This is a genomic window from Paenibacillus wynnii (assembly GCF_030812855.1).
Lineage (GTDB): Bacteria > Bacillota > Bacilli > Paenibacillales > Paenibacillaceae > Paenibacillus_AQ > Paenibacillus_AQ wynnii_A.
The window spans coordinates 57672-115342 of record NZ_JAUSTK010000011.1 but is presented as its reverse complement, the minus strand read 5'-3'; the positions used below and the strand labels follow the sequence as shown (position 1 = coordinate 115342).

The window sequence follows — 57671 nt, the reverse complement described above, 5'->3', positions numbered from 1 at the left end:
GCAAGAGGACTCCAAGGAATCACACCGATACCTTCTTCTTTGCAAAGAGGCAGCATTTCACGCTCCTCCTCCCGATAGAGAAGATTTAGATAATTCTGCATGGAAATAAACCGAGTCCAGCCATGGCGCTCGGAAGTATTCAGAGCTTTAAGAAATTGCCAAGCATACATGGAGGAAGCTCCGATATAGCGAGCCTTTCCGGCTTTAACTACATCTTGAAGGGCCTCCATCGTCTCTTCGATCGGCGTTTCACTGTCCCAGCGGTGGATTTGGTACAAATCTACATAATCGGTACCGAGTCGCTTCAGGCTATGGTCAATTTCAGTCATGATTACTTTACGAGAAAGCCCGCCTCCGTTAGGCCCGGGCCGCATTCTACCATGGACTTTTGTAGCGATTACGACCTCATCCCGGAGTGCGAAATCTTTTAAAGCCCTGCCTACGATCTCCTCACTGGTCCCGTCGGAATAAATATTGGCCGTATCAAAAAAGTTAATTCCAAGCTCTAATGCCTTTTTGATAAATGGACGGCTTTCTTCCTCATTTAAGGACCAGGAGTGAGAGCCTCGATCAGGAATTCCATAGCTCATACAACCCAGGCAAAGACGTGAAACATCGAGTCCGCTAGCGCCTAACTTTGCATATTCCATCTACATATTCCTTCTTTCCAAGGTTATAAAAGAGAAGATCATGTATAGTATAGCGCCTTTGCTCACGAATTAAAAACATGAAGACAAAACAAAGAGACACTTCGGTAATTGAGGCGGCAATTCAATACCCTTTTAGCAATGGATGAAAGGCTTCAATTTTTGCAGCAAGTCTTGCAACTGCTCTGAGGATTGTTCATACATTTTCTTAGCACTGTTATTCTTAGTGGAAAGACTGAATAATTCCAGATCAGCTTCACATTTTTTCAGTAAAGCATATAATTGCGGCTTATCCTGGGGCTTGGGAACATGCACGTTATCATCATATAAGTCTACCGTCAGTTCACCATATGAATCGACTTGTCCAAGAAAAACGTTCTTTTCGGTTAGACCTTGCTTCTCCAATTTCCCATGCAACCATGAGCGTGTCAATCCTAAGGTCTCTAAAGGCTCATCCATAACCTTCCCATCCATGATTACAGCTTGCGTAGCCTTTTCCGGGGCTACTTTAACGCCAAGGTGCTTCGGAGTTAACGGCTGATTTTCCCTTGTTAGCAGTACATTGATTGCACCATCCGCCTCCATAAGAGCAAACTCAACATCAGCAACCTTGAACACATCTTTTTTTCGCAGCTCCGACAGTAAATCATCTGTCGTTAAGCGTTCTTTTTTCAGATTATCTTCTAATATTTTTCCGTCCTTGATCAGCACGGTTGATTTAAAGTCAATAAAGTCCCTTGCCCTTTTGCTTTTTAATTGTATAAATTCAATTAAGTAAGAAACTGTGATCCATACAGCAAGCGCTATAAGCCCTAAATGCCACTTCTTATCTGTGTCTAGAGAAATATAGGCAGCAATACTACCGATGGTTATCCCAGTAATGTACTCGAAGAACGAAAGTTGAGAAACCTGCCTTTTCCCCAGCAATTTCGTTAAGAAGAAAAGGACAATTACAGCAAATAACGTGCGTAAGCCAACTTCCAACCAATCTGGCACCAGATAATTCCTCCTTTACTTATCCTTAAGCTAGGATCATTTATTCCTAATTATTTGCTAAAATAGGCTAAATAACTCTGATAATAGTTGGTATATATTCCCTACATCATCACAAGTATTATTGTTAACACTATTTTTGCATAATCTTTGAAACTAATTTTCGGGAGGAGGAAATGTAATGACCGTAGCATCTCAAGTAAAAACATGTGTTTCTTCACTAAAAAGCGCACAAGCGAGTCTTGAACAATTTGCATTAGAAACTCAGAATCAAGATGCGAAAAACTTGTTTACGAACGCAGCACAGCAAACTCAGCAAATCGTTCAACAGGTGGAGAGCCGTGTACAGGAACTTGAAAAAGAAGAGCCTCAATATAAAGGGTTCTGAACTAGAATTAAGACAGCAAATAACCCCACTTTATTCCGGCAGGGTTATTTGTTTTACTTTAATCTGTAATTCAGAAACTGCTTTGATGCATATGGAATGGAATTTCACTGATTCATGAACTCTTCGATATTAATCTTTCTTCCAGTCTTGGTACTTTCAAGTGCACCTAGAACCATGGCCATGCTGAATCGATTGTCCCGGCAATCCGTTTCTGCGGGACGGTTCTCTTCAAGTGACAGGAACATCTCATCCAAACAACCTTGATGGAACGTATGTTGGAGATCGATAGTTCCCCCCTCAACCCGTGTGTGTTTCCGAGTGAAATTACCGGTTTGATCCCCTTCCGATATAACCTCGGCATAAGGAGCTCCAATACCATCCCAAATCGCGGTCCCTTTCTCACCGGTAATACGCCATGAGGCTTCCCATGATGTGGGAACACCTTCTGCGCACCAAGAACCCTGATAGCAGAATATGGAGCCGTTTGACATTTCAAAGATACAAATGGCAGCTGCATTTCCTTTGTACCAGGAACCTGGAGGATTGAATTCCTGACAATAGACAGAAACCGGGTCTGCCCCGATGATCAGCCTAGCTGCATCGAATGTATGAATAGCCATATCCAACAGTAAAGGACTGTCCATCACATCCCGAAAACCGCCAAAATGAGGGCCTAGAAAAAACTCAGCACCCATATAACCGGGCCTGCCTATGACTCCGGATTTAATCATTTCTTGTAAAGAGCGTATTCGAGGATCAAAGCGCCTATTTTGCATGACCGCATGTGATCTCCCCGTATGATCAGATAAGGCTACAATTTCATTACATTGCTCCATCGTTTCGGCAAGCGGTTTTTCTCCAAGAACATCACAACCTAGCTCCATGGAAGCAGTTGCAATATTATAGTGACTTGTGGGTACGGTAACGTCAAAAACCAGATTGGCTCCGGTTTCCTTAATCGCTTCCTCAATATTATCAAAGAGTCGGCAGGTAAGACCTTTCTTATCTGCCATCACCTTAGCGAACTGAAGCTTAATATCTACGAGTGCAACAATTTCTACATCGGGACGATTTAAAGCGTAGTCAATCCAGGCGTTAGACATTCCTCCGCAGCCTGCAACAATCACTCTGTATTTGATAGCCATCTCCCTGTTCACTCCCCGCTTTCGGTTCAGACCGGATTAGGCACAAAGCTGCCGCCCCGACAGTTTTTCAAATAATTCAAAGCGTGAACCTGACCTGTCATCTCCAACTCATCTCTATACACCGGATCATGCCAGCCTTCAATGTCAATCGTCCCTTTATAACCGGCTTGGCGAAGAATGGTGATGATGTCTGTCCAGTTGGTATCCCCGAAGCCCGGCGTGCGATGCCATACATAAGGTTTCGGACCGTGAATTCCGTATTCCTTAACGATATCCCAAGCAATCGTGGCGTCTTTGCCATGTACATGGAACACTTTATCCATCCATTTACGCAGCTGCGGGATGGGATCTATCAAAGCTACCATCTGGTGACATGGTTCCCATTGCAGACCCACATTGTCGGAAGGAAAAGCATTGAACATCATTTCCCATGCCGTTGGGTTATGCGCAATATTCCAATCCCCGGTGGACCAATCACCATCCATAGCACAGTTCTCAAAAGCAATACGCAGACCGCGATCAGCCGCTCTCTTCGAAAGCTCTCCGAATACTTCTGCATACTTAGGTATGGATTGGTCTATGGAACAGCCAGGCAAACGTCCCGTAAAACCTGAAACTATATCTGTCCCGAATAAATGGGCATGATCAATAAGCCGTTCCCAGCTTGCCACCGTATCCGCATTATCACCTGTATTGGTTAAGGGATTTCCGAAAATACCAATCGTTGAAATTACAAAGTTATGCTTATCCGCTAATTCACGTACACGTTTCGCGGTTTCCGTAAGATCGGTATCACCTGTGGTTTGCCAAAAGGTTAGGCTAAACGATTCGAAGCCATGGGAAACAATTTGAGGAATAACCTTAACAGCCGAACCGCCGCCCACCAATGTACCTATTTTCAATGAATCTGTCATCTTGATACCACTCCAATATTGGTTTATAGTTACTTCAACAACCTTAGTATATAGCTGATATTGAGACATTTCTCTCATTATCTTGTGTAATAATAGTACAATCTTGTGGGAGTTGAGCAGCCGGTGACCTATCCAAGAGAACTTAAGGAATATCCCCAATTACAGGAAAAAACATATCCTTTTCGCTTGTTTTTTAACAAAACTATGGATACAAAGGCTAATCAGAATATCCTTTTTTTACACTGGCATGAGCATTTTGAGATTATTGTTATGGAGCAAGGCAGCGCTGTATTCCATATCGATAGCCAGCCTTATGAAGCACAGCCGGGAGATGTTTTGATTGTCCCTTCCGGGGGACTTCATGTCGGTTACAGCTTAAGAGATGGGGACATACGTTATGTTTCCTTCGTAATTCACAGCTCTTTATTTAATGATTGGGCCCATGATCCGCAGCACGATAAGTTTGTAGCGCCTTATTTGGACAATCGCCTCCAGTTCCCGGTTAAACCCAATGAGCAGAATCAAGCCTCGTCCGTTTATTATTCACTCTTAGCCGGTATCATCGCTGAATATCAAGAAAAAGGTCCGGCCTATCAGCTTATCATTAAGAATCAGCTTCATCTGCTGTTCACTCTGTTATCTCGAACATTTCTCCCCAAGCAGCAAACCGGTAAGCCCAAGGAACGTCTCTCTATTAACAGAGAACGCTTTAAATCTCTTTTAGAGCATCTCGAAGTGCATTTTGCTGATAAAATAACGATAGAAGAAGCCGCTAAATCAGTGAATCTCAACCCCTATCATTTCTGCAAAACCTTCAAAAAGCTTACTGGACGAACGTTTGTAGATTATTTAAATGTATGCCGTATGAATGAAGCTGAGCGGTTGCTGCTGGAGACACATCTTAGCGTAACCGAAATAGCAGGCCTTGCAGGTTGCGACAATCCAAATTATTTTACCAAATTATATAAACAGTACAAAGGACTAACTCCATCACTAGCTAGAAAACAAGTAGTATTGGATTCGCCGAATTTATAGAAAATAATTGAAAGTAGGCTATTTTGAGTTGAAATAGGCACCGCATGCTGAGTAAGAAAAAAATGACCACCTAACGTAGAAAACATCTACTAAGGTGGTCATTTAGTTTATTTAGGTAAATCTAGTTCCAGTCTTCTTACAGTTGCCAATGCAGGTAGTGAATCTTCAACAGTTCCTGTACTCCACAGCTTGACCTGCTGACCCTTCTCTAAATCGGAGAAATGAATTTCTTTTTCTGCCTCATTGTACAATTCTGATCTGTCGTTGAATGAAAACCAGTAGGTAGGTTCTTCTTTCCCGGGTTCTAGAATGAGTATTCGTAGATGGTTATCAATACTTTCGACTTCTACAATCTCCCCAACTACATGCGGTTGGCCTAACTTTTCGATATTATAGCTCAGCATATTTGGATCTATCAGCTTCTCGATTTCCGGTTTGGCCGTAGTTTCACTACTATCAGGCATTATAATAGCCAATCTGTTCCCAATGACATCGATTGTAGAACCGTATACATTTTGCTTGAGGTAAAGATTATGCTCCTCCAAAAGCTTTTGAGATGTTTCAAGTTCATGAATCGTGTATTCTACATTATGCAATACATAAGTGTCGGCAACATAACGCTCTGCGAAGACATCTTGGATTTCTTCATTTAAACCAACAATATTCACATGAACCTTTTCATCCTGTAAATATATATCACCATTTGGGAACCCTTTATTGGATAAAAAAGTTCTGATCTCTCCCGGATTCGCGAGAGGATTAGTCTTCACTGGAGTCGTTGTTGCTGTAGCAGAGGTAGTACTATTTGCCTTCCCCTCAGGCTTTTCTCCACAACCATTTAACAGAAGAACAGCCAGAGTTAATCCTACCCACAGCCATTTTGGATTATTCAATTTGATATCACACCTCCACTCACCCTTTAATGATATCAACGAGTTTAGATGTAATATGTTGCGTTAGGTTCTATATTAGTCCAAGGTATATGGTGCAAGTTCTATTGGCAATGCTGCCGGTCTGCCACATGTGCTCTTCATCTCATAATAAGTACGGGAATCAGACGATTCATGAAAAGCCCACATAGCCTCTAGTACATGGTAAGCAAGCTCGGCACTGGCGCGATGCGGACGTCCCGTCTGAATGGCATAGGCCATATCCGCAGGACCAATTCCACGGGTATTCTGGTCATATCCCGGAAGTAAAGGTTGTTCGGTCCATTCAGCATCACCCATGCGGCGAACCTTCACAGGTCCACCGAAGGTATTCGGATCCGGGACCTGTATCGAGCCTTCCGTACCATAGATTTCGATAAAGGGTAAGTCGCTGCCACCAAAGACATCAAAGCTTGTAATGAGTGTACCAATCGCCCCGTTCTCAAATTGGAGGGTTCCGGCAATGTGAGTCGGAATATTTACGGGTATCTTTTGCCCAAATTTCTTCTCGCTTGTAATCGTTCGTTCCGTAAGAGCCTTTCCGGTCATCCCCGCTATGGTCTGAATCGGACCGAGCAGCTGGACTAGAGCTGTTAAATAATAGGGTCCCATATCGAACATAGGTCCCCCGCCTGCCGCATAATAAAACTCTGGATCCGGGTGCCAATGCTCATGTCCTCGTCCCATCATGAATGCAGTGGCTGCTATTGGACGCCCAATTCCCCCCTCATTAATGAGCTTTAATGCAGTTTGAATTCCTGCTCCTAAGAAGGTTTCTGGTGCACTCCCTACCAATAACCCCTTCTCCTTAGCCAATTTCAATACGCTTTGACCTTCCTCCTTAGTAACGGCAAGCGGCTTCTCTACATAGACATGCTTCCCGGAATGAAGTGCCTTCAAAGTCACCTCTGCATGAGCTGCAGGAATTGTCAAATTGATCACAATCTTGATGTCCGGGTCGTTCAGCAGCTCTTCTGTTGTAAGAACTTGGGGAATTCTGTATTGATCTGCTTGCTCCTGTGCTCTGGCAAGGTCCATGTCGGCACAAGCTACTAGATCCAGTATTTCGAACTTCTGGCAGTTCTCCATATAAATACTGCTGATTTTACCGCATCCTATGATTCCAATTTTAATCTTTTCCATTAGAAGTAGTCCCGTCCCTTCATGATTTTCTATTGACTGTCAGCCATACCGGTGTAGACATGACCCGAGTTATCGGCATCCTTCACGTTTCGCAAGGCATTTCCTTTGCCCTCAGCAGCCCAAAGCAAACCTCTGCGCATCAATTCCTTAACCTGAGGGATTTCAACTATATTAGCTTGGTGTCCTAGAGAGTTGTAATATACACGGCCTACTCCCCAACGTTTCGTCCAAATCACTGGCATATCTACAGCTTTATTCAGTGCATGCGGACCTTCCGCCACAGGAAAACGAGTGGTTGCCAGAACTTCCACAGCAGGATCTACATGAAGATAGTATTGCTCGGATGCAAGAGAAAAGTCTTCAATCCCCTCAACCAGCGGACTAGTGCTCCCTTTAATCTCTACGGTATACTTCACTCCATCATTTCCAGGGTGGGCTACCCACTGACCTCCGGTCATAAACTGCCAGTCCACATTCGTACGGAAGGAGTCACACATCCCGCCGTGACAACCCGCAAGTCCAGTTCCGTTCTGAACCGCTGCAGATACGTTATCTACCCGTACTTGATCTATCTCACCCATCGTCCAGACCGGAACGATGAGGTCAAGACCAAGCAGCTTTTCCGCATCGTCAAAAGCCTCTAAGGTATTCGAAATCTCAACTTCAAAGCCATCTTGACGTAGAATGCCTGCAAAGATATCTGCTACCAGTTTTGGGTCATGTCCGTCCCAGCCACCCCATACAATCAACGCTTTTTTCATCACAATAACTCCTTTATATAGTTAATTATATATATGATTAATTACATTTCAGAAAGCTGCACCCAACGTCTTTCATCAATTGACCGCTCTACAGCTTCAAGAACAGCCTGACATTTTACCCCATCCCGAAAATTCGGCTCAGGCAAACGGCCTTCTTCAATGGCTGTGGAGAACTCCAGCATTTCGTGAATAAACGTATGCTCAAAGCCAATGGTATGTCCAGGCGGCCACCAAGCCTCTGCATAGGCATGTGCCGGATCCGTAGCCAGCACTCGCCGGAAGCCCTGTACATCTTCGTCATCCGAAGTGAAATATACTTCAAGCTCATTCATACGTTCGAAATCAAATTTCACACTGCCCAGGCTTCCGTTAATTTCAAAGGCATTGGTGGATCGGTGCCCAGCTGCAAACCGTGTAGCTTCAAAGTTACCCATAGCTCCATTTTCAAAACGAGCAAGAAAGAGTGTAGCATCGTCAACTGTGACTTCGCCTCTAGGGCCGTCTTTGCTTCCTTTAGCACTTAAGCCAGTCATCTCAGCCGCTATAGGGCGTTCCTTAATGAAGGTCTCGCTCATCCCGATAACCTCCTTCACATCACCTACGAGAAAATGCGCAAGATCTATCAGATGCGCTCCAAGATCACCGTGTGAGCCTGAACCTGCAATTTCCTTTTGCAATCTCCATACAAGCGGGAAGTCCGGGTCAATAATCCAGTCCTGCAGAAAACAAGCTCTGAAGTGATAGATTTTGCCGAGTCGTCCACTCTCTACCAGCTTTTTCGCCAGTCTTACCGCTGGAGAGAAACGATAGTTAAAGCCTACCATGTGTGCAATCCCCGCTTCTTCTGCAGCCTGAAGCATCTCACGAGAATCCGCCAATGTAAGCGCTAACGGTTTTTCACAGAAAATATGTTTTCCAGCCTTCACGGCTGCCAGTGTAATCTCTTTATGTGCATCACTTGGAGCATTTATATCAATCACGTCAATATCTTCTCTAGCGAGTAAATCTCTCCATTCCGTCATACTTTCAGACCAGCCCAACTGTTCTGCCGCTTGTCCTACAGCTTCTTCATTTCGACCACAGATCACCGCCATGTCCAGTTTAGGCGCCTTTGGAAAAAACATAGGCAAGCTTCGATAAGCATTGCTATGTGCCTTCCCCATAAATTTATAACCGATCATTCCGATACGTTGCTTTTTCATCCATACTCCTCCTTAAACGTTCTTCGAAGTTAAGTTAATCATTTCTGCATGTTGTAATGTCTACGGACAAGATGATGCACGAACGACGAGCTCGGTGGGAAGTTTAATTTGTGTGGGTTCATGCAAGATCTCTCTAGATGTCCCTTCCTCCATCATCTGAAGAACGCGTGATGCAGCAATTTCACCCAACTGATAAAAAGGAACACGCACACTGCTCAAGGCAGGCATTGTAAGCTCCGCTGCATCTGAGTCATCATATCCTACGATAGCAGGAATCCGATCTGCCGGTATTCCTTGTTCTCTGAAGCCTTGCTGCAAACCAATGGCCATCCGGTCATTGGCTGCAAAGATCGCGTCAATTCGATCAAGTACAGGAGCCATTTCTGCAGCCGCCTGTATTCCGCTTCGTCGACTAAAATTGCCCTTGAACTGTAAGGAGGGATCTGAGTGCAGTCCTTCTTCCTCCAACGCTCGTACATAACCTCTCATTCGATCTCTACTATTGGAGTATTCCGATGGACCATTCAGAAAGGCAATTCTTCGAAAACCCTGCTGGGCTAAATGCTTGACCGCCTGCCAACTGCCAACTTCGTGATCAGCATCAACCTCGATGAAGTTCTCTCCCTCAAAATGCTGATTAATTAGACAGAAGGGGTGACCTTCCTCTCTTAATTGACGAAGAGCTTGCAATTCCTCAGGTTCATCCTTTGCCCCCAGAATAATACAACCATCAATCTTCCGCATCCCAAAACATCCCGCATAATCCAGTGCTCCATCTGGATCTCGGAAAAGCATAAGCAAGTCGTAGCCTTCCTCTCTTGCCTTACTGCCGATTCCACTTAAGATCTCTGAGAAATAATAGGCTGAGAACAGTCGAGCTTTGGGCAAATACGGCATGACTACACCGAGGTTTCCACTTCTTTTGCGAGCAAAGCTGCGTGCAAGGGAGTTTGGGATGTAGCCTAGTTCTTTGGCTGCTGCAAGCACCTTTTGCTTCGTCTCGTCCTTTAGAGGGCCGACGTTATTCATCACCCGGGAAACCGTAGCTTCAGACACTCCGGCTAGCTCTGCAACTTCTTTACGGCTGGCGATAACCATCATCCTTCCTATCAATGTACACGCGTACATTCTCTCATGAAGGGAGATTATAGTCAATCCCCTTCTTACGATTTTAATGGAATTTTTCACCTTAATGCTAAGCTCAAACGGGGTTATAATTAAGAGTTTTTCTCCACCCATGATTGTACATATTTCACAAACCTCTTCGTTGCTGGAGAGGCATATTTCATAGAGGTAACTGCAATTCCCAACGATCGAAAGCTGCGCTCCTCCAATTCCAACATGGTAACGTTATTTTTGTGACCTTTTAGCACCAGTTCCGGCAAAATGCTGATACCCAATCCTTTCTCCACCATCGCAATAATCGCATAATCATCGCCTGCCGAGAACTTAACGTTAGGTGTAATTCCCGCCTTCCCCAATACTCGTTTAACATCATAGTCAGATCCGTCTTTTTGAATAATAAAATCTTCATTGGCAATCTGTGAGAAGGAAAGGATAGGTTGTTTGCTAAGCGGATGATCGTTCGATACAATTCCTAGGATACGGTCTTTCTTAAGAGGAAAACCTTCAAAATTGTCACGTGTAGGCAGCGATATAAACCCACAGTCGATGACTCCAGCCTCCATCCACTGCTCAATTTCCAGATAACCGCCTTCCATCAGTTTGAATTCAATGTGTGGATAGTCTATCCTAAATTGCTTAATCATGCCAGGGAGCCAATGAACGGATACGCTCGTAAATGTCCCGATAGTAATCGTTCCAACCTCTAACCCATGAATATGAGCAACCTCCTGCTTTAATTGTTCATTCCACTTTAAAATTTCGCGCACGGGTTGCAGCAGCTGTTCACCATTCACCGTTAATTTAATTCCCGAACGACTGCGGATTAATAAGGGAAACCCGAATTGGTTCTCAAGACTACTAATGATGTGGCTGATACCGGACTGAGTAAATCCCAGAGCATCTGCTGCTTTAGTGAGGCTACCCAGTTCCACCACTTTTGCAAATACTTCGAATTTGGTTATGCTCATTAAACTTTCTCCCTCCATCTACGGTCGGTCTAATACATTACAATTACTCATTTATCTCATGAGAAACATTCAGTTAATTTATGTAACAGAGCGTATTATACTATATTTAGCTTAATGGATGAAGGATGATCATGTGATGAAAGTGCGTAAGGCTGAACTTCTGCTTGTATTGGTAACTATGTTTTGGGGCTCTTCCTATCTATTTATGAAAATGGGGTTGAATACGCTGGGAGAATTCAATCTCATCGCACTCCGTTTCGGGCTAGCATTTTTATTAGCCATTTTTCTTTTCCACAAACGTCTGAGGCAAGTGAATTTTCGAACAATTAAATACGGTGTTGTTCTTGGATTTCTACTGCTTGGAGTGTTTAGTTGTATCACATTTGGTCTTAAAACAACGACAACATCGAATGCCGGGTTCCTTGTAGCTTTGACTGTTGTTTTTGTCCCCATGTTTGAAGTTCTGGTTTTTAAGAAAAAGGTCCAACCTCAACAAATTTTTGGTTCCTTTCTAGCTATTAGTGGAATCGGGCTTCTCACACTTACTTCTACACTCCACATACAACCTGGAGATTTGCTTTGTTTATTAGCAGCTCTTTTCTACGCGGTACAAATAATGGTCACCGGAAAAGCAGTTAAACATTGTGATACACTTTGTCTCGGCATTTTGCAGCTCGGTTTTGTCGGAGGTTATGCTTTTATCCTGTCTGTCATATTTGAATCTCCTGCACTGCCCTCTACGATTCCGGGCTGGATTTCGATTCTCGCACTTGGCATCATCTGCAGCGCTTTCGGGTTTATCCTGCAACCAATAGCTCAAAAATACACAACACCCACACGTACGGGTCTAATCTTTTCTTTAGAGCCGGTATTCGCAGCTTTTTTTGGATATTGGTTTGTTGGGGAACAACTCTCCTTGCAGGGATACGCCGGCGCCTGTCTGGTGTTGCTTGGTATACTTGCATCCGAGCTCTTAGGAAAAATATCTCCAGCTAGCTTACTTAAGAAACGCCAAGCCCACTAAAGCCCTTGTGATAACGCAAAAAGAACACTTCTTCTCCTCACAGCTGCACATGCCTGTGAGAAAAAGAAAGTGTTCTCTTTGTTATAACAATATTTCACGGACTTTTTAGTGACCGATCATCATAGCTGGGTCAACCTTCTTAGTTTCTTGCGAGACATTCAAAGGTTGCATCTTCGGTTTGCGTAGAATTAAGCTCAATACAATACCAGCCATCGCAATGAATGAAGCTAACAAGAACACATCATTGAATCCCTGTACGGCAGCGATAAGCGGGTTGCTGCCTTCTTTTAATCCACTCATATGAAAGTCAATTTGGCTGGTTAAATAGCCTGTCATGCCTGCTACTGCAAAAGATACAACCACTTGCTGCGCAGCCGTTGTAAGCGGAGTTACACGGCCTACCCATTCACGAGGAGCAGAATTCAACACATGTGTATTCACAGGCATCATGGTTAAGCCCATGCCTAAACCCATCAGAGCCAGACACATCATAATGACAGGCAGGCTGGTGTCTACTGTAATTCCAGACAACAGATACAGTGCCGTTGAGATAACGCTCAACCCGACAAAGGCTAGAGGACGGGCACCTATCTTATCAAACAGCCGTCCACCCAGCGGCATACCGATACCGGATGATAGTGCTTGCGGCAAAAGAATCAATCCGGTCTCAAGTGGCGTGTAACCCCTGATTTGTTGAAGGTACAAGGGTACGAATAACATGGAACCAAAGAGTGCTGCTTGAGTTACCCAGGATAGAATGATCCCGCGTGTGAAGTCTGAAGAACGGAATACTCGAAGCTCCAGCAATGGGTGTTTGTGACGCAGTTCAACAATAACAAACAGTACAAGTGCAATTCCTCCGACTGTCAAGCCCCAAAGTGCTCCTGTAGAATCCCAGCCTGTGCCGCCGCCCTGATTTACACCATAAGCCAAACTGGCAAAAGCAATTGGTGCCAAGATCATCCCGATGAGATCCAGATGAGGAGCCTGATTCTTCGCTGTCTTCGGCAAATATTTAACTCCAAGAATAACACCGACAATACCAATCGGCAGGTTGATCAAGAAGATCCAGTGCCAGCTAACATACTCCACCAGCCAACCGGATAATACAGGTCCTAATGCGGGTGCAAGCAGCATCGGAATTCCGAGCATGCCCATAATGGATCCACGGCGTTCTGGAGGAGCTAAGCGGAATACCATTGCCATCCCGATTGGAGCTACCATCCCTCCGCCTAAGCCTTGAATAACACGGAAAATAATAAGCTGTGTTGAAGTCTGCGATAGGGAACAAAGCATTGAACCCAGGACAAACATAATAATGGTTGTCAGAAAAACCTGCTTAGAACCGAACTTGTCGGTCATCCAGCCAGCTAATGGAATAACCGCCGACAATGCCAAGGTGTAGCCTGTGATTGCCCATTGAATGGTTTTTAAATCCGATGAAAAGTAGTTAACCAACTCTGGTACAGCTACATTTACAACCGTGCTATCCAGAATAACCATGATCATCCCTACGATGATTGCCATTAGCGGGGGGATGATGGCTTTTAATGAGAACGGCTCCTCAGCAGCGCTTTTCCCGGTAATTGTGTTTGACATTTTGTTCTCCACTCTTCTCTCTAATTAATTGTATTTATGAAAATAATGCTCAAACAATCCATCGATCTGCACATCAATAGATGGAAGATTAAGCATAGGTACACAGAATTTCTGTCCCTCAGGAATAGAGGACGTCATAATAACCGGAAAGACAATAGCCCCATATAATTGCATCAGCATGGTCATAAGCATGTCCTCGTCCTGCTCTTTTGTAATTTCCTGCAAAGCACTGGTGATTTTCTGCATTCTCATCATTTTGCAATAACGCATATACTCATCCTGCGATGCCATGATATGGGGAGTTTCATCCAACATCTGTCTAGCTAATCCAGGATGCTCTTTAAGCTTCTCAATGTAACGCATGAAAAATGTCTTCAACCGTTCCTTCGGTGGCAAAGAATTATCATCTAATGCGCTAAAGGCATCATCGAATGTGGAAATCAGTACACGAACAGCATCTGACAGGAGATTCTCCTTAGAACCATAATGATAATTGACTAATGCAAGGTTAATATCCGCTCTTGCTGCTATTTTCCGAAGAGAAGTACATGAGAATCCTTGTTCCCGAATTAACTCAACGGTGGCATTTAATATACTTTGCTTCGTATCCTTATTCGAAGAGGCTTCAATGTTATTACCTGTGGACATGATCTTCCGTATCTCCTTCCCTGTTAGATGAAAATTGAAATAATTTAAACAGCGTTTAATTTATTTTCTAAATCTACTCCGATACGCGCTATGTGTCAAGTGAAAATCACACTAAGTAGATTTACCTGGGGTGAACCCTTGCATCCGCATGGTGTTGAAAAACGATTAGGTCTAACAAAAGAAAAGATTCTAAAGGCATTAAAAAAAGACCATGAGTGAAGCAAAATTATTGCCCCAGCCATAAGTCTCAAATAGTTGATCATAAAGATATTCTATTTCAGACGTAATTTCCTGAATCTATAAGCGCAATAAACCATAGCTGAAGGGAGCGCAATCATGAGGCAAAGTGTAGCAAAAATAAAAAACACTTGTGAAAGAGCTATGCTAAAACCGTTGTTATCAGAATAATAATAAGCTGCAAACCCAATCAGCGTTAATAATCCAAATATAAGACCACTCCATTTAAAATTGACAATGGCACGGCTATATTTTTCATAAGAGGTTGCACGGTCTGTATAAATCGGTACTGTTCCAGGTTTAGCGGAGAAAACATGAATATTGGATAAAGAACATACCGGTTCCCAACCGCCTGCCCGAAAAGTATCATAATAATCCTGAAGCTCGTTTGCATCAAGAGTATTATAATCAAGTGAGTATACGATATTCTGTGCCTCTCCTTTACGCAGCTTAAAACCCAAGAACCCAAAGGATTCAAACAACCACCCCTTACTAGCCCAATTCCTCAACTTTTTCATTTCTCTTTCTTCGGCAAATGCTAACCCCCAAGATGCGATATAACGAATTTCTTTATTTCTTCTCATGATCACTAACCTCCTTGGCTTGTTGAATAGCATTCATACCGTGTCTAACCATCCTTGAACGCCGCTCAATTTCATTGTCAATAATCTGTTTTCCTTTCTTTGTTACACCGTAAGGCTTGCGCCGATCATCCTCTACATCTCCGGCCGTAATATAATCTGCAGCGACCATTTTCTTAATTAAGGTGTATAAAGTTGCCGGCCCCATGATTACTTCACCTTCTGTTAGCTCTTCAATGTATTTCATAATCGCGTATCCATGCCGTGGAACTAGCAGCGACAGTAAAATGTAATAGGCTGAATCCGTCAATTGGTCAGTGACCATTGAATTATTTCTAGACAATCACAGTGCCCCTTCCTCTGATAATATGTTCTGTTAATGTATCCACTTCGGATATATCCATAATAGATATATATCCATTGATGATATAGTAGCAAATTCCAATTTATTTGTAAATATAAAACAGCAAAAAGACTGCCCATAAAGGTCAGATTTGACCTTCAAAGACAGCCACAGTATCATTTTCACTCCACATTAAAGTTAAAATATCGGTTGGGATAGGGCTCTTTGATCAGTGTAAAATGCCACCATTCCTTAGTGTACGGCTTAAACCCTTGTTTCACCATAGCGTCCTTAAGCAGCTTGCGGTTCGCTTTCTGCTGCTTGGTAATTAGATTCGTATCGTAATATGAAATGTCACCGAAGAAATCATACGGACTGCCCATATCCACTTCGGTACCTGTTTTTATGTTCACCAGCGTTAGATCAATAGTGCTGCCTCGGGAGTGTCCCGATTTCTTCGCAATAAATCCAAGCTTGAACAAGTTGCGTTTATCCATCTTCGGATAGTATTGCGTTTTCATCTTCACATCCTTTGTATCTAGCGACCACCTTACGAAATGATTTACTGCTTGTTGTGGACGATACGCATCTTGAATCTTCAAGCTATACCCCTTAGATTCGAGATTGTCGCTTACAGCCTTAAGGGCTATAGCCGCTTTACGGGTCATAATTGCTAATGGAGCCTTATAGCCGTCGATCCGTGTTCCTACAAAATTGTTCTCCCCGTAATAACGAATGTCATAATGAGCAGATGGGATCATGTCATTTAAATAGACGAAGCCTTGAGGAAAAGAATACTTTTTGATTATATCCTTATTCGGTGTACTCTCAGCAATAGCTGAAGTTCCAAATGAGATGCTAATACCGGATACTGCTACAACCAAGCTAAGGATTTGAAATAAAAAAACAGGCTTCCTGATCCAACGATTAAACCTCATAAATTCAATTCCCCTATACCCATTCTTATTGCTGCGGGCATCTTTCAGTTATTGTAAGGCTTCAACTGATCTTGAATATATTGCTCAACTTCCGCTGTAAGTACATTATTTGTCTTGTCCAGCAGCTTCACAAGGCCATCAATCATCTTTAAAATATCGCTGTCACCGGTTCCCTTGCTCAAGGCAGAATCATAAGCTTTTCTCAGATCGGGATCAATGCGGGTCGGTTTATCATAACCGTAAGCTGGCGTGTTGCTGGAGCCGTAGAGCAAATAGCTGACGGACAGATTAATCTTGATACTCGCCGTGCGGTTTGAATTAGGATATTTTTTAATAAAAGACTCTTTTGCAAGCGAACGTGCGATCAACTCATCCCAACTAATCACAATGGCTGCATCAAAAAGGCTCGGTTTATTGGATTCCTTAGCCATGATGTCAATGTAAGCGGCAATATCCTTTTGGATATACGGTTTGAAGACTTTAAAGCCTTCATAGTGCATCACCGGATAATACATTCCTTCACTTGTCTCTATTTTATAGCCCTTATCCCTAAATTCTACTAGGACCGAGCGGATACTGGAATCTTTAATGACACTTAAGAGATAGGTATAAGTAAGCTCACTTCTGTTATAATTCTTCAATTTAAAAGCACTGTCAATCGCCTTTTGTATCTTATCCGGGTAAATCTTTTCAGATATGGAGTTAAGCTGAGCCCTTTGCGCATTTTCAAGATGTAGCGTCATAACGGTACCCCGCCAAATACCGGCCTCATCGATATGATTGATTAGATAGTTCCGTGCATGAGCCAAGCTCGCTGGATTCTTTAGATATTTCTCGAACTGATTGTATACGGTTGCTGATTCCTGTGCACTTACAGACGCTGCCTGAACAGGTAAAGGACTCAATAATATATTAGTTCCTATTCCCGTACTCATTGCTAGGGTCAATCCCAACAGCGCGCTGGTTCTCCATTTCGTTGAGGTGGAATCCTTTGATTTCATGAAATTACCTCCTTAGGATTAGTATCACTCCATAACCTATTGACGCTTAGCCCTTGTTAAATGTTTCTGATTTTTATAACCCTAATAGAAATAAACCGAATCTATGAATACTGGGCTATTTTTTGCCGAATTCTTGTAAATAAGGCCTTCTGAGTCCGCATAGATAAGGAATTCAGGTAAATGGAGTAAATAGCGCCCGCTGGGTCCGTTAAGCTTAAGCATTCATCTTGAGCAGATATCCACGCGTGTTCGTACATCAAGAGGGGAGTGAGTGCCACTAGATGAACGCCTAATAATTTTCGTATGGCTGCGCACGGTTGGAAACTCGAAGACTACACCTACTCCATAGTTGCTACTACACCCCCAAGGAGTAAATCTTAAGTACAGTCGTTTACAGCAAAATAGGAAACCTTTCCTCGATTTTTTCGAGGAAGGGTCTCCTATTTATTGAACCTTGAATTAGTAAGAGAACTTTTTTAGTTGCCTCGATTTCACTTAATGCGTTGATACCTGACTCTTGTGCTGAATGATAACTCGCTTGATAAAAAATGATAGGATAATACCTACAGCCGCCATGATCATGCCAAATATGAAGGCGTTTTGCACGCCCTGTGTGAAGGCAGGTAATAAATGAACGGGATTCTTGGGATCCTCTACACCGGATAAGTAGCTTTTTGAACCGGCTGTCATAATACTAACCGCGAGTGCAGTACCAATGGCACCGGCTACCTGTTGCAGAGTATTCATAATAGCCGTCCCGTCCGGATACAGTTCCATCGGCAGTTGATTAATACCGTTCGTTTGTGCCGGCATGAACACCATGGATACGCCAATCATTAGCGCACTATGCAGTACGATTACGAATATTACCGTGGAAGTGGCCGTAATACTGGAGAAGAACCACAAGGATACCGCTATAATCACCAATCCCGGAATGACCAGCCATTTAGGACCGTATTTATCAAACAAGCGGCCCATAAGCGGTGACATCAGTCCGTTAATAAGCCCGCCGGGGAGGAGCAGCAATCCAGCCTTGAAGGCCGAGTAGTTTTGTCCTTGCTGCAAATACATCGGTAGAATCAGCATAGCGGACAGGATAACCATCATGCAGATCAAGACCATCAACAAACCGACTACAAACATTGGATATTTAAAAGCACGCAGGTTGATCATCGGCTGCTTCATAGATAGCTGACGGTAAACAAACAAACCGAGAGAGATAACACCAGCTATTAATGAAATAATAACTTTAGGGTTTGACCACCCTTCAGCTTCACCGGCACTGCTAAAACCGTACACAATTCCACCAAAACCAATGGAGGACAATACAATAGACAATACATCAATACTTGGCTTCGTCACCTTCGTTACATTCTGCATATAGATAATCCCGAAGAACAGAGCAATAATAAGGAACGGCAAGGATAGCCAGAATATCCAATGCCAGCTCAGGTTTTCAATCAACAACCCTGCAATCGTAGGGCCGATAGCCGGAGCAACCATAATGACAAGACCAATCATCCCCATGGCCGCACCCCGTTTTTCAGGCGCTATAATGACCAGTATAGTATTGAACATGAGCGGCAGAAGCAGCGCTGTCCCCATCGCCTGAACTACTCTAGCGGTAAGTAAAAAACCAAAGGTTGGAGATATTGCCGCCAAAAACGTTCCCAGAATGGAGAAGCATAATGCAGCAACAAACAACTGTCTCGTAGTAAACCATTGTAACAGCAGCCCGGAAATAGGTACGAGAATCCCTAAGGTAAGCAGATATGCCGTTGTTAGCCATTGGGCTGTAGAAGGTGTAATTTCCAGAACTTTCATCAAGTCGCTGAGTGCGACATTTAACGCTGTTTCACTGAACATTCCAATAAATCCACTGAGCAGTAGTGAAATTAGGATGGGAATTGTACGAAACTTTCTTTCTTCTATAGGTAGTGTTCCTTTTAATTCAGTTTCCACTCTTGTATCCTCCTGATGTGTGTTTTTTCTCTTTAGCCAAGCAGTACTGGAATCATCTTAGCCGCTGCAAGTAACGGACGTTCATCCCGATAAGTAAGTGTCTGAAGCAGCGCTCCTTCAAATAAGGAGATGACTACGGATGCTTTATCCGCAGCAGACTGTTCCTCTACACCTTCTTCCATAAGACGTAACATCACTACCTCCTGCCAGTCTTTGAATACGCATTGACATGCCGTTCGCAGCTCCTGACTAATGCAAGAGGTCTCCACCGCTAACCAGAAGCTGAACGGAACTACCCCCTCAAACGAAGTTTTCACCGCATCCATTGCCATTCCTTGGATAAATTCCACCATTGCTTCTGTTGTGCTCCCACTGGTTTCAATAAGGTACCTTAGCTTTTGAGCAACAACTTCACTAGTACGGTTGATACAGGTTAAAGCCAGTTCCTCCTTACCTTTTGGGAAATAATGATATAAGGAACCCTTAGGGGAATCACTATCCTTAATAATCTGATTCAGACCTGTGGCGTGATAGCCTTGTGTGAAGAACAACCTTGAAGCCGTATCGAGAATCGCCTCACGTGAGTTAGGCTTGTTTGACATGCCTGTCACTTCCTTTGCAATTATAACGATTGGTCTACATAATAAAACCATACCAGATTCTATTCGTCAATCAAATTTTAGTTAAATTTTAAAATATACAGGATTGAACGTTGGATAACACTACCCAATTTACCTCAAAATACACATACTATTAATATTCCGATAAGAAAGGTGTGATTTATTCGTGAGTGACATCAGTGACATCTCTAGGGGCATACCCCTCCCACTAGTTAAAACTAATCAGGCGTTCATTGTGCTTTCCGTTCTGCTAACCTGGATCACAAGCCAATATTGGATACTCGCTCTACCTCTGGCTGCCGGATTGACTGGCCTTTTGTTTGGATATAACCCCGTGATTAAGCTAGCGGCGACATTTTTGAGAAAAGAGAAATCGTCCTATCTTCTGGAGGATAGGGACCAGCAGCAGTTTAACCAAAGTATTGCAGTCTTCTGCCTTACTGCGGGTCTGATCAGCTTTATCGCAAGCTGGACTATCGCCGCATACATCTTTACAACGTTAGTGGCTGTAGCGGCAACTGTAGCCATCCTCGGCTTCTGCATCGGTTGCTTCATTCATTATCATTGGAAAATGTACAGCTATAGACGTAAACTAAGAAATCAATAAGTGTGTCCCAAATTAACGGGAGGTTCTAAGGAGAACACTCTCCTTCTTCGCATAATATTTCTGAAACCGGATCGAATACAAGAGTATATAGAAAATCACCATAGCACCGAGAGCATTAAGAATAATAAGGGCTGAATCTAAGCTGAAAAAGTAAGATAGCGTTCCAACACCTACTATAGGAACTATAAATCCAGAGTACGCGGCAAGATAATACGTAGAAATGACTTGGGGACGTTCCTCAGGCTTAGGCAGACTGCCAGCCAGACGCAGACTAACCTGAAAGGTCCACCCCGAACCCACGGCCTGAATGAGAATTCCAATCCACAGAAAGGCGAGCTGAGAGGTCTCACCGGCTACTATAGTAAAGCATGACCCTATTAACAGCATAATTAATCCCCAGCGAATTCTGACCACACTCTTGAGCGGCCAGCGGATTAATTGAGACATAGCGCCTCCACCGAGCAGCAGTAGGATAAGCAGTCCAGAAATGGAGAGATTGGAGCTATGGATCACATTTTTAGTAAAGGAAGGGATTAGGGACAGAACAATCCCGTTTAGCGTAAAGACCATAAAGATTGACAAACCGATAAAGGACCGAAAATGTGCGGAGATCTCCTTTGGTATTCCAAGGGAAATCTTCGACGGTGCAATCCCCTGCTTTACGGAAGAATCCTCTGCGAGAGAATACAGGGCAATCAAGGAACTGATTAACAGCAGACTTAATAAAGCAAAGGGGAAGTGAAGAGGCTGGTAATCCGCATATTGTATCATCAAGCCGCTAATCGCTGGTCCGAGTCCAAAGCCTACCGAGATCGTGATACCTGACAACGTTAATGCGATACCTCTTTTCTCGGGTGGAGTTTGTATAAAAAGGTATGCAGCCGCACAGCCCGTAAATGTGCCATAAGCAATCCCCTCGAACATCCGTCCCACATAAAGCATCCACGCTTGACCCGCTGTCATAAATAGTATTGTGGCCACAAGAGATATCAGCACACTTATGATGAGCACTTTTCGATATCCCCATGACTTCCCTTTCGAACCTACAATTAATAAGGAAGGCAGCAGACAAATCGCATAGGACGCGAATAATAACGTAATCCCCAGGCTGGATAAATTGAAATGATCTTGATATAGCGGGAAAATTGGTGAAGGATAAGTAGCTCCAATTGACATCGCTAGCAGCACCCACAGCATTCTTTTCATTGGTCAATCCTCTCCTACTCTTTTTTATTCTTGAACGTTCGTTCAAAATAAGTACAAAAAAAAATTAAATCACCACAGAAAGCGCTACTTTACAAACGTCCTCTAACACGCTGCGGTCGGGTGCCGTCTTTGCTGTTACATGTATACCTTGCTTGGTAGTAGCTAAAAACCGAGCCAATGCCCGAAGGTTATGCTTACCCTTAATCTCGCCGTTCTTCTGTGCACGCAGCAAAAAGTTGTAGAACAATGTTTCTACATGAATGGAGTAAGCTTCTACTCGATTTGCTACAATCGGGTCGCTTACAGCAACCTCCATTGCGGTATTAGTCATAAAACAGCCGCGTCGTTGGTTCGCATTATTCATAGAGTAATCAATAACTTTGGTGAAAAAACGTCCCAATACTTCTTTGGTTGGACCCTCTTCATCCAATATAAAATAATACTGTTCCTCCGAGTTATGTTGAAATCGATCCAGACAAGCTAAAAACAGCGCCTGCTTATCACCAAAGGTGTCATACAGGCTGCCCCTATGAATTCCCAAATGTGTACACAAATCCTGTATGGAGGTTCGCTCAAAGCCTTTGGTCCAGAAGAGATCCAATGCATTGTCCAGCGCCTGCTCCTGATCAAATTCTTTATGTCTGGCCATAATCTCACTCTCCTTTACTGAATCAGTATAAGTTTTCTTGAACGATCAGTCAAGAAAACTGCAAGAATGAGCCGTTAGGCTCATTTTAATCGATAATATAGCTGGATAATACCTTCTCCGCGGATGAGGCAAAGCTTTTGCCAGCGCCCCAATCTATTTTAAAAATAAGGCTGTTTGAACTCCCCACCGCAATTAACCGAACATTTGTGACTCCCTGCAAATTATCAATGATGATAACAAGTCCTGCCTGATTGCCAGATCTGAAGAAATAACGTTCATAAATTAATGTCCCAATGGAAAGATTAGTCCCAATATTATTTAGTTCCTCGTGAACTAGCTCAGCATTCTCCGACAGCCCAGTCTTGACTAACGACAGGGCTTCTACCGGAGAGAGACTAACATTGAAGCTATCTGTAACAGACATCCCAACACCGCCTTCTCAACTTTTGTTCCTATTTTAATTATGAATCTGAATCTTCTTCTCCAACAACATTCCAGCGATGGCGGTATTTCTCCAAACGGGGGTGCAGACGGGTAGGTGCAGCAGAGAGTAGCAGGCGCAGCTTCACGATCCACTCTTCAAAAGAAGAAAAAGAGGCGAATTGATTTGCCATCTCGGGGGTTAGATAGAGAAAATAAGGAGACGGATAGACATCGGCGATATGGCGGAGTGCAGAGTCAATAGGTGTATACTTCTTGCGTTTTCCTTCCAATCCCTCCACAGTAATGTAGGATCGCCCCTGCTCCCGTTTCCACTCATGCAGCCGGTCCTCTCTCTTATGAAAAGCGAGCACAGGCTCTTTTGACATCCTTCTTACAGTTTCCTCATGCAGCGGATAAAGGACAAGCTTGGTAAACTGGCGATCCACGGCTGCCTTTGCCGCAATTTGCAGCTCTTGGTCAGTTATATGTTCAAATGAGTCGTAAAATACTAGTGTTCCTTTACGTTCTTCTACCGACGGCACGTAACCGAAAGGGACTTGCTGAATGTCTCGTCTCATCGTGATCCTCCTGATTGTAAGATATATACAGCATATCATGCGACATAAGGGTGCGTACAATTCTTCGTAACAAAAAAAGCAATAACGGAAGCCAAAAACAATCGTCATCGCTTTTCATGATGGATATTACTGAAGCTGTAATCCTCTCTCTTCAATTTCAGCCTCTATAGGGACGAACTCCGTATGCATATCATTTACTCTCGAGCAGCTCTGTGCCGATTGTTCCCGGCAGTGAAGTAAGCCAAGTTTCCGTTTTTGGGATATGGAATTTCAGAATTCATAGAACTCTCATTCGAAAAAACTGATCCCATCTGAACAGTTACACCGATTCCCTCCATCTTCAAATAGCTTTCTTTTCGCGTCCACAGCTCATAGAAATACTGCTTCTGTTCATCTGGATTCAAGAAAAAGAACTTTTGCATTTCTGCGGGTGACATCGTATACCTGGAAAGAGAAGGATTTACAACGCCCATCTTCTGAATATCGATACTGACTCGATGGCGTTTTCGACCCACAATTCCAACCACCCAGTTCCCGGAGTGTGAGAGGTTAAATTCCCCTCGACATCCATGGCGATCATTCGGACCATAATATCTCCGATTATAGATCTGCGTAAATCACCCTCACGTTTCAGCCGTTTGCTCACGGGCCTGTGTTCAGAAGATATGTAGGGTAGAATATCCGGTATTGAAAAGGCAGATCCTGATCCAAGTGACACTGCTATAACCTGCATGGACATTAACGCCTCCTTCTAACTACATAACCAAGATAATTATAGGACGAGTATTTTATATAGGGTTTACCATCCAGTAATGCACTATTCGTACCCATTTTGTGCTATCTATTTATCCAAGCATCTTACTACGAGCATATGAAGCAGCCCCAATGGTTCCTGCACGGTTTCCCAGCTCCGCTTGAACAATTCTGCATTTACTTCCGGAAAGCTTGAGGGCATGATTGCTCACAGTTTCGCGAACGGTATTCAACAATCTGTCCCCCGCTGCTGCCATACCTCCACCGACAATGACGAGCTCTGGGTTAAGCATATTTATAACATTGGACAAGCCAAAACCAAGCACGCTGCCCGTTTCATGCATCACCTCAATAGCCAAGGCATCTTCAAGATCATAAGCTTTGGAGATCATTACAGCTTGTATTGCTTCAGGATCATGATTGACCCACTCCTGAATAATGCTTGTTCTACCTTCACGCAACTTCTCCTTAAAGGTATTCACCATCCCTACCGCTGACACATATCTGCCCAAGCAACCAGAGCTACCACATTTACAAGGACGCCCGACTCTATACATATTCATATGTCCGATTTCCCCCGCACTGTATGATGTACCATACAATACTTTTCCCTCGTTAACGATCCCAGAACCAAGTCCAGTCCCAAGTGTGATCAAAATGAGGTTGTTATATCCCCTACCAGCACCGTGAAGCCATTCTCCATACAAATTAACCCTCACATCATTATCTATGAAAACAGGAAAGTCATAATAATCCTTCATCTCATTAATAATATGTATATGGTCCCAGTCCGGAAAGTTTGGTGAAAATATAGACAATCCCTCCACAGGATCTAAAAGACCTGGTATGCCTATCCCCATTCCTTTAATGTCTTCCAATGATAAATTCGTTTTCACTATTAGTACACGAACGGCTTCGCGTATGCGACTCAGTACATGTTGCGGCCCTAGACCAGCCTCGGTTGGAATCGAGATCTCATTAATTGCCCTAAGGTCCGAATGGTATATCCCTGCTTTAATATTGGTTCCGCCTAGATCAATACCTACTAAGTAATTTTTCATAAACTCACTCCATTAGTAATTTATCAATACATTATCTTCCATTATGCCGAACTGAACGCAAATTTGATAGTTTAATAATATAGGTTTGAGGCATTTTTCCAATATTCCGTGGATCGACCCTCTCTATAACAAAAAAAGCAGCCCAGTAACATTTCTGCTCCGGACCGCCCAACTTAATTGTGAAACATCTACCACTAGGAACCTGCTCCCTTATACCTTTTAACTCCATAATTCCACGCTACCAAACCGATTCCCGCAAAGATGGCTCCCATAACCGGGGTTAAGAGTGCGATCTTCATCATTTCTTCTCGTTGTAGAAATATAGCTGCGGGATACACGCCCACAAAAGCAAACGGCAAAATCCAAGTTAACAGCACCTGAATCGCCCGATTGTAGATCGTTACCGGATAACGGCCATAGTTCTGGATGTTATACATCAGCGGGATAATACCTGTCGGCGCATCCGAGTAGAATGACAGCGACGTTAAGGCTGTATAAATGCCGGCATATATCGCCACGGCACTTAGAGACAAAATAATAAGTGCTGGTATGGTCCACCATTCAAACGGCAATCCCAACTGTGTACCGCTGATCGCCATAATAATCAGTCCGATGATGGAACCAAATAAAGAAGGCGGATCTATATTCTCCAGAAATATTTGAAACAAGTTATGAGCTGGACGTGTAAGTACCCGGTCCATTTCACCTTTGGTAATGTAGCGCTCACTGAAATTCCACATATTTACGAAGCAACCAAACAGTCCGAATGGAACCATGAAGAATCCATATACGAAGATAACTTCACTTTGGCTCCAGCCAGCCAGGCTGTTTGTATGCATGAAGATCACCAGAATAAAAATAAAATTGGTGGCCTGAAATAATAAATCCGAGATTACCTCTACCCAAAAGTCAGCGCGGTAGGTAAGCCGGGTTTTCATATAGTTCTTCAAATACTCGATAATTAGTCCCAAGTAATACAAGTTTAGCTCACCCTCCCTGCACGAACAGCCGCTGCCGCGCCGCATGATATAACCAGACCATTGGAATCAGCAGTGCCAAAAACCAGAAGATCTGAATTCCAAGTACATTCCAAATCCCTACACCCTTCACTTGTCCCGTAAAAACAGACCCTGGGAGATAAGTAATGGCCTGGAAAGGAAGCAGCTTCAGAATGGAGGACAGCCAGCCTGGGAATAAACTGATCGGTACGATTAATCCGGAGAACAAGTCGACGATTACACGCTTCATACGCATCATGCCTTCATTATTCTCAACAAAGAATGCAGAGAGTCCTGTGATTACATTAATCTGTGTATTGATCAGAAAGCTGAAGAACAGCATGACCAGGAAACCCGTCCAAGCCGTAGGATCTGTCGGTAATTGCACCGGAAATAATAACATAGCAATGGTCATACCGGGTATCATGAACAACATGAAACGGAACATACCTTCCCCGAGCCCTTGCATCATTTTGACCATAACATAGTTATAAGGCCGAATGAATTGTATGGCGATACTTCCATCCCGAATATCCGTGGATATTTCTCGATCCAAGTTATTAAAATAAAATGCCCGGGCCATCCAGGATACAGCTAGGTAAGATGTCATTTGTGTTAATGTGAAGCCGCCTAGAGCAGCACCTGCCGAGCCACCCTCCCCATAAATAGCTTTCCAAGTAAAATAGTTAACACCGATATTAAGGGAATAGATAAGAATACCGGTATAATAGTTCACTCTGTAAGCCAGCATGGTCAGGAATCGGATGCGGATAAAATCAATATAAGCTCCTAAGAGAAGTTTGCGTCCACTTTTCTTGGTTTCGAGACTAGACATGGATAACCTCTTCCTCGTCCTTCCCATCTGCAGATTCATCCGGCTTTTCCGCGGAACCTGATTTGTAAATACTGCGCACGATGTCATCCGTATTGGTCTCGATGATTTTGATATCCGTTATATCTGCCTGTCCTACAACACGTCCCAGCACATCCGATACATTCAGATCAAGCGGAATCCAGACCTTCGCGCCAAGATCATTCTCAGCAGACCAGGAAACAGGCATACCCTCTGTCCAATGTTCGAGTTGCTGGAGCTTTGTTGCTTTTCCGAATTGAAAAATGACTTCGCGTCCGGTTCCCCAGCGCTGTTTAAGATCTTCCAGACCCCCGTCATAAATAATACGTCCGTCATCCAACATAATAACCCGTGAACAAAGAGCTTCAATATCCTGTAAATCATGCGTTGTCAGCAAAATGGTCGTACCATGCTGGCGGTTCATATCCTTGAGAAACTCACGGATTTCGGATTTCACCACAATATCGAGACCAATGGTCGGCTCATCGAGAAACAGAATCGAAGGATTATGCAGTAATGCAGCGACTAACTCACAACGCATCCGCTGTCCCAAACTTAGCTTACGGACGGGACGATTGAGCAGTTCCTGCAGTTCCAAGCGTTCCACGAGTTCATCCAATCGTTTCTTGAAATCCTGTTCTGACACGCGGTAGACCTTACGCAACAGCTGGAAAGACTCAATGACACCGATATCCCACCATAACTGGCTGCGCTGCCCGAAGACAACTCCGATATTACGGACAAATTTCTCCCGCTCCAAATAGGGTACATATCCGCCAACGGTTAGACTGCCGGAGGTAGGTACCAGAATGCCTGTAAGCATTTTGATCGTCGTAGACTTACCGGCCCCGTTCTCCCCGATGTAACCACAGATCTCTCCCTCAGGAATATTGAAGGATATGTCTTTAACCGCTGTCACTTCCTGAAATTCCCGTTTAAACAAATCAGCGAATGCCCCTTTTAGACCCTCGCGGTTTTTCTGGACTTTGAATGTTTTTCTTAAGTCCTGCACTTGTATCGCAGTCATAGTGTACCTCTCTAATCTAAGTATAGGGTTCAACTATCCATTATAATGTACATATAAAAAAATCACCACCCATTTTGATTTTCATGGCAGTGATTCCGATATTTTATTAATTAAGCCAGTCTTCCCTCAACTAGATCCGTATCTTTTACGACCTCCAAATGACCTGAACGGGCAACCTTAGTCCGCAGATATTTTTCATTAAAAATAGATACATCACCCCAGAGCGGAGCCCGTTTTACGGCGTTCATTCCAGCGGCCTTCAAAGCTTCCAGCTTCTTAGGGTTATTAGTAATTAGAGTCACCGGTTTTTGGCGCAAATGCTGCAGCACACTAATGGCATCTGAGTAGCTTCTAACATCGTCCGAAAACCCTAATTCGAGGTTCGCTTCTACAGTATCATATCCTTCTTCCTGCAAAATATAAGCCATTGCCTTGCTGAACAGCCCGATACCTCTTCCCTCATGGTTGGCTAAGTAGCACAGAGCACCCGAACCATTGTCGACGATCATTTTCATGGATTGGTGAAGCTGAAAACCGCAATCACAGCGCTTGCTGCCAAAAATATCGCCGGTGTGGCATATGCTGTGCATCCGAATTAACGCTTCCTCCGATCCCTCAAAGTCACCGTATACCAGCACACTCGACTGCTGCCCTTCGGCTAGATTTAGAGAGGACAACCGGGAGATTAATGCCGCTGTCATGTCTCCGCTACCATCCTTAAGCAACTCTTCATCGGTTACATTAAGCCAGCTGTACCATTTGAAATTAACGGTCTCTCCATCAAGATTCACAGGCAAAGTAATAGGGCCTACGAGTATGTTCGCGGAGTCATTTACAGTAATTTTTTGTATTTTATTCTTCAAGATCGAAACGATATCTGGTTTAATCATGAAACACACCATCCTTGTAGGTCATATTATAAGTATATAGAATCACGGGATTTAAATAAACACTTTTGCTTAGTAACTATTTGTAAGTTAGTTTATCATTGTAATATAAGTTCGTCAAGTAATAACATATATTTAAATATTTATAATTACTTTTTGTAAGTTTGTGATATAATGAACGCAGGGGTGATGCTGATGAATGATTTTGAAATGTGTCCACGCTTTGAAAAAGCAGTTGATTTGCTAAGTAAGCGTTGGGTAGCGCTCATCGTATTCGTTCTTATGCCCGGCCCACGCCGGTTTGGTGAAATTGAGCACTGTCTGTCTAATCTCAGCGGCAAAGTTTTGTCAGATCGACTTAAGGAAATGGAGAATGAAGGAATCATTGAGCGTACCGTTTATCCGGAGATGCCTGTGAGGATTGAATATTCGCTTACAAGTAAAGGTACTGCGTTGGCCCCCATTCTTGGAGAAATCGGCAATTGGTCAACGGAGTGGGTAAAGATCGGCGTAAACAATTAATGCTGCGGTTCATCTAAAAGCCCTTTTGGCTTCCTTAACAGGAAAACAAAAGGGCTTTTATGTCTATTTTAAATTATACTTACAACATATATATGCTTATACATATTCTCTTCTACAGGAGGAATTTTTAGGATGAAGAATCGGTTCTGGTTATCTATGGTGTTGTTTACTCTACTAATACCCGCCTGTGGCCGAATATCGACTCCTGAAGAAGCCATCCAGCACGGCGATGTTGTTTCTGACTACGGCGTGGTGGGCAACATCGACAAAATGGACGAATTTTATAACGGGGTTCAGTTGGAGAAGGGAAATGAGATTAGAATCGCTCGGTTCACCAAGGAAGGCGATCCTATATTTCTATATTTAACCCGTAAACAAGGTGTAATACTTCTAAAAGACGATTCGAGAAAAGACAAAAATGGCAGCCATATGACTACATATACTTGTGAAAAACTAAGCAAAACAAAAGAGAAGGATTCAATTAGTTATCAATTGCTCAACTGTCAGCGCACTGACCAGGATGAGTCGCCAATGAAGCAGGATATCGAAATCTTATCTATACCTGCTGCTCTATGAGAAAACCCTCTTGAGGTTACAGCCGAACTGGAAGTCGGCTGACGATTCAAGAGGGTTTTTTTATAAATCTTTTCGTTCAAAACGATACATCCCCATTAAAAGTACAACTACCGTATACAAAACAGCATAGATAACAAAAGAATTAGACGGTATCGCATCAGCAACTCCGAAGAAGCTCTCATTAATCGGTAACATGCCGCTCAACTCATTAAAGCTGAAGAGCTCAGCAATCATTTTACGTTGTAAGCCATCTGCTGGTATGATCAGTGACATCAATCCCGTCATATTTTGAAGAGACTGAAGGGCATCGGGCTTTAAAGGAAGGGATCCGCTTACTTTGTCAATCATCCCCCCAAGCCATCCTGCTCCGTAGAGCATGGTCATAAAGACTCCATTACCAATAGCCGATAAAAATCCCGAGCCAAGCATTGAAATTGAAATGATCACCGGGACAACGGATGCGAACAGTAGAAAAGATTTTAATAAAATAAACAAATCTCTAGGAATAGCAGCATGGGCTTGAGTTATAAGTAAAATAGCTATAAACAGCAGCAAAGCATAAGCCGCTCCGAATATTACGTATCCAAGCCAACGTCCAAGATACCATTTCCAGCGCGGAAGAGGCCGGGGAAGTAACGCCTGCAGCACTCCCTGCTCTGCTTCTCCAGATAAAGCTGAGAAGGAGCTGAAAATGGACAGAAATGCAATTACAAACGCTCCAAAGAAAAAACCGAACGTTAAAATGAATGCTCCATTCGCAAAACGTTGTATCAACTGCTCAGCACTATTTATATCAGTGCCCTCGAATGAATCATTTCCCCCAATGGCTCCAGCCACAAACCAGAACCCGATTAGAAATACTACAGTCATGATCAATGTAAGCAGCATAACCCTTTTCCGCAGTAATTCCTTCCATGTCATACTCATGATTATGTTCATGCCCGTTCACCTCTATGGCTGAGACCCGATACGGCACTCATAAACCATTCTTCCAGACGTTCTTTCTTATGTGAAACCTCATATAGAGTCATTCCTTGCTCTACAATCAGAGCATTCAGCCATCCAGCTTGCTCCTCATTCTCCAGTTCAGCTTCTAACCACACTACACTGCTGTCCAGGGACGATGAGAACTCCAAAGCAGTGGAGTCACCATTAGAGGTAGAAATCCTGATTTGCAAACCACTGCGTTCATTCAACCAAGACAGCAAAAAAGGCGAAAACCCGCCGACTTTAAAATGCCAGCTTGTTCGCTTATTCAGTACCTCGGATACTTTACCATGACGCAGGATCACACCATCATTTAAAAGTGCCATCCGGTCACATAACAATTCAACATCTTCTAGAAGGTGGGAGTTAAGGAATATCGTTGTCCCCTTTTTCTTCAAGTTCTCCAGAATTGTTCTTACTTCCATTCTGCCAATCGGATCCAGTGCGGAAGACGGTTCATCTAGAAATAAGATAGCAGGATCATTAACCAGTGCACAAGCAAGACCCAGGCGCTGCTGCATCCCTTTGGAATAATGCTTAACCCGGTCCCTTCCACGCCTTCCAATCCCAACTTTCTCAAGTAGCTCTGGAATTCGTTGATCTGCAGTGGAACGTTCCATCTTGCATAGTCGTGCATGAAGTCTTATCACTTCTTCTCCGGTCAGCCATTCTTGATATCGATACAATTCCGGCAAATAACCTATTAATGATTTAGCTTCCAGTGATCCGATCTTGTGGCCTAATATAGTTGCACTCCCATATGAAGGATTAATGAGGCCCACAAGCATTTTGACAAAGGTACTTTTCCCGGCACCGTTAGGGCCGAGGAAGCCAAAGGCTTCCCCTTTCCCTACCGAAATCGATACGTCACGGCAGCCACGCCCATTTGAATATTCTTTGGTTAATCCTGTGGCTTCTATCGCTGCAACACTCATGGTTTAATCAACTCCTGAAGCTTCGCTATGAATTTTTCTTTGCCTTCGTAAATGTCACCCCCGTGGAACTGAAACAATTGCCCATTTTGAACCCATGTTGCGTCATACAAAGCTCCTTGAGGGCTGTCATAATGGTTCATAATGACGATTGTACTGCCTATAGTCAATTGCTCAGTACCCTCCCCCGCAATTAGCGGCATTGGAATTTCACCAGATAGAATCCGGCTTTGCTTCAAGCTTGATTTCAAATAATCTGGCAGCAGCGGGAAGTTAATTATGGCCTCTACCGCCTCTTCTACTTTAATAGAGGGATCTACGGTTATTGTTGGAGTATTCATTTGTGTTAGGCTAGCCCAATGCTCCTTATCAGGAGATAGGCTGTAATTCACCATTTCAGGGATGGAGAGCGTAATCGGCTTCCCATCAATCGATTCGGGCAATAACTGCTCGGCTCCCAACCGTTTCATTGCTTTGTTCACCTCATCTACATGAAGATTGAGCGTAATCTCTTGTGAAGGGTTAACACTAACGGTCTTCTGGCTATCGGTCACGACAGTGCTTAGAGGCGCATAACCCAAGGTATCTGAAATTTTATCCAAAGGCAGTCCACCGTTAATTGTACCTGATGAGCTGGAGAAAATACCGAACTTATTAGCCGACTCTTGAATGTCACCATTCTCTGTAATCTGAGTGAATATATTTCGCAGGTCACTTTCATTAACAACCGTTACATCCTGCATACGAAATTGATTCAAGATGGACGCCATTGCTGTATTGCCAACCGGTGTAGCGAGGATTGCGGCAAAAACAGCTACACCTGCAGCAACGGTGGCCCATTTGCGACGACGGTTCATCCCTCTACGTTTCGTTCGTGGCGATGCCTGTATATCTACTCCAAGTTTGCCTTGCAACTCTAAAGGAGATACGGATTGCACCATTGGCGTACTTGCATCCGTAGTATGAGCACTAGTGACTTCTTCATTGCCATTTGGCGTTGATTGTTCTGCAAGCTGGCCCCACTCCGCCCAGATGGGATTTACCGGCTCATTAGCTAGCTTTCCTTGCAAGAGACTCCAGGCCTCCTCAATTTTTTGCTTTTCACTAGCATCATTTATAGGTTTGTTAGCCATTATTATTACCTCCTAATCGTTCTCTTACTGTCTAATCAAGCTGTGGGAGTGACTTTGCTGCATTTTGCCTTAATCTTTGGGTAGCGCGGTGCAATAGAGTCCCTACAACCGGCGGCTTAACACCAAGCTCCCCTGCGATCTCCGTATAACTGTAACCGGAATAGCGAAGCAGAAGCGCCTGTCGGTCTCTATCAGGAAGTCCATCCAGCCATTCCCGAATATCCTCCTGATCTAGTTTACGCAGCATAGCATCTTCACCTGAGGGTAGTGATGCCTCCGTATCGAAATACATCTCCTGTTTGCTCTGCAATCTCCGCTCTCTTGCTTTTTTATCCATATAATCGTATCCAATCCGAGTTAGAACTCTATGTAGCCAAGCACCTAACGCGGCTGGATCATTGGGCGGGTTACGGTATAACCTCAAGAATACATCCTGAGCCAGGTCATCGGCAGCAACTTCATCTCGCACCAATGCGACCAGTTTTCTGCGTACAATGGGATAGTGTTCATAAAATATGGTTCGAAACCCTTCGGACTCCGGAATTTCCATTTGGTAAAGCCTCCTTATCTGCTGCAGCTATAAGTAAGACGATGGTTAACGCTTTTTTGTATCAGTATAGCCGAAAAAAAGACAGCACCTATCGATAGGAACTGTCTTTACTATTTCTATTTGGAGGATTATTTCCCTCTTTTATTATGCCAAATAAGGGCATGCAGTTGCGGGAGTACTCGTGCATCGTTCATTCGGGGATCCTCAATAACTTTATTGAATAGCCATTCCAGACGTCCCAGCAGCCGACCTGAGATATCCCCTTCTTCCGTTACATCCTCATTTCCCGTCTGAAGGTAAAAAGGAACCTCAGGATATCTTTCATGAACAGTTCGGGCATACTCGTAATCTTCATCTCCAAAAACGACAACTTTCAAGCTGTAGGATGAGACACTGCCCGTCTTTATTTTGATCATAACTGTATCCAACACTGACCAATCCGTATTCATACCTGAACTTGGCGGCTTAGGGCTGATTGTCAGCATATCCACTCTGCTGAGCCAATCCTGCCATTTGCTGCCCTGTGTTTCGATAGCTACCTTTATCCCGCGCTCCTGAAGCTTAACGATAAGATCCATCATGCCCTCACCGATTAGAGCAGGATTGCCGCCCGAGATGGTTACACAATTGAAGTTATTGCCGGCAAGCTCCGTCAGTTCCGCAATGATATCATCGGCACTCAGCATACGCACTTTGTCTTTAGCAGTGCCGTCCCAAGTAAATGCAGAATCACACCAGCTGCAGCGATAGTCACAGCCGTAAGTACGAACAAACATGGTTTTGACACCAATAACCGCACCTTCACCCTGAATAGTTGGACCAAACATTTCAATAACAGGTATTTTACTCACAATCGCAGCCCCCATACAGGCGGTAAGCCGGACCTTCATCAGGAATATCCTCCGATAGCACCTCAGCCCATGCAGTAGGTGTCTCCCATAGCTTAACCGAATATAGTGGAAGACCCGCCAGCTTAAGCTGATATGCGATATAACAAGACATATTCTCTACGGTTGTACGAAAGGATAAATGAGATACCTTGGAGCCTGTGTTCACAAGCGTTTCCAGAACAGGTTCGTTGCCCATGGCCAGAAAAGAGTGATCCAGCCGATCAACCACGGCTTCTTTTACAAGGGTTTTCATATCACTGAAATCTATAACGAACCCTTCATCCGAATGCCCTCCAGTTGTGAGGGGGCGCCCCTTTAGAACAACCTCAAGCTTATAGGTATGTCCATGCAGGTTACTGCATTTCCCTTTATGACCAACCAATTGATGTGCTGAATCAAAGGTAAAGATTTTACATACTGAAACCTCGTTAAGCATTAAGAGTCGACCTTCTTTCTCTCCGCCTCATATTGCTGAAGCCCTCTGCTGCGCAGCTCGCAAGCCGGACAGGTTCCGCAGCCGCTGCCAATGATGCCGTTATAACAAGTTAGTGTATGCTCACGGACATAATCGAAATAACCCAATTGATCTGCCATTTGCCAAGTTTCTTTTTTATCGAGCCACATCAGTGGTGTGTGAATTACAAACTCATAGTCCATTGAAAGATTCAACGTCACATTCAAAGACTTCACGAATACATCCCGGCAATCGGGATATCCGCTGAAATCGGTCTGACATACGCCGGTTACGATGTGATTATAGTCAAACTGCTTAGCCATAATTGCGGCAAAAGATAAGAACAGCAGGTTTCTGCCATCTACGAATGTACTTGGCAGCTCCTTTCCTTCTCCCGTAGCAATCTCAATATCATCGCGTGTCAGAGCATTGGGAGCCAGCTGATTCAGCAAGCCCAAATCCAAAATATGTTGTTTAACATTGAATTTATTGGCAATCGCAGTCGCAACTTCAATTTCAGCAGCATGGCGCTGATTATAATTGAAGGTTACCACCTGTACTTCCTCAAACTGCTGCAAAGCCCATATTAGACAGGTCGTGCTATCCTGCCCGCCGCTAAATACGACAAGTGCTCTTCTGTTCATTTTAGTAATCTCCTTCGCTTGAGCCTTTTCCATTAACGGCTTCCGACCTTTTCTGGATACAAATCATGATTCATCAACCGGTGTTCGGCCATTGCCTCATATTTAGTTCCCGGACGGCCCCAGTTGCAGTAAGGATCTATGGATATTCCTCCACGCGGCGTGAACTTGCCCCACACTTCAATATAACGCGGCTCCATAAGAGCGATAAGATCATTCATAATAATGTTGACACAGTCCTCGTGGAAATCACCATGATTGCGGAAGCTGAACAGATATAATTTCAAGGATTTCGACTCCACCATTTTTTGCTCAGGGATATACGATATATACATGGTGCCAAAATCAGGCTGACCGGTTACCGGACATAAACTTGTGAACTCAGGACAATTAAATTTTACGAAGTAGTCGCGGCCTGGATGCTTGTTGTCAAACACCTCAAGAATGGCCGGATCATACCCGAACTTATAAGCAGTACCTTGATTTCCAAGCAATGTGACTTCCGGCATATCCTCTTTTATTCTTCCTTCTGACATGACAAAAAACCCCTCTCTTTTCCTACGGTAATTTTACCCTATGGGAAAGAAGAACGAGATTTCGTAAACAGGCTCTACTAAGAAACGGATTCCACCCCAAGTCAAAAAAAAGGGGTCCGTTATTACGCTGCATATAAGAAATTAGAGATTCAGTAAACCTGAACTCATCCAGCCTATGATTGATGAAGATGCTGCCTTATATTCGATAGCGGTCTTAGTTTTTTATAGAGGGAGTTTTCGAACCTCTCCTGCGCAGATTAGCCGCAGATTTCTTCTTTATACTTAATGTGCGTCTAGTACTATACCATGATTAGCAGTAACAAGACAAGTGTTACATGTGGTCCAAAATTAATGAACACAGCAATCCAAGCGCGGCCACAAATCCCGTTATCGACCCGCCTTCATCATACGCCTCCGGCATCATACTCGAACATACCATGGCAATGATACCGCCTCCCGCGAAGGAAGCAATGATGGCTTTGGTGTAGTCAGACACATGTTCCATAAAAACATAGCCCCCGATTGTGGCTACTATTGAAATCAATACTACGGACGACCATAAAAGTACTATACGCTTTTTTGTATAACCGTCTGACTTCAATCCTGCGGTACTTGATAGTCCTTCCGGAATATTGCTTATAAATATGGCGATGACCAGCAGCAGACTAACACTCTTCCCACCAATCAAACTCGAACCGAGCATGATGGATTCAGGTATGGCATCAAGCACTGTCCCGGCAAAAATCGCCATACCTCCGACTCCCGATTGACTATCCTGTCCAGCCGATCTATCCGAACGTTTACGCCCGGCTCCCCCTTTACGGGAGATGTACCAATCAAAAAGAGTGAACACTAAAGCCCCTGCCAAAAATCCGATAATCGTGGGGGGTAGTCCGCTCTTATCTGCTGAATCACCCAATAGCTCATACGTCGCTGCTCCTATCAATACTCCTGTACCAAAGGCCATAATCCACCCGATGATCTTCTTCGGGATATTTAAATACAGAGCGAACAACGCCCCGATCATAACCGCTGATCCTGATATTGCACCCCACATGGCAGCATTCCCCAATGATTTCACCTTCTTATCTACTCAATAAGTGTATATTCTAGAATCAGATTACACTCATTACACTTTGTGTGCAAACTAGGCCTTAGAATAGTTGAAAGTAAGTAATAGCTTTTAATTAACATCATTAATATTTAATGCCATTATCACTATTCACATTCCCTATAGTCAGAATAATGGATTCATTTTCAAGGATATGGGTAACTTAACTTTTATAATCTCCTAAAGGATGGGATCACCTCATGGAACAAAACGTAAGTATGTTGTCGGATTGGTTAAATACCCATGTTGATCAGACCCTTGTCATTGAAAAACACGAGCTTGAAGATCTGGATATCGTTCACTTTAAGCTGGAAAGCGTTGTGTTTCGAAATGGTGAGGATACGGTCGATGATTATTTGGATAATGCACTGGTGCTACGAGGAACTGGAAACACTACGAACGCTGACGGTGAGCGAGTACCGTTGCCTCAACATAGTTATGAGATTGCTGTCAGCGGTCTGAATATGGGCCCCTCTGACGAGAAGAAATTCCAAGTCAAAACAGAGCGGGCTAAATATATCCTCTCTATAGAGGAATAAGAACAAAAAAAGAGGCTGAAGGAATCCTCCCTCAGCCTCGCTTTATGACTACTCTTCACCGATAATTTCGACTTCCGTCTCTAATTCAACACCAAACTTATCTTTAACCGTTTTGCGTACATGATGAATTAATCCAATATAATCAGAAGCTGTAGCATGATCTGCATTTACAATAAAACCAGCATGTTTTCTTGAAACTTCCGCCCCGCCAATCCGGGTACCCTGTAATCCGCTTTCTTGAATCAGCTGTCCCGCATACCGCCCAGGTGGGCGCTTGAAGACACTTCCACAGGAAGGGTATTCAAGCGGTTGCTTGGATTCCCGTTGTTCAGTCAAATCATCCATAGCTGACTTAATAACAGCAAAAACTCCAGCCTTCATGGAAAAGAGTGCTTCCAATACAATATACTCTCCACTGGCAAATATACTTTTTCTATATCCCCACTGGAGCATATCACCATGCATTGTATCGATTTGACCATCTTTCCTGAGAACTAGCGCACTGTCCAGCACATGGGAGATTTCTCCTCCATAGGCACCAGCGTTCATATACAGTGCTCCTCCTACTGTACCGGGTATTCCACAGGCAAATTCGAGCCCAGTGAGCTCCTTTTCGAGGGCAAATCGGGAGACATCAATAATTTTGGCGCCGCATTGAGCAAATAAAATGTTATCTTCTTTTAACCCCATGGCTGATAAGCTGGAGGTCTGCAGAACTATTCCACGTACCCCGCCATCCCTGATGATCACATTCGACCCATTCCCAAGAACAGTCAGTGGGACTCCGTTCTGGTGCGCATATGTAACAATATTTTGAATTTCCTCATAAGTGGTGGGAATAGCGAGAATATCAGCCTGACCGCCCATTTTTGTAAACACATGATCTTTTAAGGACTCGTGGCTTTTTATAATTCCAGCCTTAACGAGCTTTTGTAAATCCTCAAGTATTTTACTTATGTTCATATTTCATGCTCCTTAAGCGGGATTATTGCAACCCCAACTTTAACAACGAACAGGCTTCTTTGTCAATGACGGGAGCACTTTTATGATATCAAAGCCATTATTTATTTGAATCAGGATGATTCTGCTTGTCTCCTGAATTTCTCTCTTCGATCGGCTCTTTCATTCTCATTCAGACGGGGGCATGTATAACAATAGTTCCCACCTTCAGTAAGGTAATACAGACAACAGCGGTTACGCATCTGCACTGTTTTTTCCGGGTCGGCGAGATCTTCAATTCTTCGAACTTGTACCTGAAACGGATTTTTGGCTAAACCGAAGATTTCAGGTGACAGGTCGTTTTTTAGGCTTTCATAATCCATTTGAAGTTGATGCATAGTGTCGGCATTGTCCTGACCATTCATCAAAATCTCCAGATAATAATTGAATTTTGTAGGAAGCTGACCCCAAATTTGACTAGCAGCAAGACCGCTAAGAGCTGAGATAGAATGAATAAGGGGGAATGCTGTATTTTTATAAAAGTCCGAAAGCACCCGTTGACGCCAATGATCCCGCTCAACTTTATCTGCAGGTCCTTTGATCGTGTCCCATTGATTTATAACATACACAACTCGGCAATAGCCACTTGCAGGTACAAGATGAATCGAAAGATTAGATAGACTCATGTTCGGAACCGTATTAAAAACAGATAATGTATACTGTAGCGCCATAGCTGCACTTGAAAACCAGTTCGCGAAATAGGCAGCCACAGCTGTATCATCAAGCGCTTTCATCAAGGGTTTATAGCATTCCATGAACTCCTGCATCTTTTCTTCCTTCACCAGATCGGCTGCTGCGAACGAATATTGTGTACCCTCCGGAACTGAAAGCTGCAAGTCAAATTTGGTTGCCAGTTCATGAATCAATTGTTCATCATTCATTTCTTCTCCTCCTGTTCTTAGTTCAGAGCCGCTTTATCTTTACATCCCGGATGTTGTATAGGAAGCACACTCGTAGGGAAGACAGAGCGGCACACCCGTACGAGGGTCAAGCATAGTTTTTTGGAATTAGCATTCGCACCGCTGTACAGCCAGCTAATCCTGGACGCCATTAGGAACAGACCATTGAGCTCATACAGGAGGGGGAATTTAATGTTTGTAGTCGAAAGTAGTTGCCCACTTCGTCTTTTCTATTCAAATGATATTGATTATCATTATCCATGTCAATATATAAATAAAAAAAGCAGCCATTCCCCAAATTTCAGGAACAGCTGCTGCAGATTTGTTGGTCTTATTTGTGTAAGTGATACGGTACTGTTGCGACAACAATATCCTTCTGATTCATAAGATAAGTTCGGATGAAAATGCTGGTCTGATTATGGAGAATCGCCTGCCACCAATGCTTCGTAATGAACTGTGGTATCAAAATCGTAATATGATCCGTGGATGAAGTCTTCCATTCTACAGTTTCAATGAACTTAACCAGCGGCCTTAAAATACTGCGATAACGTGAACGAAGCACGATCAAACGCACACCCGGATTCCACTCTTCCCATTTCTGCTCCATCTTGCTAATTTCCTCTTCATCAAAACCAATATAAACGGCAACCACATTTTCGGTCAGTGATTTGGCATAGCTAATCGAATGAAGAACGGCACGAGTCACACCTGAAACCGGGACAATCACTGTACTGCCTTTAATTGTCGGTTTCTCTGTATCCATTTGAATACGAAGCTGATCTGCAGTATTCATGTAATGAGTATAAATACGAAAGAAAACGAACATTACAAGGGGTAGGAAGATGAATGCCATCCACACACTGGAGAATTTGGTAATAATAAATATTAAGGTAATCGTTAATGTGGTAAGCATCCCTACCGTATTTACGGCAAATTTACTCCTCCACCCTTTTGGCTTCAATCTATACCACCGAACCATCATTCCAAGCTGTGAAAGTGTAAACGGAATGAATACACCCACGGCATATAACGGAATCAAACCTTCTGTATTCCCGTGAAACGCAGCAACAAGCAATGCCGACATTACACCGAGAAATATAATCCCGTTTGAGAAGCCTAGGCGGTCACCTCGTACCATGAAGGCATGAGGCATATATTTATCTTTAGCCAACATACATGCGAGCAGCGGGAACGCAGAATATGCTGTATTTGCAGCCAAGAACAAAATGACCGCAGTAATTCCCTGAATAAAGAAGTAAAGACTCCCACGACCAAAGGTTGATTCCGCAATTTGAGAAATAACCGTTACCTTTTCATTCGGGGTAATTCCATACCAATAAGCTAACAGTGTTATCCCTGTAAACATGCTTCCCAGGATAACCCCCATAAGCACCAAGGTCTTCGCCGCATTTTTTTCAGCGGGAGCCTTAAAGTTAGGAATCGCATTGGATACAGCTTCCACACCGGTCAGTGCCGAGCAACCGGAACTGAACGCTTTAAGCAATAGAAACAGACTTACATTGGATACTACTGCTCCCATTTCCGGAACATTCGCATGGATACCACCCGCAGCATACTTAAATACTCCAGAGATAATTAAGACGAAGATAGCAACCACAAACAAATATACGGGTATCGCAATGAAAGAAGCAGACTCCGTGACTCCACGTAAATTAAGAATGGTCAAAATCAGAATTACAACGACTGCAATTAGAACCGTATGATTATGAAGACTCGGGAAAGCCGATGTTATCGCATCCGTACCCGCCGAGGCACTTACAGCAACAGTCAGAATGTAATCCACCAGCAAGGAACCGCCTGCTAATAAACCTGTTGGAATACCCAGATTCTTCTTGGCAACAATATAAGCACCGCCGCCTTGTGGATAAGCAAAGATTGTCTGCCGGTAAGATAATATGAGAATGGCCAGCAGACCCAATACAGCTATTGCAATCGGCAATGAGTACCAGATAGCCGTAAAGCCGGCAGCCACCAGCACAATTAGAATTTGTTCCGTTCCGTAGGCCACTGACGATAGGGCATCCGATGACAGAACTGCGAGTGCTTTCACCTTGGTTAACTTTTCATGATCGAGTTCGTTCGATTTCATTGGGCGACCAATTAAAAGTCGTTTTACTTTGCTTACCATTTTAGAAACAGTTCCTCTCTTTGGTGAGTTGAATCGGAATTCCGTGCGCCGTTTTCAATAGTGGATTTCATAAATGCAGGCACAAAAATAAGCATTCGGAAATGATCCGTATGCTTAGGCATAGTCATTATCCCACTTTTGCTTACGAGGTTAGCTGGCGGATTCGGACTGTGGTAGCCCTACGGACCAGGGCTTTCACCCGGTGCCGATTCACCCCTTTTGACCTGACGGTCAAGTTTGGTTCCCCCGTTTTTCCTACGGAAAATTCAGCGCATATTCAACTTCTCACAAGGTCTAATATTAGTCTACATAGGGGTAACAGTAAAGCATTGAAAAAAAAGAAAAAAGAATGAAAAAGTAACCAATTTCCGCAGAATTGCAGTACTAGAGGTTGATCTCTTTCATTCTCTTCTATTATCACTTCAGTCCGTGTGTTTATAGGGTTTTGTCATCATTTTGTAACGGGTTTAATTCAAATTTTCAATGCTTTCATTCTCATCCTCAACATCGTTCGCTTCTTCACTATAATTACGACCATTCCATAACAAAATGGAGATTAGTGTGAAAGCAATTAGTGCCAATAACGGAATTGTAATGAAGCCAAAAAAGTTAAGATAATCCTTGTTGCAAGGAACACCGATCGTACACGGTAGTATCTCACTTAAAGCCGGGATTTTCTGCTCGGCATAATGATATATAGAAATAGATCCGCCAATAAGACTTAGAGGTAACACATAAGGGATAATGCGTCTATCATTACGATAGGTGGCAATTCCGAGCAGAAATAACTGCGGATACATAAAGATACGCTGGAACCAGCATAGCTTACAAGGTTCATATTTTAGGACCTCACTTAAGTATAAGCTTCCAGCAACTGCGACAATGGATACAATCCAGGCCAGATACAGACAATGTTGGCGGCAAAAGGATTGAAATCGGCTCATGGGTTTTCAACTGCTTTGTAAGCTGTCTCTATTTCTTGTTGGATTGCTTCATAGTTGAAAGGCTCAAGAACCTTCTCTCCATTTACAAATAATGAAGGGGTTTGTGTAACTTTGTTTTCACTGGCCAGGTTATTGTCTTGCTCCAATTCATCAGCGTAGGTCTGATTTTCTATATCTTTGCTGAGGAGATCATAATCAATAGATAGTTTTTCCTGCTTAGCCAGATTCACCAGAAAATCCTTAGTTGCCCACTCTTCAGCTTCTGCACCTTGATTGGCATAGATGGCATCATAGAACTTCCAAAATTCCTCATTATTCTGATGATAAACGGATAACGCCGCAAGTGAAGCCGTTGTGGAATCAGGGCCTATGAAAGACATATTCACGAAATAGAGTGCTGCTTTCCCTTGATCTACATAGTCCTCAACGATTTGAGGTTTGATTAAACCTGTAAAATCTGCACAAGCCGGGCATTTGAAATCTCCAAATTCAACAAGTTTGATTGGAGCATCTTCTTTACCCAATCTAGGCATACTGCTGTAATCAAACTCAGCTGTTTTACTGGATCCACTCTCTCTGGAAGCCAGATAGAATAAGGCTGCAAAAAGAATAACCACTAGAGTTATAGTGCTTATCATAAAGATACGGTTTTTCTGTCTCTGTCGTGCCTGTTCTGCTATCCGCTTCTCTTGTTTACTGAGATTTGGGGCCTGGGTGATATTTTTTTTAGATGGGCTCAAGGGGAAATTCCTTTCTGTCCAATTCGGACGGGGAGTAATATTAATAAGCAATTAATAAAAATTATATAATTAATAGACACCCCTTGGCAAACTAGATTCCTCGTCCTTATCTAGGGGTTGTCTATTCTCCATCCTATTATTAGGAGATGTTTTAACTGATTTCGGAATCTCTAAAGGAATTCGGAAGATGAATTCCGCTCCCCCCTCCTTGGGTGATGCTGCCCAGATCTCTCCATTCATCAAATGAACAAATTTTTTGCAGATGGCAAGCCCTAACCCTATCCCTTCAAATTTACGATTATTAGAAGCATCAAGCTGGGTAAAGGGCTGGAATAGGAATTCAAGCTTCTTAGTGTCCAATCCTATCCCGGTATCTCTTATTTTAAATTGAAGGCCATAATAAGGCTCCGCTGTGTTGTACGGTTCAATCCTAAGACTCACGGTTCCCTTTGATGTGAATTTCACTGCATTCCCGACTAAATTCACCAAGATTTGCCGAATTCGAACTTCATCACCAATCAACATATCAGGAACACCTTCAGCGACATAAAATTCCAAACGTAAATTTTTTTCGCTTATATTCACCAAAAATAGATCCATACATTCCTGAATCAGCAAAGAAAGACGGAAGGGTGCTGTATGCAATTGAACGGCCTCCGCTTCCATACTGGACAACTCCAATACATCATCTATTACCTTAAGTAACGCCTGACTGCTTTTGGCCTGCAGCTTCAACAGTTCTAAATATTCAGGATTACTTAATTCATCTGCAAGAAGTCCATTAATCCCTATTATGCCATTCAGCGGAGTACGAATCTCGTGGCTCATGGTAGCTAAAAATTCGCTCTTCATTCGGGCGGCGCCTTCTGCCGCTTCTTTTGCGACGATAAGCTCCTCCTGAAATCGAGCATGCTCTGTGACATCCTTGGCCATTATATACACAAAATATGGATAGTCCGCTTTGAGAGGAAATACCGTTGTACTGCAAACTAAATTCATCCCACTTTTTGTTCGAATTGTGATTTGCAGCTTGCTTGAATTCCCATTGGCAGCCTTAAGTACAGCTTTATCCATAATTAACTTATCCGTTTCGCTGAATATCTCGCCTTGATTAACCAAAAGATCCTCTTTGGAATAACCGGTGGTATCAAATACAGCAGGATTCACGCTTATAATCGCCTTTTGAACAGGATCAATACAAATTACCATGTCCGGGCTAAATTGAAAGAGTGTCATATAGTGCTGCTCATAATAACGGGCCATCGTAAGCACGCTTTTCCGATCCTTGTACAGGACTCGAACAAAGAGCGATAGAATGAACAAAAACGCACCGAAAACCATATAAACGAGCAAAAAATCATCTAGCATTGGCCATTGGCCTGCATAAAGGGAAGGTTCTGAAAACGTGGTACCCCTCATTGCTGTATAGTGCATTGCCGTCACCGATCCGGTTAACAGCAGTATTATTATTGTTTTTCTGAAGGAAAATAGATTGTATTCATTACTCAGCCATTTCAAGTTATATGTAGCAATCACCACAGCGGATATTAATGCGGATACAAAAGAAAGGATCATAGACAAGGTATCTTGTTCGTACGATGCTGTCAGCCTTATCGCTCTTATCCCGCTATAATACATAAGAAGAAGACCCGCACTATATACAGTACCGGACAGAATCCCATTAAAAGTACTGCGATTATTCGAGCTGAGTAGCCATAAGGTTATATAGGAGGCAGCGATAGGAATTAGCAAAGAGAAAGCTAACAGCGGTATTTGGAAGGTTAGCGTGTTATTTAAATCCATCGCGAGCAGACCAATAAAGTGCATCGCCCATATCCCTAAACCCAATAAGAACGAAATCAGAAGTATTGAACGGTGTTTTCTGTTCCCGCGAAGGAGTCTGTCCGTAAGATCAATAGACATGAAGCAGGCCAAAAAAGCAATAAGCACGGAGAGTATGACATGCATCTCATTATACGAACTCATCGGATGAGACATAGCCTTTCTCTCCCTTCTTCTCACACACATTTAATTTATTAATCATTTACCCGGCAATATATACATAGAATCTTTTCACAATATAAAAAAGACACAGTGCTTTTCAGCACCATGTCCATGAGATCTAAAAATAATTGCAGTCAGTCGTTATGCTCCAGCTTCTTCAATCATTAACTGAACTTTTGTCACCTTAATTCGGGAAATACGTTTATTATCCATCTCGTCTACCATAAACAGATGATTATCGAACTCAACCGATTGTCCTTTTTGGGGAGGATTGATCTCCAGCTTGGAATAGAGCCAGCCGCCTATCGTGTCATAATCGTCCGTTTCCATATGAAGTCCCAACCGATCATTAATTTCTTCAATCAGCATTAATCCATCGACCGAATGTTCATCTTCTCCCAGCTTCTCGACACCAGGACGTTCTTCATCAAATTCATCCTGTATCTCTCCGACAATCTCTTCCATGATATCTTCCAAGGTAACCAGACCAGAAGTACCACCATATTCGTCGATCAAAATAGCAATTTGCGTCTTAGCACGCTGCATTACCTTAAGCAGAGCACTGATCTGTATGGACTCCGGAACCGTTAGAATAGGACGGATCAAATCCAGATAATTGGGTGCACTTTCCCTTATCAAATCTTTGATGTGAATAAAGCCCAGAATATGATCCTTATCTCCGTCGCAGACCGGGTAACGCGTTCGCATGCCGTCATAAGCAATTTCAAGATTTTCTTCCACAGAAAGATGATTGCTCAAACAGATCATTTCCGTTCTTGGAATCATGATTTCCCTTGCCATTGTATCCACAAACTCAAAAATATTATCTACGAGGTCCATTTCGGTCTTATCAATGAGTCCACTTTTATTGCTCTCTTGCATTAAAATACGAATTTCTTCCTCTGTATGTGCTGTTCCAACCTCTGAGGCAGGTGCCAGTCGGAATACACGCAGCAGCCCGCTAGCTAGACTTTTGACGATCCAGATAAACGGGTACATCAGATTGTAAAAGACATTCATCGGACCAGCCATCAATAAAAGTATAGATTCTGCATTGTTAACAGCAATGGTCTTAGGGGCTAATTCACCAAGGACAATATGCAGAACTGTGATAAGGAAAAATGCAATTAGGAGTGAGATGACGTGTACGGACGTTTCTCCAAATCCTAAGCCAGCTATTAACGGCCTTACTAAAGTGGCTATCGCCGGTTCGCCAAGCCAACCTAGAGCTAGTGAAGCAAGCGTAATGCCAAGTTGACAAGCTGATAGATAGGCATTGAGATTGTGAACAATATTACGTGCTGCTAAAGCTCTTTTGCTGCCCTCCTCAATGAGAGTATCAATACGGCCGCTGCGGACTTTTACCATCGCGTACTCAACCGAAACAAAAAAACCGTTTAACAGCACCAACAGAACAATTAAACTTACATTTAACATACCGGGCAAAGGGTCGCTCAAATTATACTCCTATCCGCCATTCTCCTCGTAGGACGGATAGGCACACCTCCTTCGTTTTTTCAAAGTGTTAGCCTGTAAATCGCCAAACGTTCCTTTCTCCATCAACTTCCCAAGTGTCTCAGCTCCTGACTGCATCACGAATTATAAATATATACATTATTATATATATTTATAATCTACACAGTCAAACGGCAACGTATGCCGACAGATTGGGCTATACAAGCATTTTTTTAACTATTCAGATCGATTTGGGCTCTAGAAGGCTGTAAGAGGACATCCTTGTCCTTCTGTCCTGAACACACTGAAAAAGCCCTCCTGTTGAGGAGGGCTTTAATTTACCAGCAGTTACGGGTGGTATTCCTGCTGCCATTACCTGGGGCGCCTGGGTATTGATAAGTAAGAGGTTCGTCGAAAGTAACATAATCTAAATTAATCATAAGTAATAAAAACCGCTGTCCCGTTGCCCGGTCGCTAATAATGATATGGTCACGGCCCGCAGCCTCTATAACGCCCTTAAATATCTTTGCATTCCACTCTGAATTATTCTCGTATGTCATGTAAAACGTACCTGTTTTACCCAAATTAAGGCGTAAAATATTTTCAATATAGGATTGCTCGAATACAGGCTGTGGGGTCGACACTACAGTTCCGGTGGGCGTCATCGGACTACCACTGGTGACCTGTGGCGGTTGACCGGTCATTCCACCTCCACCCATTCCGGGCATCCCTTGCGTTGTATTGCCCATTCCGGGCATCCCAGATGAAGCACTACCAATGGTATAAGTAACAGGACGATAAGGTTGAACTATCATGTATTGAACCTCCTAAAAGTTATGTGGAGAATGGACTCCTATTGAAATTACACATCTCTCAAAAAACTGATGGACAATCTGCTCTTGTTGGAGTAAAAAAACAGTGTGCTTTATAGCGGCCCGTATTTTGCTGATTATACCAGGTGGCTGGACAAGCTCCAGTAGGCCGGAAAAACCACAGAGCATTGGAGGCTGGCCGTACTCGTTCTCCAGCAATTGCACGATTAGCCAAACGAATATCTCTGTCACGGGCACGTTGATAGAAATATCCTTTGCTGGGCGCCTCGAAGCCGCCTGGACTCTGAAAGACCATCTGATCCACATTGCGGATATTGTCAAAGTCCAGACAATTGCCAAGAATCCGATTCACTCCGACATTACCGACCATCAGCATTCCCTGTTCTCCATCTTCCTCAGCCTCTGCCCTCATTAGCCGTGCAAGTACTTTTACATCTTCCGAATTCGTCTTAATGACGGCCACTCTCTCTCCTCCTTAAGAACTCCTTGTAGTCAACATCATGTTTCTTGACTGCACGATGTATTGTATGTGCGTTTGCCTAAGAGGTGACTGTTCTTAAGTTTTTTCCAGTTAAACACACGCTCCATTTTATAGTGATTAGAGTAATATCCTAAATATTAAATATCCCCTTGTTTGATGTGAACCAACAAGGGGATATTTGAACACCGCTTATAAAGGTGCTATATAACCTGAACAAAAGAAAATAACAAATAGCGAAAAGGAACGAAAGGGAAATTTGGAACTGTAGGAGCGATAGCGACCGCCCGAAAGCTTTCCGTAGGAAAGCTAGCTTCGAAAGCATAAGCTGTATCCGGATTTCAACCGCTAATAGCGGGTTAATTCAAAGAAAGTCTTACTACAACAGCGGCCGGAAGTCCAAATCTTCACGGTAGTGACGCCTGAGCCTTAAGTTAATATCTGGAGTTCATCATATATAGTAGAATAACCTTTATTTAACCCCCCTCAACGGTGGAGTACAAATGCTGACGCTGAAAACCATGATACCTCGTACCTTGATATGTTAAGGAGCCCGTATCTCCTTCTACACTAATTCCAAATTCATGGCCGTCTACTCTAAATTCCATTCTATTCCCGCCAGACAGCTCGAATGTTAAGAAGTAGGTTGTCGTTGTACGGCTTGAAATCCCTTCATCTTGCTGCTGACGGATTTCGCTACGTTTACTGACAATGCGAGCAGGGACGGTCAACAGGGGTGAGCTGTTATTCCGGCTCCACTGAAGTATGCCCCTGCCAGCGGATACCGCAATAATACCTACCATTACTACTAAGAAGATAGGTATCACCGTTCCGGTAAAATCAAACATCCATGAAGACTCCGGCCCCATTCCCATTGCTAATTCCCCCTTAACACCTTATTCTGCCCTTCGTTGCCTTGGACGCTTCCTTACATATATATGCTTCACCTAGTCCATACAGCATTAATAAAGTGGTTAAATCTACACCGAAGTTGTTATTTGAACATCAACAACACAAAAAGACCACACATTCTCTTAGGTTCAAGAAAGAAAATGTGTAGTCTTATCTATGCGTATGAATAATTAATTTAAGCATGTACAAGATCTAACAGTTGTTTAGTTTCATCATTTTGTTCTGGCATCATTCCGTTGTCTGCCCAACAAGCTCTGCATTTTTCTTCAGTTTCACACAAGTGAGCATCTTCACAGTTATAGCACAATTGCAGAAGGTTTCTAGTCACATAATCCGTTTTAAATGTTGTCATTATAATCTCTCCTATTCGGAATGAAAGTTTGTGAAATAATGAACTTGTTCTATGTGTTAAATATATCACACGTTATTTTCGGTTAATGTGATTTTTATCACAAACATAAAGAAAATTTTAAATAAGTTTTTTACGATTAATAGATCTTTCTCACCCCTAATCTCAACTAAAAAAGACTGCCATGAGGCAGTCTTTAAACCTGTTATTTACATGACGCTCCAGCTGAGTCCGCCGTTTACGGACTGAAGAAGAACTGATTTTTTATCCTCTTTCTTCTCAATCAACAGCCAGCCATAATTTTCAGTGAAGAACTGAAGCTTAACCACCTCGGGATAATCTGCCAGTTTAGATTGCAGAACCCTGCTGGCAGGCAGTCGTTTCCAAGTTGCTCCCTGGTCTTTGGTTTGATACAGGAGATTGCCTTTCAGCACCCATCCCATGTACGAATTGAGAAATATCGGTGGTACATTCCGATTTATTCCGCTTAATCTGCTAAGTGTAAATGGAGCAAACTTCCAGTTCTTACCTCCGTTTGCTGTAAAATAACCATGGTAGGTAATACTGTTGTCCTTATCAGTCTGGCAACCCACAGACATCCAGCCCTTAATGTTGCTTTTACCGAAAAAGTCAGGCTTTCCGGTAATAACCCGGTCGCATTGTGCCAACTGATCATTCATTAAGAACGATTGTCCGGGTCGCCAATTGATCCCTCCATCGCTAGTAATGAAGACTTTAGGGAGGGAAGCAGTCTGTAAAGTCGCAATACCAACATTTCTATTCATGAAGATCATGCCCGTTGTTACACCGGGTATAGGTATAGAAGGATTTGGGGAAATCGGACTATATTGCTCATTCTGCATTACAATGTTCCAAGAGGCGCCTCCATTAATTGTGGAGTATAAGGCTTTGCTTTCTTTATAGGAAGTGGAGTCCCAAGAAGTTAAAAGCCAGCCGCGCTCGGGTGTAATGAAATAAACAGAAGAGATAGGGTTGTCATCACCGAGAGAGGAAACTTTCCAGTTCAATCCTCCATCATGGGTACGCAGAACAATCGTCTCCGTATTCCCATACGAGCCCCGGATAATCCAGCCGTTGTTCGGGTCTGTGAAGAATATATCTTTTCCATAAACCGGGTTCTCTGAGAACTGAATGTTAGAAGATGGTGAGATATTCGCCCATGTCCTACCATTATTATGAGTCATGTACAACCGGAGCGAATTTTTGGTTACTCCCCAAGCTATTCCTTCGGAGACACTAAGCAGTTCGAAATCCGTAAGTCGGGTTTGAATTTGATATTTAGGTGCATTTATAGGATCTAAATTCTCACCGTCAGGTGTTATTATGGTGATCGTCTGTCCTTCTTCCGGTGCTTCCGTTGGTTGTGGAGACGGGATGGGCTCCGGAGGAGGAGATGAGCAAGCAGCTACTGTAAAGGCAGTCAGCAATAGCAGAAAAAGCAGTTTTATGGATCTCAAACCTACAGTTTTAAATGACATCGCTCTCTCCCCTCGGTTAAGTGAAACAAACGGCTGTATATATTAGAATCTAATTATTTTTTACTGTTGTTGTTAAGTTTACTATTGCGATATCCGTACAGCGCGTAAATTACCAAACCCACTGCAAGCCATATCATGAAACCAATCCAAGTCTCGCTCCCCAAATTATACATTAAATACCCACAAGCTGCCGCACTTAGTAAAGGTATTAATGGAACCCAAGGAACCTTAAAGCCACGCTTCAATTCCGGGTTCGAAGCCCGTAGAGATATTACACCCAAAGAAACGATAAGAAAGGCAAATAAGGTACCAATGCTCGTAAGATTAGCCAACCGGTCCAGAGGAACAAAACCAGTTAGCACGGCCACAATACCCCCGACCATCCATGTACTGCGAACCGGTGTATGTGTCTTTGAGTTAACCTTTGACAGGCTTCGCGGTAAAAGTCCATCCCGTGAGATCGCAAACAATAGACGTGTTTGACCAAAAAGCATTACAAGCAGCACAGTGGTCATCCCGGCGATGGCACCTACCGAGATAAGTCCTGCAATCATATTTTGATCCACAAAACGAAGTGCGAAGGAAACCGGGTCACTTACATTCAGGTTTTGATAAGGGACAATCCCTGTTAATATAAGCGAAACTGCAATATACAGAACGGTACAAATAGCAAGCGAAGATATTATTCCGATAGGGAGATCGCGCTGAGGACGCTTAACCTCCTCCGCTGCTGTTGAGATGGCATCAAAACCTATATAAGCGAAAAACACAGTAGCTGCCCCATTTACTACGCCATGAAAACCAAAGGGCATAAAAGGTGTCCAATTCTCTGGTTTTACATAAAAAATACCGGTGAAGATAAATAAAAGCACCACTGAAAGCTTAATGACGACCATGATCGCATTAAACCGGGCCGTTTCTTTAACCCCGCGTGTTAACAAGAATGATATCAGCAAAATAATGACGATAGCCGGTAAATTAACTATAGTTCCTTTATCCGCATCATACGCCCCGGTAAGAACAGTCGGTAAATGTAGACCAAATCCTTCAAGAAGCCCTTGGAAATATCCTGACCACCCACTACTGACTGCCGCTGCTGCAACACCGTATTCGAGGACAAGATCCCATCCAAGTATCCATGCAAGAAGCTCACCAAAGGCTACATAGCTATAAGCATAAGCACTCCCGGACACTGGGATCGTAGAGGCAAATTCAGAGTAACAAAGCGCTGACAGCACACAAGCAAATCCAGCAATTATAAAAGAAAGCACAAGTGCAGGTCCTGCATGCTCAGCCGCGGCTACACCCGTCATTACAAAAATCCCAGTACCGATAATGGCACCTACTCCAAGTGCTGTTAAATCTAATGCTCCAAGTGTTTTGCTCAAGTTGTCCGTATTCGCCCCTTGTGGTGCGGCTAACGGTTTTTTACGAAATAAATCCATAACTTAAATTCTCTCCTGTCAGTTGTGTGAAATTTCATGAGTTAGTTTATGGTGAGGTAGCCAAAAGCTTGATGCCAAGGCATAAAAAGATCACACCAGCGCCTATGTTAGCGCCTTCCTGAAAAAGTGGCCTTTCAAGCAGCTTACTGCTAAATATACCGGCAAAATAAGCACATAGCCCAAAGATTAATGCCGTTAATATTATAAAAATCAGTCCGAGCAAGATCATCTGAAGGGGCACCTGACCATACTCATAATTAACGAATTGTGGAAAAAAGGTCAGGAAAAAAATCGCTACCTTAGGATTTAGAACATTCATGATTAAACCCTTCCTCAGCAGAGATCCTTCATGTATCTTTTCTCCAGGAGTTAATGAAAGTGCAGCTTTGCGGAACTTCAGTGACTTCCAAGCCAGATTGAATAAATACAGCGCCCCGGCAATTTTAAAAAGTGTGAACAATATAGGCGAGGTCTTTACAAGAACAGATAGTCCAAAAGCTGCTGCAAGGGTATGTACTGTATTCCCAAGCGCCAGCCCGATTGCGGTATATAACCCCGCCTTACGTCCATTGGTAATGCCTTGCGTAATAGCGAAGATTAGATCCGGTCCAGGGATAAAAATCAGTAAAACAGCTGCCCCCATAAACAAAAAGAGTGTGGAAATGCTAAACATAGCTTCTCCTTTCTGGAACTCCTTATTTATTTTGTCCGAAATCGGGTAATGAATTAAAAGAACTCCGCTTGAAAACACTAAGTCTAGAGATTATGATGGATAAGAATGGACACAAAAAATACAAATTTGGAGGAGATGGAACAATGGCCCCCCCATTCAAGCCCAACCGTGTTGTAGTTATTGGCACAGGTGCGGTCGGAACGACAACGGCGTATACATTACTTCTGCGCCGCCGCATGCCCGAGCTTGTACTCATTGACGTTAACCACCAGAAGGCACTCGGTGAAGCGCTTGACATGAATCATGGTATGCCTTTTATTGGCGGAGTGAAGTTATGGGCAGGTACCTATGAAGATTGCAGAGAAGCAGACATCATAATCGTAACCGCCGGCGCCTCCCAAAAGCCCGGAGAGACAAGAATTGATCTCCTTCGCAAGAACATTGCCATCTTTAAAGATATCATTCAAAAAATTACAAAATACAACCAGCATGCTATCCTACTGATCGCTACGAATCCTGTGGATATCTTAGCCTATGCTACATTGAAAATAAGCGGATTTGATCGTAGACGTGTTATCGGATCAGGAACAGTTCTCGATAGTGCTCGATTCCGTTACCTAATTGGTCTGCACAAAGAAATCGATCCACGGAGTATTCACGGTCAAATCATTGGCGAGCATGGAGATTCGGAACTTCCAGTGTGGAGTCTGGCCAATGTCGCCGGAATCGAGCTCGGATTTGATGAGACGGAGCGCAAGGAAATTTTTGAAGACACCAAAAATGCCGCCTATGAAATTATCGATGCTAAAGGCTCTACCTCTTACGCAATCGCGCTGGCCTTAGATCGTATCGTCGTCTCCATTCTGAACAATGAAGGAGCCGTACTAAATGTCTCAACACTGCTGAACAACTATAATGGAGTAACCGATGTGTTCTTAGGAGCACCTTGCGTTGTAGACCGTTCCGGGGTTCGGGAAGTGCTTGACCTGCCTCTAAGCGAGGAAGAGCGGGCTCTCTTCCAGAAATCAGCAGAAAAACTCAAGGGTGAAATTTCCAAGCTTGAACTATTCTAAAGAAATCAGCCGCCAGAAGGATGAATTCAAATCCACTCTGGCGGTTTTTCCTATTCCTCCCCGGGCCCTATTCCGGGCGCTGATCGCCATCTCTACCTGACTGATCAGACTCTTTTCATCGGCACTGCGGGCGATCTTAGGTTCGAAATCGCATTTCATTATAAAGACAAAGGGATTATCACCAAAGTTATGGAAGGATTCCTTATCATCCGCTACGCGCAAACGCGTTAACTGGTTAAAGTTAGGATTGTTGTCAAGCTCATATCCGGGCTCTACGAGGAATCGGCCAATATTTGATAATGTTTATACGATTTGGAGGCTTGTCCTTCTCCACCCTCAATTGAATGACATAGAAGGACAGATAATGTACATTGAACTTCATGGCCTTGACCCCTATTCATGTTAGCAATACATAACGATCTTGTCATCCTCAAAAAGCACATTGTGCTTAAATTGGCACTAAGTTAACATAATATTTATTATGTTAACTTATCTCATTGCGCAACTGCGGCAGATGGACTCGGAGTTTGGACATGGCTTCCTCTTTCTCCCGGCTCGTAATGTGTGTGTATACTGTAGTAGTCTGAATCGATGAGTGGCCAAGCAGCTCCTGAACAGTACGCAGATCAGCCCCTTTTCGGAGAAGCATAGTAGCGAAGGAGTGCCGCAGCTTGTGACTGGAATAGGGGCGTCTTTGAGCAGCAGGAACTCCGCTTTGAAACCTATTAAAGGTATCCGCAGCGATTTGCTGAATTCCCCGAATGGAGAGTCTCCGCCCTTTTTGGGAAATGAATAAAGCCTCTTCCTTCTGGCGCCAAGGGTCTAAACGTTCTTCCAGTGCTATGTTCAAGAACGGAACAATTCCTTCGGGTACAGGTATATTCCGCCATTTTCGTCCTTTACCAAAAACTCGGAGCGAACTTCTTTCCCTATTATAGTCACTGATATTTAAGATATGAACCTCGCCCACCCGCAGTCCCATATAGGACATAAGCAAGAACACAGCTAAATTACGCCCCTTATATTTACCTTCTATAACAGACAAAAAACGCTCCAGGTCACTCTCATCCAGATAGACGGGCTCGCGGTTTTTTTCGGTTTTAGACTTTTTAATGCCCGCCGCAGGGTTGGAGTTGTACACCTCAAGCTCTATCAGAGCCTTAAAAAAGCAGTTTAACGAAGCATGCTTACGGTTACGGGTTGCATCACTGACCCCGCGCTCTCGGACAGAGGTAAGGTAGGAAACAACATGCAGTTTCTTAACACTTTCCAGCCCTTTTCCGTTTAGACTGTTCAGAAATTCACGTACATCTGCCAAATAGGATTTTTGGGTATGAGGGGTATATCCGGCATCTTTCATCCAGATCAGAAAAGCATTCAGTTCATCGTCATAGTCCTCGGTAAAGCTAATCACGACAAGTGCCCTCCCCTTTTTTCAATCTCAGAAAGTATTTATTGTACCATAGAATAGATGAGGAGAGATGTTGTTTTAAACAAGTTCATACATCGCTAACAGCAGTTTCTCCGTTCCACTCCCCTGCATGTTTCTGCACCGTAAGCAGAAATTGAGACAAGGCCGGCGATTGCCACTTTTTGATATGATACACAAGCTGGGTGGCAACCCGTTGTGACTCATCATTCCAATTCAACTTCATTAATTTCCCCTCGGACAGCTCACTCTTAACTGTGACAAACGGTAAAAAGGAGATACCTAGCCCTGCCATCACACATTGCTTGATCGCTTCAATACTCCAGAACTCAAGCTTCGGGTCCGAAAATACTCCATGGCTATTCAAATGCTTCTCAAATAAGATGCGATAGGAGCAGCCCGTTTCTGTATGGAGAATGGTTTCCGTTCTTAGGTCAAGAGGAGTTACCTCACTAAATTGAATAAGGGGATGATCTAGAGGTGCTACTAAGGCCATCTCTTCGTGAATGAGAGTCTCTATATGCATATCCTTGAACTCCGTCTCAGGTTGAAGTAGAAAAGCCAGATCCAGTTCCCCGGAGCGGATGCAATCAATAAGTTCCCAGCAGGCACCCGGCTTTAGAATGATTTGAACCTGCGGAAATCGTTCGCGGAATTCTTTAATAATCCCCGGAAGTCGAAAAGCAGCTAATGACTCCGGCGCACCAATCCGTAAAGTTCCTGTCAGTTCCGTCTCCGAACGTAGGGCGTCCTGAGCCATGCTATGCATTTTGGATATTTCCTGCGCATAGGGCAGTAGACGGCGTCCAGCGTCAGTGAGAATAATTTTTTTTCGGATTCGATCAAACAAAGGCTGACCTAACTCTGCTTCCAACGCTTGGATTTGGGCAGTAATGCTGGATTGCGCATAGTCCAGCTTCTGAGCAGCACGCGTAAAACTGCCTACCTCAACCACTACCAGAAAGGTAAAGAGATGACGTGACTCCATTAGGTTCCTCCTGACGGCTCTTCCATCGGTTTTTCGAATGGATAGTATTCAATAATTCCGTTTTTCCAATGGATCTATTATCTGATACTCTATATTAAAAGACAATAATAAAAGCTTAGGAAAGCAGGATGCTATTTATGAAGGAAACCACTGCTCTACAAAGAAACATCGGCATGCCGCAGGCGATTGCCCTATACATAGGTGCTGTTCTCGGTTCGGGGGTATTGATTGTACCCGGTCTGGCTGCCGAAATGGCCGGTCCTGCCTCTTTGCTCGCATGGGGATTTATGACCTTACTTATATTGCCTATGGCATTAACCATGGGGCTGCTATCCGCTAAATTCGCTAACGCGGGAGGAGTTTCCCATTTTGTCAGACTCGCTTATGGGCCGCGGGCAGGAGCCTTAGTCGGCTGGTTTTTCCTAATGTCAGTGCCAATTGGCGGACCTGTTGCCGCACTCACAGGAGCAGGATATATGACAGCTGCTATGGGATGGGGTGATCAAGCCAGAATAGCTTTGGCAGCCGGCATGCTGGCTATTGGACTCGTTACAAATTGGGTGGGTATGCAGTTGGCCGGCAAAATACAGATCGCCGTTGTTATCGCGATTGTAGCCGTACTCGTCTTCTCCTTTGCCGCGGCCCTCCCTCGGATGGAGAGTATTCACTTCACCCCATTCGTACCG

At 43.5% G+C, this 57671-nt stretch carries 62 protein-coding genes, 1 pseudogene and 2 riboswitches (2 of these 65 cut by a window edge); of the genes and pseudogenes, 9 read left to right on the top strand and 54 right to left on the bottom strand.

All coding sequences use genetic code 11. From position 1 onward, the window contains the following. Nucleotides 1-650, bottom strand: the 5' portion of a protein-coding gene (locus J2T20_RS13190) for an aldo/keto reductase (protein WP_307588994.1). Its footprint begins 343 nt before the window's first position; only the first 650 of its 993 coding nucleotides appear in the window; its start codon is at nt 648-650; its stop codon lies off the left edge, out of view. Between the two features lie 132 nt (nt 651-782). Then, the gene (locus tag J2T20_RS13185; protein WP_307588992.1) at nt 783-1643 is read right to left on the bottom strand and encodes a DUF421 domain-containing protein; all 861 of its coding nucleotides are present in this window, start codon (nt 1641-1643) and stop codon (nt 783-785) included. A 178-nt stretch (nt 1644-1821) separates the two neighbouring features. Here J2T20_RS13185 and J2T20_RS13180 point away from each other — a divergent pair, with 178 nt between their 5' ends. Then, nucleotides 1822-2028 (top strand): DUF1657 domain-containing protein, encoded by a 207-nt coding sequence (locus tag J2T20_RS13180; protein ID WP_307588990.1) that lies wholly within the window; start codon nt 1822-1824, stop codon nt 2026-2028. A 104-nt stretch (nt 2029-2132) separates the two neighbouring features. On the opposite strand, the gene J2T20_RS13175 is transcribed toward J2T20_RS13180, so the two are convergent. Both J2T20_RS13175 and J2T20_RS13170 read right to left on the bottom strand, forming a co-directional pair. Further along, nucleotides 2133-3173, bottom strand: coding sequence for a Gfo/Idh/MocA family protein (locus tag J2T20_RS13175; RefSeq protein WP_307588988.1), 1041 nt, complete (start codon nt 3171-3173; stop codon nt 2133-2135). Between the two features lie 26 nt (nt 3174-3199). Further along, on the bottom strand, nt 3200-4087 hold the full coding sequence (locus J2T20_RS13170; protein ID WP_307588986.1) for a sugar phosphate isomerase/epimerase family protein: 888 nt from the start codon (nt 4085-4087) through the stop codon (nt 3200-3202). Nucleotides 4088-4210: 123 nt separating this feature from the next. On the opposite strand from J2T20_RS13170, the gene J2T20_RS13165 reads away from it, so the two are divergent. Continuing rightward, the gene (locus tag J2T20_RS13165; protein WP_307588984.1) at nt 4211-5122 is read left to right on the top strand and encodes a helix-turn-helix transcriptional regulator; all 912 of its coding nucleotides are present in this window, start codon (nt 4211-4213) and stop codon (nt 5120-5122) included. 107 nt (nt 5123-5229) lie between these two features. On the opposite strand, the gene J2T20_RS13160 is transcribed toward J2T20_RS13165, so the two are convergent. From J2T20_RS13160 to J2T20_RS13135, 6 genes are all read right to left on the bottom strand, one after another. Beyond that, nucleotides 5230-6015: a hypothetical protein gene (locus J2T20_RS13160; protein WP_307588982.1), complete on the bottom strand. Its 786-nt coding sequence runs from the start codon at nt 6013-6015 to the stop codon at nt 5230-5232. 75 nt (nt 6016-6090) lie between these two features. After that, nucleotides 6091-7194 (bottom strand): Gfo/Idh/MocA family protein, encoded by a 1104-nt coding sequence (locus J2T20_RS13155; RefSeq protein WP_307588980.1) that lies wholly within the window; start codon nt 7192-7194, stop codon nt 6091-6093. A gap of 29 nt (nt 7195-7223) precedes the next feature. Beyond that, complete coding sequence (locus J2T20_RS13150; RefSeq protein WP_307588978.1) at nt 7224-7955, bottom strand: ThuA domain-containing protein; 732 nt, start codon at nt 7953-7955, stop codon at nt 7224-7226. A gap of 41 nt (nt 7956-7996) precedes the next feature. Further along, nucleotides 7997-9157, bottom strand: coding sequence for a Gfo/Idh/MocA family protein (locus tag J2T20_RS13145; RefSeq protein WP_307588976.1), 1161 nt, complete (start codon nt 9155-9157; stop codon nt 7997-7999). A gap of 60 nt (nt 9158-9217) precedes the next feature. Next, nucleotides 9218-10255 carry a LacI family DNA-binding transcriptional regulator gene (locus J2T20_RS13140; RefSeq protein WP_373457794.1) on the bottom strand — a complete coding sequence of 346 codons (1038 nt, stop codon included), beginning with the start codon at nt 10253-10255 and terminating at the stop codon, nt 9218-9220. 119 nt (nt 10256-10374) lie between these two features. Next, complete coding sequence (locus J2T20_RS13135; protein ID WP_307588972.1) at nt 10375-11250, bottom strand: LysR family transcriptional regulator; 876 nt, start codon at nt 11248-11250, stop codon at nt 10375-10377. A gap of 136 nt (nt 11251-11386) precedes the next feature. Between J2T20_RS13135 and J2T20_RS13130 the strand changes: the two genes are divergently transcribed. Then, nucleotides 11387-12274, top strand: a complete 888-nt coding sequence (locus J2T20_RS13130) for a DMT family transporter (protein WP_307588970.1) — start codon at nt 11387-11389, stop codon at nt 12272-12274. 105 nt (nt 12275-12379) lie between these two features. Here J2T20_RS13130 and J2T20_RS13125 read toward each other — a convergent pair whose 3' ends face one another. The 8 genes from J2T20_RS13125 to J2T20_RS13090 form a co-directional block, all read right to left on the bottom strand. Then, complete coding sequence (locus J2T20_RS13125; RefSeq protein WP_307588968.1) at nt 12380-13873, bottom strand: DHA2 family efflux MFS transporter permease subunit; 1494 nt, start codon at nt 13871-13873, stop codon at nt 12380-12382. A gap of 24 nt (nt 13874-13897) precedes the next feature. Further along, nucleotides 13898-14521, bottom strand: coding sequence for a TetR/AcrR family transcriptional regulator (locus tag J2T20_RS13120; protein WP_307588966.1), 624 nt, complete (start codon nt 14519-14521; stop codon nt 13898-13900). 272 nt (nt 14522-14793) lie between these two features. Continuing rightward, a complete protein-coding gene (locus J2T20_RS13115; RefSeq protein WP_307588965.1) occupies nt 14794-15342 on the bottom strand; it encodes a DUF2812 domain-containing protein in 549 nt (182 codons plus the stop codon). Continuing rightward, on the bottom strand, nt 15329-15682 hold the full coding sequence (locus J2T20_RS13110) for a PadR family transcriptional regulator (RefSeq protein WP_307588964.1): 354 nt from the start codon (nt 15680-15682) through the stop codon (nt 15329-15331). The genes J2T20_RS13115 and J2T20_RS13110 overlap by 14 nt, the downstream gene beginning before the upstream one ends. 182 nt (nt 15683-15864) lie before the next feature. Then, on the bottom strand, nt 15865-16620 hold the full coding sequence (locus J2T20_RS13105; protein ID WP_307588963.1) for a M15 family metallopeptidase: 756 nt from the start codon (nt 16618-16620) through the stop codon (nt 15865-15867). A 44-nt stretch (nt 16621-16664) separates the two neighbouring features. Continuing rightward, the gene (locus J2T20_RS13100) at nt 16665-17621 is read right to left on the bottom strand and encodes a hypothetical protein (RefSeq protein ID WP_307588961.1); all 957 of its coding nucleotides are present in this window, start codon (nt 17619-17621) and stop codon (nt 16665-16667) included. Nucleotides 17622-18116: 495 nt separating this feature from the next. Beyond that, entirely contained in the window at nt 18117-19553 is a 1437-nt protein-coding gene (locus J2T20_RS13095) for a DHA2 family efflux MFS transporter permease subunit (RefSeq protein WP_307589069.1), read from the bottom strand. A 62-nt stretch (nt 19554-19615) separates the two neighbouring features. After that, nucleotides 19616-20185 (bottom strand): TetR/AcrR family transcriptional regulator, encoded by a 570-nt coding sequence (locus J2T20_RS13090; protein WP_307588959.1) that lies wholly within the window; start codon nt 20183-20185, stop codon nt 19616-19618. 193 nt (nt 20186-20378) lie between these two features. Between J2T20_RS13090 and J2T20_RS13085 the strand changes: the two genes are divergently transcribed. Beyond that, complete coding sequence (locus J2T20_RS13085) at nt 20379-20810, top strand: DUF4395 domain-containing protein (protein WP_307589067.1); 432 nt, start codon at nt 20379-20381, stop codon at nt 20808-20810. Between the two features lie 12 nt (nt 20811-20822). Here the strand turns inward: J2T20_RS13085 and J2T20_RS13080 are convergent, their stop codons facing one another. The 10 genes from J2T20_RS13080 to J2T20_RS13035 all read right to left on the bottom strand — a co-directional run bounded on the left by J2T20_RS13080 (nt 20823) and on the right by J2T20_RS13035 (nt 29248). Continuing rightward, a complete protein-coding gene (locus tag J2T20_RS13080) occupies nt 20823-22016 on the bottom strand; it encodes an MFS transporter (protein WP_307588957.1) in 1194 nt (397 codons plus the stop codon). Nucleotides 22017-22080: 64 nt separating this feature from the next. Beyond that, nucleotides 22081-22665, bottom strand: coding sequence for a TetR/AcrR family transcriptional regulator (locus J2T20_RS13075; RefSeq protein ID WP_307588955.1), 585 nt, complete (start codon nt 22663-22665; stop codon nt 22081-22083). 85 nt (nt 22666-22750) lie between these two features. Further along, on the bottom strand, nt 22751-23089 hold the full coding sequence (locus J2T20_RS13070; protein WP_307588953.1) for a DUF6054 family protein: 339 nt from the start codon (nt 23087-23089) through the stop codon (nt 22751-22753). Nucleotides 23090-23126: 37 nt separating this feature from the next. After that, nucleotides 23127-23666 (bottom strand): hypothetical protein, encoded by a 540-nt coding sequence (locus tag J2T20_RS13065; protein ID WP_307588951.1) that lies wholly within the window; start codon nt 23664-23666, stop codon nt 23127-23129. A gap of 194 nt (nt 23667-23860) precedes the next feature. After that, nucleotides 23861-24181, bottom strand: a complete 321-nt coding sequence (locus J2T20_RS13060; protein WP_307588949.1) for a 4'-phosphopantetheinyl transferase family protein — start codon at nt 24179-24181, stop codon at nt 23861-23863. 330 nt (nt 24182-24511) lie between these two features. Continuing rightward, entirely contained in the window at nt 24512-25480 is a 969-nt protein-coding gene (locus tag J2T20_RS13055; protein ID WP_307588947.1) for an ROK family protein, read from the bottom strand. A 194-nt stretch (nt 25481-25674) separates the two neighbouring features. Beyond that, entirely contained in the window at nt 25675-26505 is an 831-nt protein-coding gene (locus J2T20_RS13050) for an ABC transporter permease (RefSeq protein WP_307588945.1), read from the bottom strand. Continuing rightward, a complete protein-coding gene (locus tag J2T20_RS13045; RefSeq protein WP_307588943.1) occupies nt 26468-27313 on the bottom strand; it encodes an ABC transporter permease in 846 nt (281 codons plus the stop codon). Before J2T20_RS13045 ends, J2T20_RS13050 begins: the two co-directional genes overlap by 38 nt. Further along, on the bottom strand, nt 27306-28358 hold the full coding sequence (locus tag J2T20_RS13040; protein WP_307588941.1) for an ABC transporter ATP-binding protein: 1053 nt from the start codon (nt 28356-28358) through the stop codon (nt 27306-27308). Before J2T20_RS13040 ends, J2T20_RS13045 begins: the two co-directional genes overlap by 8 nt. Before the next feature lie 110 nt (nt 28359-28468). Continuing rightward, a complete protein-coding gene (locus J2T20_RS13035) occupies nt 28469-29248 on the bottom strand; it encodes a GTP cyclohydrolase II (protein ID WP_307588939.1) in 780 nt (259 codons plus the stop codon). 192 nt (nt 29249-29440) lie between these two features. Here J2T20_RS13035 and J2T20_RS13030 point away from each other — a divergent pair, with 192 nt between their 5' ends. Continuing rightward, complete coding sequence (locus J2T20_RS13030; RefSeq protein WP_307588937.1) at nt 29441-29767, top strand: winged helix-turn-helix transcriptional regulator; 327 nt, start codon at nt 29441-29443, stop codon at nt 29765-29767. A 132-nt stretch (nt 29768-29899) separates the two neighbouring features. After that, nucleotides 29900-30343, top strand: a complete 444-nt coding sequence (locus J2T20_RS13025; RefSeq protein ID WP_307588935.1) for a DUF4362 domain-containing protein — start codon at nt 29900-29902, stop codon at nt 30341-30343. A gap of 60 nt (nt 30344-30403) precedes the next feature. Here the strand turns inward: J2T20_RS13025 and J2T20_RS13020 are convergent, their stop codons facing one another. The 9 genes from J2T20_RS13020 to J2T20_RS12980 form a co-directional block, all read right to left on the bottom strand. Continuing rightward, nucleotides 30404-31282, bottom strand: coding sequence for an ABC transporter permease (locus J2T20_RS13020; protein ID WP_307588933.1), 879 nt, complete (start codon nt 31280-31282; stop codon nt 30404-30406). Continuing rightward, nucleotides 31279-32265, bottom strand: a complete 987-nt coding sequence (locus J2T20_RS13015) for an ABC transporter ATP-binding protein (protein WP_307588931.1) — start codon at nt 32263-32265, stop codon at nt 31279-31281. Before J2T20_RS13015 ends, J2T20_RS13020 begins: the two co-directional genes overlap by 4 nt. Beyond that, nucleotides 32262-33395: a hypothetical protein gene (locus J2T20_RS13010; protein ID WP_307588930.1), complete on the bottom strand. Its 1134-nt coding sequence runs from the start codon at nt 33393-33395 to the stop codon at nt 32262-32264. The genes J2T20_RS13015 and J2T20_RS13010 overlap by 4 nt, the downstream gene beginning before the upstream one ends. A 31-nt stretch (nt 33396-33426) precedes the next feature. After that, a complete protein-coding gene (locus J2T20_RS13005) occupies nt 33427-33945 on the bottom strand; it encodes a sigma-70 family RNA polymerase sigma factor (RefSeq protein ID WP_036655780.1) in 519 nt (172 codons plus the stop codon). 128 nt (nt 33946-34073) lie between these two features. Further along, nucleotides 34074-34835 carry a 7-carboxy-7-deazaguanine synthase QueE gene (gene queE / locus J2T20_RS13000; protein WP_307588928.1) on the bottom strand — a complete coding sequence of 254 codons (762 nt, stop codon included), beginning with the start codon at nt 34833-34835 and terminating at the stop codon, nt 34074-34076. Then, entirely contained in the window at nt 34789-35271 is a 483-nt protein-coding gene (locus J2T20_RS12995) for a 6-pyruvoyl trahydropterin synthase family protein (RefSeq protein ID WP_307588926.1), read from the bottom strand. The genes queE and J2T20_RS12995 overlap by 47 nt, the downstream gene beginning before the upstream one ends. Further along, nucleotides 35271-35933 carry a 7-cyano-7-deazaguanine synthase QueC gene (gene queC / locus J2T20_RS12990; protein WP_307588924.1) on the bottom strand — a complete coding sequence of 221 codons (663 nt, stop codon included), beginning with the start codon at nt 35931-35933 and terminating at the stop codon, nt 35271-35273. The genes J2T20_RS12995 and queC overlap by 1 nt, the downstream gene beginning before the upstream one ends. A gap of 32 nt (nt 35934-35965) precedes the next feature. Next, on the bottom strand, nt 35966-36466 hold the full coding sequence (gene queF / locus J2T20_RS12985) for a preQ(1) synthase (protein WP_307588921.1): 501 nt from the start codon (nt 36464-36466) through the stop codon (nt 35966-35968). Between the two features lie 208 nt (nt 36467-36674). Further along, a riboswitch (PreQ1 riboswitch) is annotated at nt 36675-36718 on the bottom strand. Between the two features lie 79 nt (nt 36719-36797). After that, a complete protein-coding gene (locus tag J2T20_RS12980) occupies nt 36798-37538 on the bottom strand; it encodes a ZIP family metal transporter (protein ID WP_307588919.1) in 741 nt (246 codons plus the stop codon). A 239-nt stretch (nt 37539-37777) separates the two neighbouring features. On the opposite strand from J2T20_RS12980, the gene J2T20_RS12975 reads away from it, so the two are divergent. Continuing rightward, nucleotides 37778-38116, top strand: coding sequence for a hypothetical protein (locus J2T20_RS12975; protein WP_307588918.1), 339 nt, complete (start codon nt 37778-37780; stop codon nt 38114-38116). A gap of 48 nt (nt 38117-38164) precedes the next feature. On the opposite strand, the gene murB is transcribed toward J2T20_RS12975, so the two are convergent. From murB to J2T20_RS12905, 14 genes are all read right to left on the bottom strand, one after another. After that, nucleotides 38165-39079 (bottom strand): UDP-N-acetylmuramate dehydrogenase, encoded by a 915-nt coding sequence (murB, locus tag J2T20_RS12970; protein WP_307588916.1) that lies wholly within the window; start codon nt 39077-39079, stop codon nt 38165-38167. A 110-nt stretch (nt 39080-39189) separates the two neighbouring features. Then, nucleotides 39190-39996 carry a (2Fe-2S)-binding protein gene (locus J2T20_RS12965; protein WP_307588914.1) on the bottom strand — a complete coding sequence of 269 codons (807 nt, stop codon included), beginning with the start codon at nt 39994-39996 and terminating at the stop codon, nt 39190-39192. 349 nt (nt 39997-40345) lie between these two features. Beyond that, nucleotides 40346-42163, bottom strand: a complete 1818-nt coding sequence (locus tag J2T20_RS12960; protein ID WP_307588912.1) for an APC family permease — start codon at nt 42161-42163, stop codon at nt 40346-40348. A 124-nt stretch (nt 42164-42287) separates the two neighbouring features. Then, nucleotides 42288-42445: riboswitch (cyclic di-AMP (ydaO/yuaA leader) on the bottom strand. Nucleotides 42446-42630: 185 nt separating this feature from the next. Continuing rightward, nucleotides 42631-43107, bottom strand: coding sequence for a disulfide oxidoreductase (locus J2T20_RS12955; protein ID WP_307588910.1), 477 nt, complete (start codon nt 43105-43107; stop codon nt 42631-42633). Next, complete coding sequence (locus J2T20_RS12950) at nt 43104-43847, bottom strand: DsbA family protein (RefSeq protein WP_307588908.1); 744 nt, start codon at nt 43845-43847, stop codon at nt 43104-43106. Before J2T20_RS12950 ends, J2T20_RS12955 begins: the two co-directional genes overlap by 4 nt. Before the next feature lie 69 nt (nt 43848-43916). Continuing rightward, nucleotides 43917-45845, bottom strand: coding sequence for a sensor histidine kinase (locus tag J2T20_RS12945; protein WP_307588907.1), 1929 nt, complete (start codon nt 45843-45845; stop codon nt 43917-43919). Between the two features lie 147 nt (nt 45846-45992). Then, a complete protein-coding gene (locus tag J2T20_RS12940) occupies nt 45993-47309 on the bottom strand; it encodes a hemolysin family protein (protein ID WP_307588905.1) in 1317 nt (438 codons plus the stop codon). A 335-nt stretch (nt 47310-47644) separates the two neighbouring features. Next, the gene (gene gerQ / locus J2T20_RS12935; protein ID WP_373457792.1) at nt 47645-48121 is read right to left on the bottom strand and encodes a spore coat protein GerQ; all 477 of its coding nucleotides are present in this window, start codon (nt 48119-48121) and stop codon (nt 47645-47647) included. Between the two features lie 58 nt (nt 48122-48179). Beyond that, a complete protein-coding gene (locus tag J2T20_RS12930) occupies nt 48180-48602 on the bottom strand; it encodes a cell wall hydrolase (RefSeq protein WP_307588903.1) in 423 nt (140 codons plus the stop codon). Nucleotides 48603-49093: 491 nt separating this feature from the next. Then, a complete protein-coding gene (locus J2T20_RS12925) occupies nt 49094-49486 on the bottom strand; it encodes a DUF2500 domain-containing protein (RefSeq protein WP_307589063.1) in 393 nt (130 codons plus the stop codon). Between the two features lie 218 nt (nt 49487-49704). Continuing rightward, nucleotides 49705-49881, bottom strand: a complete 177-nt coding sequence (locus tag J2T20_RS12920) for a hypothetical protein (RefSeq protein WP_169744137.1) — start codon at nt 49879-49881, stop codon at nt 49705-49707. Nucleotides 49882-50087: 206 nt separating this feature from the next. Continuing rightward, nucleotides 50088-51377, bottom strand: a complete 1290-nt coding sequence (locus tag J2T20_RS12915; RefSeq protein WP_307588901.1) for a hypothetical protein — start codon at nt 51375-51377, stop codon at nt 50088-50090. Nucleotides 51378-51430: 53 nt separating this feature from the next. Further along, nucleotides 51431-52822, bottom strand: coding sequence for an amino acid permease (locus J2T20_RS12910; RefSeq protein WP_307588899.1), 1392 nt, complete (start codon nt 52820-52822; stop codon nt 51431-51433). Nucleotides 52823-52868: 46 nt separating this feature from the next. Beyond that, the gene (locus J2T20_RS12905) at nt 52869-53495 is read right to left on the bottom strand and encodes a LysE family translocator (RefSeq protein WP_307588898.1); all 627 of its coding nucleotides are present in this window, start codon (nt 53493-53495) and stop codon (nt 52869-52871) included. A gap of 143 nt (nt 53496-53638) precedes the next feature. Between J2T20_RS12905 and J2T20_RS12900 the strand changes: the two genes are divergently transcribed. After that, a complete protein-coding gene (locus J2T20_RS12900) occupies nt 53639-54568 on the top strand; it encodes an L-lactate dehydrogenase (protein ID WP_307588896.1) in 930 nt (309 codons plus the stop codon). A 69-nt stretch (nt 54569-54637) separates the two neighbouring features. Here J2T20_RS12900 and J2T20_RS12895 read toward each other — a convergent pair. From J2T20_RS12895 to J2T20_RS12885, 3 genes and pseudogenes are all read right to left on the bottom strand, one after another. Beyond that, a pseudogene (locus J2T20_RS12895) lies at nt 54638-54950 on the bottom strand (DUF3900 domain-containing protein); the annotation flags it as partial. Nucleotides 54951-55052: 102 nt separating this feature from the next. Then, the gene (locus J2T20_RS12890; RefSeq protein WP_307588895.1) at nt 55053-55982 is read right to left on the bottom strand and encodes a tyrosine-type recombinase/integrase; all 930 of its coding nucleotides are present in this window, start codon (nt 55980-55982) and stop codon (nt 55053-55055) included. Between the two features lie 85 nt (nt 55983-56067). After that, nucleotides 56068-56985 (bottom strand): LysR family transcriptional regulator, encoded by a 918-nt coding sequence (locus tag J2T20_RS12885; protein ID WP_307588894.1) that lies wholly within the window; start codon nt 56983-56985, stop codon nt 56068-56070. Between the two features lie 137 nt (nt 56986-57122). Here J2T20_RS12885 and J2T20_RS12880 point away from each other — a divergent pair, with 137 nt between their 5' ends. Next, on the top strand, nt 57123-57671 hold the start of the coding sequence (locus tag J2T20_RS12880) for an APC family permease (RefSeq protein ID WP_307588892.1). It continues 756 nt past the right edge of the window; 549 of the gene's 1305 nt are visible here — the first part of the coding sequence; the start codon lies at nt 57123-57125; its stop codon lies beyond the right edge, outside the window.

What these genes read in the sequence shown, in the direction of transcription:
- J2T20_RS13180 (WP_307588990.1), top strand. Translation starts at nt 1,822, where the DNA reads ATGACCGTAGCATCTCAAGTAAAAACATGTGTTTCTTCACTAAAAAGC.
- J2T20_RS13175 (WP_307588988.1), bottom strand. Translation starts at nt 3,173, where the DNA reads ATGGCTATCAAATACAGAGTGATTGTTGCAGGCTGCGGAGGAATGTCT.
- J2T20_RS13170 (WP_307588986.1), bottom strand. Translation starts at nt 4,087, where the DNA reads ATGACAGATTCATTGAAAATAGGTACATTGGTGGGCGGCGGTTCGGCT.
- J2T20_RS13155 (WP_307588980.1), bottom strand. Translation starts at nt 7,194, where the DNA reads ATGGAAAAGATTAAAATTGGAATCATAGGATGCGGTAAAATCAGCAGT.
- J2T20_RS13150 (WP_307588978.1), bottom strand. Translation starts at nt 7,955, where the DNA reads ATGAAAAAAGCGTTGATTGTATGGGGTGGCTGGGACGGACATGACCCA.
- J2T20_RS13145 (WP_307588976.1), bottom strand. Translation starts at nt 9,157, where the DNA reads ATGAAAAAGCAACGTATCGGAATGATCGGTTATAAATTTATGGGGAAG.
- J2T20_RS13140 (WP_373457794.1), bottom strand. Translation starts at nt 10,255, where the DNA reads ATGGTTATCGCCAGCCGTAAAGAAGTTGCAGAGCTAGCCGGAGTGTCT.
- J2T20_RS13135 (WP_307588972.1), bottom strand. Translation starts at nt 11,250, where the DNA reads ATGAGCATAACCAAATTCGAAGTATTTGCAAAAGTGGTGGAACTGGGT.
- J2T20_RS13130 (WP_307588970.1), top strand. Translation starts at nt 11,387, where the DNA reads ATGAAAGTGCGTAAGGCTGAACTTCTGCTTGTATTGGTAACTATGTTT.
- J2T20_RS13125 (WP_307588968.1), bottom strand. Translation starts at nt 13,873, where the DNA reads ATGTCAAACACAATTACCGGGAAAAGCGCTGCTGAGGAGCCGTTCTCA.
- J2T20_RS13120 (WP_307588966.1), bottom strand. Translation starts at nt 14,521, where the DNA reads ATGTCCACAGGTAATAACATTGAAGCCTCTTCGAATAAGGATACGAAG.
- J2T20_RS13115 (WP_307588965.1), bottom strand. Translation starts at nt 15,342, where the DNA reads ATGAGAAGAAATAAAGAAATTCGTTATATCGCATCTTGGGGGTTAGCA.
- J2T20_RS13105 (WP_307588963.1), bottom strand. Translation starts at nt 16,620, where the DNA reads ATGAGGTTTAATCGTTGGATCAGGAAGCCTGTTTTTTTATTTCAAATC.
- J2T20_RS13100 (WP_307588961.1), bottom strand. Translation starts at nt 17,621, where the DNA reads ATGAAATCAAAGGATTCCACCTCAACGAAATGGAGAACCAGCGCGCTG.
- J2T20_RS13090 (WP_307588959.1), bottom strand. Translation starts at nt 20,185, where the DNA reads ATGTCAAACAAGCCTAACTCACGTGAGGCGATTCTCGATACGGCTTCA.
- J2T20_RS13080 (WP_307588957.1), bottom strand. Translation starts at nt 22,016, where the DNA reads ATGAAAAGAATGCTGTGGGTGCTGCTAGCGATGTCAATTGGAGCTACT.
- J2T20_RS13075 (WP_307588955.1), bottom strand. Translation starts at nt 22,665, where the DNA reads ATGGCCAGACATAAAGAATTTGATCAGGAGCAGGCGCTGGACAATGCA.
- J2T20_RS13070 (WP_307588953.1), bottom strand. Translation starts at nt 23,089, where the DNA reads ATGTCTGTTACAGATAGCTTCAATGTTAGTCTCTCTCCGGTAGAAGCC.
- J2T20_RS13065 (WP_307588951.1), bottom strand. Translation starts at nt 23,666, where the DNA reads ATGAGACGAGACATTCAGCAAGTCCCTTTCGGTTACGTGCCGTCGGTA.
- J2T20_RS13055 (WP_307588947.1), bottom strand. Translation starts at nt 25,480, where the DNA reads ATGAAAAATTACTTAGTAGGTATTGATCTAGGCGGAACCAATATTAAA.
- J2T20_RS13050 (WP_307588945.1), bottom strand. Translation starts at nt 26,505, where the DNA reads ATGCGGCGCGGCAGCGGCTGTTCGTGCAGGGAGGGTGAGCTAAACTTG.
- J2T20_RS13045 (WP_307588943.1), bottom strand. Translation starts at nt 27,313, where the DNA reads ATGTCTAGTCTCGAAACCAAGAAAAGTGGACGCAAACTTCTCTTAGGA.
- J2T20_RS13040 (WP_307588941.1), bottom strand. Translation starts at nt 28,358, where the DNA reads ATGACTGCGATACAAGTGCAGGACTTAAGAAAAACATTCAAAGTCCAG.
- J2T20_RS13035 (WP_307588939.1), bottom strand. Translation starts at nt 29,248, where the DNA reads ATGATTAAACCAGATATCGTTTCGATCTTGAAGAATAAAATACAAAAA.
- J2T20_RS13030 (WP_307588937.1), top strand. Translation starts at nt 29,441, where the DNA reads ATGAATGATTTTGAAATGTGTCCACGCTTTGAAAAAGCAGTTGATTTG.
- J2T20_RS13025 (WP_307588935.1), top strand. Translation starts at nt 29,900, where the DNA reads ATGAAGAATCGGTTCTGGTTATCTATGGTGTTGTTTACTCTACTAATA.
- J2T20_RS13020 (WP_307588933.1), bottom strand. Translation starts at nt 31,282, where the DNA reads ATGAACATAATCATGAGTATGACATGGAAGGAATTACTGCGGAAAAGG.
- J2T20_RS13015 (WP_307588931.1), bottom strand. Translation starts at nt 32,265, where the DNA reads ATGAGTGTTGCAGCGATAGAAGCCACAGGATTAACCAAAGAATATTCA.
- J2T20_RS13010 (WP_307588930.1), bottom strand. Translation starts at nt 33,395, where the DNA reads ATGGCTAACAAACCTATAAATGATGCTAGTGAAAAGCAAAAAATTGAG.
- J2T20_RS13005 (WP_036655780.1), bottom strand. Translation starts at nt 33,945, where the DNA reads ATGGAAATTCCGGAGTCCGAAGGGTTTCGAACCATATTTTATGAACAC.
- queE (WP_307588928.1), bottom strand. Translation starts at nt 34,835, where the DNA reads ATGAAGGTCCGGCTTACCGCCTGTATGGGGGCTGCGATTGTGAGTAAA.
- J2T20_RS12995 (WP_307588926.1), bottom strand. Translation starts at nt 35,271, where the DNA reads ATGCTTAACGAGGTTTCAGTATGTAAAATCTTTACCTTTGATTCAGCA.
- queC (WP_307588924.1), bottom strand. Translation starts at nt 35,933, where the DNA reads ATGAACAGAAGAGCACTTGTCGTATTTAGCGGCGGGCAGGATAGCACG.
- queF (WP_307588921.1), bottom strand. Translation starts at nt 36,466, where the DNA reads ATGTCAGAAGGAAGAATAAAAGAGGATATGCCGGAAGTCACATTGCTT.
- J2T20_RS12975 (WP_307588918.1), top strand. Translation starts at nt 37,778, where the DNA reads ATGGAACAAAACGTAAGTATGTTGTCGGATTGGTTAAATACCCATGTT.
- murB (WP_307588916.1), bottom strand. Translation starts at nt 39,079, where the DNA reads ATGAACATAAGTAAAATACTTGAGGATTTACAAAAGCTCGTTAAGGCT.
- J2T20_RS12965 (WP_307588914.1), bottom strand. Translation starts at nt 39,996, where the DNA reads ATGAATGATGAACAATTGATTCATGAACTGGCAACCAAATTTGACTTG.
- J2T20_RS12960 (WP_307588912.1), bottom strand. Translation starts at nt 42,163, where the DNA reads ATGGTAAGCAAAGTAAAACGACTTTTAATTGGTCGCCCAATGAAATCG.
- J2T20_RS12955 (WP_307588910.1), bottom strand. Translation starts at nt 43,107, where the DNA reads ATGAGCCGATTTCAATCCTTTTGCCGCCAACATTGTCTGTATCTGGCC.
- J2T20_RS12945 (WP_307588907.1), bottom strand. Translation starts at nt 45,845, where the DNA reads ATGTCTCATCCGATGAGTTCGTATAATGAGATGCATGTCATACTCTCC.
- gerQ (WP_373457792.1), bottom strand. Translation starts at nt 48,121, where the DNA reads ATGATAGTTCAACCTTATCGTCCTGTTACTTATACCATTGGTAGTGCT.
- J2T20_RS12925 (WP_307589063.1), bottom strand. Translation starts at nt 49,486, where the DNA reads ATGGGGCCGGAGTCTTCATGGATGTTTGATTTTACCGGAACGGTGATA.
- J2T20_RS12920 (WP_169744137.1), bottom strand. Translation starts at nt 49,881, where the DNA reads ATGACAACATTTAAAACGGATTATGTGACTAGAAACCTTCTGCAATTG.
- J2T20_RS12915 (WP_307588901.1), bottom strand. Translation starts at nt 51,377, where the DNA reads ATGTCATTTAAAACTGTAGGTTTGAGATCCATAAAACTGCTTTTTCTG.
- J2T20_RS12910 (WP_307588899.1), bottom strand. Translation starts at nt 52,822, where the DNA reads ATGGATTTATTTCGTAAAAAACCGTTAGCCGCACCACAAGGGGCGAAT.
- J2T20_RS12905 (WP_307588898.1), bottom strand. Translation starts at nt 53,495, where the DNA reads ATGTTTAGCATTTCCACACTCTTTTTGTTTATGGGGGCAGCTGTTTTA.
- J2T20_RS12900 (WP_307588896.1), top strand. Translation starts at nt 53,639, where the DNA reads ATGGCCCCCCCATTCAAGCCCAACCGTGTTGTAGTTATTGGCACAGGT.
- J2T20_RS12885 (WP_307588894.1), bottom strand. Translation starts at nt 56,985, where the DNA reads ATGGAGTCACGTCATCTCTTTACCTTTCTGGTAGTGGTTGAGGTAGGC.